Origin of the sequence: Paraburkholderia caribensis, assembly GCF_002902945.1 — a bacterium.
Classification (GTDB): Bacteria; Pseudomonadota; Gammaproteobacteria; order Burkholderiales; family Burkholderiaceae; genus Paraburkholderia; species Paraburkholderia caribensis.
Window position 1 is genome coordinate 114,603 of sequence record NZ_CP026102.1, and the last position, 56,863, is coordinate 171,465.

At 63.4% G+C, this 56,863-nt stretch carries 55 protein-coding genes (1 of these 55 running past the window's edge); 25 read left to right on the plus strand and 30 right to left on the minus strand.

Annotated elements, in window-relative coordinates:
* Nucleotides 1–5 precede the first annotated feature (5 nt).
* The 4 genes from C2L66_RS16945 (at nt 6) to C2L66_RS16960 (ending at nt 1,994) form a co-directional block, all read left to right on the plus strand.
* Nucleotides 6–482 (plus strand): VOC family protein, encoded by a 477-nt coding sequence (locus tag C2L66_RS16945; RefSeq protein ID WP_054933135.1) that lies wholly within the window; start codon nt 6–8, stop codon nt 480–482.
* Nucleotides 483–585: 103 nt separating this feature from the next.
* Nucleotides 586–1,110, plus strand: a complete 525-nt coding sequence (locus C2L66_RS16950; RefSeq protein ID WP_054933105.1) for a GNAT family N-acetyltransferase — start codon at nt 586–588, stop codon at nt 1,108–1,110.
* A 258-nt stretch (nt 1,111–1,368) separates the two neighbouring features.
* The gene (locus C2L66_RS16955; RefSeq protein WP_035999527.1) at nt 1,369–1,641 is read left to right on the plus strand and encodes an AbrB/MazE/SpoVT family DNA-binding domain-containing protein; all 273 of its coding nucleotides are present in this window, start codon (nt 1,369–1,371) and stop codon (nt 1,639–1,641) included.
* A gap of 8 nt (nt 1,642–1,649) precedes the next feature.
* Nucleotides 1,650–1,994, plus strand: a complete 345-nt coding sequence (locus tag C2L66_RS16960; protein ID WP_054933104.1) for a type II toxin-antitoxin system PemK/MazF family toxin — start codon at nt 1,650–1,652, stop codon at nt 1,992–1,994.
* 12 nt (nt 1,995–2,006) lie between these two features.
* On the opposite strand, the gene C2L66_RS16965 is transcribed toward C2L66_RS16960, so the two are convergent.
* The gene (locus tag C2L66_RS16965; RefSeq protein WP_082670408.1) at nt 2,007–2,726 is read right to left on the minus strand and encodes a GNAT family N-acetyltransferase; all 720 of its coding nucleotides are present in this window, start codon (nt 2,724–2,726) and stop codon (nt 2,007–2,009) included.
* A 216-nt stretch (nt 2,727–2,942) separates the two neighbouring features.
* Between C2L66_RS16965 and C2L66_RS16970 the strand changes: the two genes are divergently transcribed.
* The 3 genes from C2L66_RS16970 (at nt 2,943) to C2L66_RS16980 (ending at nt 5,470) form a co-directional block, all read left to right on the plus strand.
* Nucleotides 2,943–4,157, plus strand: a complete 1,215-nt coding sequence (locus C2L66_RS16970; protein ID WP_054933103.1) for a DUF2252 domain-containing protein — start codon at nt 2,943–2,945, stop codon at nt 4,155–4,157.
* A gap of 244 nt (nt 4,158–4,401) precedes the next feature.
* Nucleotides 4,402–4,728, plus strand: a complete 327-nt coding sequence (locus C2L66_RS16975) for a hypothetical protein (RefSeq protein WP_035999537.1) — start codon at nt 4,402–4,404, stop codon at nt 4,726–4,728.
* A 157-nt stretch (nt 4,729–4,885) separates the two neighbouring features.
* Nucleotides 4,886–5,470: a flavin reductase family protein gene (locus C2L66_RS16980; protein ID WP_060604404.1), complete on the plus strand. Its 585-nt coding sequence runs from the start codon at nt 4,886–4,888 to the stop codon at nt 5,468–5,470.
* A gap of 8 nt (nt 5,471–5,478) precedes the next feature.
* On the opposite strand, the gene C2L66_RS16985 is transcribed toward C2L66_RS16980, so the two are convergent.
* The 13 genes from C2L66_RS16985 to C2L66_RS17045 all read right to left on the minus strand — a co-directional run bounded on the left by C2L66_RS16985 (nt 5,479) and on the right by C2L66_RS17045 (nt 18,793).
* Complete coding sequence (locus tag C2L66_RS16985; protein WP_060604401.1) at nt 5,479–6,324, minus strand: AraC family transcriptional regulator; 846 nt, start codon at nt 6,322–6,324, stop codon at nt 5,479–5,481.
* Nucleotides 6,325–6,413: 89 nt separating this feature from the next.
* Nucleotides 6,414–6,773, minus strand: coding sequence for a nuclear transport factor 2 family protein (locus C2L66_RS16990; protein WP_054933100.1), 360 nt, complete (start codon nt 6,771–6,773; stop codon nt 6,414–6,416).
* Nucleotides 6,770–8,239: a DHA2 family efflux MFS transporter permease subunit gene (locus C2L66_RS16995; protein ID WP_060604398.1), complete on the minus strand. Its 1,470-nt coding sequence runs from the start codon at nt 8,237–8,239 to the stop codon at nt 6,770–6,772. Before C2L66_RS16995 ends, C2L66_RS16990 begins: the two co-directional genes overlap by 4 nt.
* Before the next feature lie 130 nt (nt 8,240–8,369).
* Nucleotides 8,370–9,041, minus strand: a complete 672-nt coding sequence (locus tag C2L66_RS17000) for a glutathione S-transferase (RefSeq protein ID WP_060604396.1) — start codon at nt 9,039–9,041, stop codon at nt 8,370–8,372.
* Between the two features lie 123 nt (nt 9,042–9,164).
* The gene (locus C2L66_RS17005) at nt 9,165–10,388 is read right to left on the minus strand and encodes a dienelactone hydrolase family protein (protein ID WP_060604393.1); all 1,224 of its coding nucleotides are present in this window, start codon (nt 10,386–10,388) and stop codon (nt 9,165–9,167) included.
* Between the two features lie 75 nt (nt 10,389–10,463).
* Nucleotides 10,464–12,104, minus strand: a complete 1,641-nt coding sequence (locus C2L66_RS17010) for an AMP-binding protein (RefSeq protein ID WP_054933096.1) — start codon at nt 12,102–12,104, stop codon at nt 10,464–10,466.
* Between the two features lie 67 nt (nt 12,105–12,171).
* On the minus strand, nt 12,172–12,570 hold the full coding sequence (locus C2L66_RS17015; protein WP_054933095.1) for a RidA family protein: 399 nt from the start codon (nt 12,568–12,570) through the stop codon (nt 12,172–12,174).
* On the minus strand, nt 12,567–13,010 hold the full coding sequence (locus C2L66_RS17020; RefSeq protein WP_060604390.1) for an acyl-CoA thioesterase: 444 nt from the start codon (nt 13,008–13,010) through the stop codon (nt 12,567–12,569). The genes C2L66_RS17015 and C2L66_RS17020 overlap by 4 nt, the downstream gene beginning before the upstream one ends.
* The gene (locus C2L66_RS17025) at nt 13,007–14,203 is read right to left on the minus strand and encodes an acyl-CoA dehydrogenase family protein (protein WP_060604386.1); all 1,197 of its coding nucleotides are present in this window, start codon (nt 14,201–14,203) and stop codon (nt 13,007–13,009) included. Before C2L66_RS17025 ends, C2L66_RS17020 begins: the two co-directional genes overlap by 4 nt.
* Before the next feature lie 2 nt (nt 14,204–14,205).
* Nucleotides 14,206–15,057, minus strand: coding sequence for an enoyl-CoA hydratase family protein (locus C2L66_RS17030; protein ID WP_054933092.1), 852 nt, complete (start codon nt 15,055–15,057; stop codon nt 14,206–14,208).
* 30 nt (nt 15,058–15,087) lie between these two features.
* The gene (locus tag C2L66_RS17035; protein ID WP_060604385.1) at nt 15,088–15,645 is read right to left on the minus strand and encodes a MarR family winged helix-turn-helix transcriptional regulator; all 558 of its coding nucleotides are present in this window, start codon (nt 15,643–15,645) and stop codon (nt 15,088–15,090) included.
* On the minus strand, nt 15,642–16,421 hold the full coding sequence (locus C2L66_RS17040; protein ID WP_060606992.1) for an SDR family NAD(P)-dependent oxidoreductase: 780 nt from the start codon (nt 16,419–16,421) through the stop codon (nt 15,642–15,644). Before C2L66_RS17040 ends, C2L66_RS17035 begins: the two co-directional genes overlap by 4 nt.
* Nucleotides 16,421–18,793: a bifunctional salicylyl-CoA 5-hydroxylase/oxidoreductase gene (locus C2L66_RS17045; RefSeq protein WP_060604384.1), complete on the minus strand. Its 2,373-nt coding sequence runs from the start codon at nt 18,791–18,793 to the stop codon at nt 16,421–16,423. The genes C2L66_RS17040 and C2L66_RS17045 overlap by 1 nt, the downstream gene beginning before the upstream one ends.
* A gap of 790 nt (nt 18,794–19,583) precedes the next feature.
* On the opposite strand from C2L66_RS17045, the gene C2L66_RS17050 reads away from it, so the two are divergent.
* Nucleotides 19,584–21,764, plus strand: coding sequence for a TonB-dependent siderophore receptor (locus C2L66_RS17050; RefSeq protein WP_060604383.1), 2,181 nt, complete (start codon nt 19,584–19,586; stop codon nt 21,762–21,764).
* A gap of 403 nt (nt 21,765–22,167) precedes the next feature.
* A complete protein-coding gene (locus C2L66_RS17055; protein ID WP_060604382.1) occupies nt 22,168–22,467 on the plus strand; it encodes a DUF4148 domain-containing protein in 300 nt (99 codons plus the stop codon).
* A gap of 30 nt (nt 22,468–22,497) precedes the next feature.
* Here C2L66_RS17055 and C2L66_RS17060 read toward each other — a convergent pair whose 3' ends face one another.
* The 4 genes from C2L66_RS17060 to C2L66_RS17075 all read right to left on the minus strand — a co-directional run bounded on the left by C2L66_RS17060 (nt 22,498) and on the right by C2L66_RS17075 (nt 27,367).
* Nucleotides 22,498–23,232, minus strand: coding sequence for a hypothetical protein (locus C2L66_RS17060; protein WP_060604381.1), 735 nt, complete (start codon nt 23,230–23,232; stop codon nt 22,498–22,500).
* A 22-nt stretch (nt 23,233–23,254) separates the two neighbouring features.
* Nucleotides 23,255–25,774: a TonB-dependent siderophore receptor gene (locus tag C2L66_RS17065; RefSeq protein ID WP_060604380.1), complete on the minus strand. Its 2,520-nt coding sequence runs from the start codon at nt 25,772–25,774 to the stop codon at nt 23,255–23,257.
* A gap of 92 nt (nt 25,775–25,866) precedes the next feature.
* On the minus strand, nt 25,867–26,850 hold the full coding sequence (locus C2L66_RS17070) for a FecR domain-containing protein (RefSeq protein ID WP_060604379.1): 984 nt from the start codon (nt 26,848–26,850) through the stop codon (nt 25,867–25,869).
* 4 nt (nt 26,851–26,854) lie between these two features.
* Nucleotides 26,855–27,367, minus strand: coding sequence for a sigma-70 family RNA polymerase sigma factor (locus C2L66_RS17075; RefSeq protein WP_060604377.1), 513 nt, complete (start codon nt 27,365–27,367; stop codon nt 26,855–26,857).
* Nucleotides 27,368–27,765: 398 nt separating this feature from the next.
* On the opposite strand from C2L66_RS17075, the gene C2L66_RS17080 reads away from it, so the two are divergent.
* Complete coding sequence (locus tag C2L66_RS17080; protein ID WP_060606991.1) at nt 27,766–31,113, plus strand: DNA-binding protein; 3,348 nt, start codon at nt 27,766–27,768, stop codon at nt 31,111–31,113.
* 175 nt (nt 31,114–31,288) lie between these two features.
* Here the strand turns inward: C2L66_RS17080 and C2L66_RS17085 are convergent, their stop codons facing one another.
* Nucleotides 31,289–31,714, minus strand: coding sequence for a VOC family protein (locus tag C2L66_RS17085; protein ID WP_054933131.1), 426 nt, complete (start codon nt 31,712–31,714; stop codon nt 31,289–31,291).
* A 102-nt stretch (nt 31,715–31,816) separates the two neighbouring features.
* On the opposite strand from C2L66_RS17085, the gene C2L66_RS17090 reads away from it, so the two are divergent.
* Nucleotides 31,817–32,692: a LysR family transcriptional regulator gene (locus tag C2L66_RS17090; RefSeq protein WP_054933082.1), complete on the plus strand. Its 876-nt coding sequence runs from the start codon at nt 31,817–31,819 to the stop codon at nt 32,690–32,692.
* Between the two features lie 181 nt (nt 32,693–32,873).
* Here the strand turns inward: C2L66_RS17090 and C2L66_RS17095 are convergent, their stop codons facing one another.
* From C2L66_RS17095 to C2L66_RS17105, 3 genes are all read right to left on the minus strand, one after another.
* Nucleotides 32,874–34,187 (minus strand): cation:proton antiporter, encoded by a 1,314-nt coding sequence (locus C2L66_RS17095; RefSeq protein ID WP_054933130.1) that lies wholly within the window; start codon nt 34,185–34,187, stop codon nt 32,874–32,876.
* Nucleotides 34,188–34,508: 321 nt separating this feature from the next.
* Nucleotides 34,509–35,000: an SRPBCC family protein gene (locus tag C2L66_RS17100; protein ID WP_060604374.1), complete on the minus strand. Its 492-nt coding sequence runs from the start codon at nt 34,998–35,000 to the stop codon at nt 34,509–34,511.
* On the minus strand, nt 34,972–35,340 hold the full coding sequence (locus C2L66_RS17105) for an ArsR/SmtB family transcription factor (protein WP_060604370.1): 369 nt from the start codon (nt 35,338–35,340) through the stop codon (nt 34,972–34,974). Before C2L66_RS17105 ends, C2L66_RS17100 begins: the two co-directional genes overlap by 29 nt.
* A gap of 372 nt (nt 35,341–35,712) precedes the next feature.
* On the opposite strand from C2L66_RS17105, the gene C2L66_RS17110 reads away from it, so the two are divergent.
* Both C2L66_RS17110 and C2L66_RS17115 read left to right on the plus strand, forming a co-directional pair.
* Nucleotides 35,713–36,168 (plus strand): hypothetical protein, encoded by a 456-nt coding sequence (locus C2L66_RS17110; RefSeq protein ID WP_060604367.1) that lies wholly within the window; start codon nt 35,713–35,715, stop codon nt 36,166–36,168.
* Nucleotides 36,169–36,350: 182 nt separating this feature from the next.
* Nucleotides 36,351–37,109 (plus strand): YoaK family protein, encoded by a 759-nt coding sequence (locus tag C2L66_RS17115; protein ID WP_060606990.1) that lies wholly within the window; start codon nt 36,351–36,353, stop codon nt 37,107–37,109.
* Nucleotides 37,110–37,169: 60 nt separating this feature from the next.
* On the opposite strand, the gene C2L66_RS17120 is transcribed toward C2L66_RS17115, so the two are convergent.
* From C2L66_RS17120 to C2L66_RS17145, 6 genes are all read right to left on the minus strand, one after another.
* The gene (locus tag C2L66_RS17120; RefSeq protein WP_054933075.1) at nt 37,170–37,880 is read right to left on the minus strand and encodes a dienelactone hydrolase family protein; all 711 of its coding nucleotides are present in this window, start codon (nt 37,878–37,880) and stop codon (nt 37,170–37,172) included.
* A 143-nt stretch (nt 37,881–38,023) separates the two neighbouring features.
* Nucleotides 38,024–38,248, minus strand: coding sequence for a hypothetical protein (locus C2L66_RS17125; RefSeq protein ID WP_060604364.1), 225 nt, complete (start codon nt 38,246–38,248; stop codon nt 38,024–38,026).
* A gap of 286 nt (nt 38,249–38,534) precedes the next feature.
* A complete protein-coding gene (locus C2L66_RS17130) occupies nt 38,535–38,972 on the minus strand; it encodes a carboxymuconolactone decarboxylase family protein (RefSeq protein ID WP_060606989.1) in 438 nt (145 codons plus the stop codon).
* Between the two features lie 204 nt (nt 38,973–39,176).
* Complete coding sequence (locus C2L66_RS17135) at nt 39,177–40,022, minus strand: carbohydrate ABC transporter permease (RefSeq protein ID WP_035999640.1); 846 nt, start codon at nt 40,020–40,022, stop codon at nt 39,177–39,179.
* A complete protein-coding gene (locus tag C2L66_RS17140; RefSeq protein WP_035999643.1) occupies nt 40,019–40,909 on the minus strand; it encodes a carbohydrate ABC transporter permease in 891 nt (296 codons plus the stop codon). The genes C2L66_RS17135 and C2L66_RS17140 overlap by 4 nt, the downstream gene beginning before the upstream one ends.
* Nucleotides 40,910–41,111: 202 nt before the next feature.
* Nucleotides 41,112–42,344: an ABC transporter substrate-binding protein gene (locus tag C2L66_RS17145; RefSeq protein WP_054933073.1), complete on the minus strand. Its 1,233-nt coding sequence runs from the start codon at nt 42,342–42,344 to the stop codon at nt 41,112–41,114.
* A 298-nt stretch (nt 42,345–42,642) separates the two neighbouring features.
* Between C2L66_RS17145 and C2L66_RS17150 the strand changes: the two genes are divergently transcribed.
* From C2L66_RS17150 to C2L66_RS17160, 3 genes are read left to right on the plus strand one after another with little or no spacing between them, the layout of a single operon-like run.
* Nucleotides 42,643–43,416 carry an SDR family oxidoreductase gene (locus C2L66_RS17150; protein WP_060604363.1) on the plus strand — a complete coding sequence of 258 codons (774 nt, stop codon included), beginning with the start codon at nt 42,643–42,645 and terminating at the stop codon, nt 43,414–43,416.
* Between the two features lie 49 nt (nt 43,417–43,465).
* The gene (locus C2L66_RS17155; RefSeq protein ID WP_060604362.1) at nt 43,466–44,536 is read left to right on the plus strand and encodes an ABC transporter ATP-binding protein; all 1,071 of its coding nucleotides are present in this window, start codon (nt 43,466–43,468) and stop codon (nt 44,534–44,536) included.
* A 39-nt stretch (nt 44,537–44,575) separates the two neighbouring features.
* Nucleotides 44,576–45,448 carry a MurR/RpiR family transcriptional regulator gene (locus C2L66_RS17160; protein WP_060604361.1) on the plus strand — a complete coding sequence of 291 codons (873 nt, stop codon included), beginning with the start codon at nt 44,576–44,578 and terminating at the stop codon, nt 45,446–45,448.
* Nucleotides 45,449–45,460: 12 nt separating this feature from the next.
* Here C2L66_RS17160 and C2L66_RS17165 read toward each other — a convergent pair whose 3' ends face one another.
* A complete protein-coding gene (locus tag C2L66_RS17165; RefSeq protein WP_060604357.1) occupies nt 45,461–46,288 on the minus strand; it encodes an IclR family transcriptional regulator in 828 nt (275 codons plus the stop codon).
* Nucleotides 46,285–47,133, minus strand: a complete 849-nt coding sequence (locus tag C2L66_RS17170) for an IclR family transcriptional regulator (protein ID WP_060606987.1) — start codon at nt 47,131–47,133, stop codon at nt 46,285–46,287. The genes C2L66_RS17165 and C2L66_RS17170 overlap by 4 nt, the downstream gene beginning before the upstream one ends.
* Before the next feature lie 236 nt (nt 47,134–47,369).
* Between C2L66_RS17170 and C2L66_RS17175 the strand changes: the two genes are divergently transcribed.
* The 9 genes from C2L66_RS17175 to fhuB form a co-directional block, all read left to right on the plus strand.
* A complete protein-coding gene (locus tag C2L66_RS17175) occupies nt 47,370–48,329 on the plus strand; it encodes an MBL fold metallo-hydrolase (RefSeq protein WP_054933068.1) in 960 nt (319 codons plus the stop codon).
* A gap of 42 nt (nt 48,330–48,371) precedes the next feature.
* Nucleotides 48,372–50,093 carry an FAD-dependent oxidoreductase gene (locus C2L66_RS17180; RefSeq protein ID WP_060604347.1) on the plus strand — a complete coding sequence of 574 codons (1,722 nt, stop codon included), beginning with the start codon at nt 48,372–48,374 and terminating at the stop codon, nt 50,091–50,093.
* A 42-nt stretch (nt 50,094–50,135) separates the two neighbouring features.
* A complete protein-coding gene (locus C2L66_RS17185; RefSeq protein WP_060604345.1) occupies nt 50,136–50,384 on the plus strand; it encodes a DUF2783 domain-containing protein in 249 nt (82 codons plus the stop codon).
* 114 nt (nt 50,385–50,498) lie between these two features.
* Nucleotides 50,499–51,830 (plus strand): MFS transporter, encoded by a 1,332-nt coding sequence (locus tag C2L66_RS17190; protein WP_060606984.1) that lies wholly within the window; start codon nt 50,499–50,501, stop codon nt 51,828–51,830.
* Nucleotides 51,831–52,202: 372 nt separating this feature from the next.
* Nucleotides 52,203–52,910: an RNA polymerase factor sigma-70 gene (locus tag C2L66_RS17195; protein ID WP_082670407.1), complete on the plus strand. Its 708-nt coding sequence runs from the start codon at nt 52,203–52,205 to the stop codon at nt 52,908–52,910.
* Nucleotides 52,911–52,965: 55 nt separating this feature from the next.
* Nucleotides 52,966–53,199, plus strand: a complete 234-nt coding sequence (locus C2L66_RS17200) for an MbtH family protein (protein ID WP_054933064.1) — start codon at nt 52,966–52,968, stop codon at nt 53,197–53,199.
* Between the two features lie 140 nt (nt 53,200–53,339).
* Nucleotides 53,340–54,365 carry a TauD/TfdA family dioxygenase gene (locus C2L66_RS17205; RefSeq protein ID WP_060604343.1) on the plus strand — a complete coding sequence of 342 codons (1,026 nt, stop codon included), beginning with the start codon at nt 53,340–53,342 and terminating at the stop codon, nt 54,363–54,365.
* A gap of 4 nt (nt 54,366–54,369) precedes the next feature.
* Entirely contained in the window at nt 54,370–55,212 is an 843-nt protein-coding gene (locus C2L66_RS17210) for an ABC transporter ATP-binding protein (protein ID WP_060604340.1), read from the plus strand.
* On the plus strand, nt 55,209–56,863 hold the 5' portion of the coding sequence (fhuB, locus tag C2L66_RS17215; protein WP_060604337.1) for a Fe(3+)-hydroxamate ABC transporter permease FhuB. 472 nt of this gene lie beyond the right edge of the window; 1,655 of the gene's 2,127 nt are visible here — the first part of the coding sequence; it begins with the start codon at nt 55,209–55,211; the stop codon falls past the right edge of the window. Before C2L66_RS17210 ends, fhuB begins: the two co-directional genes overlap by 4 nt.

Consider the following 56,863-nt stretch of genomic DNA (forward strand, 5'->3'; position numbering starts at 1 on the left):
ATGTGATGGACAAGATTGCGACGTGCCTGTGGTTCGACGGCAATGCGGAGGAAGCCGTCCGGTTTTACACGGGCATTTTCGGAAATTCGAGCATCGGCGACATCACGCATTACGGCGACGCGATGCCTGGCAAGGCCGGAGAGGTGCTGACGATCACTTTCCATCTGGAAGGCCGCGAATTCCTCGCGTTGAATGGCGGCCCGCAGTACACGTTTTCTCCGGCGATTTCGATGTTCGTGAAGTGCGAATCGCAAGAGGAAGTCGACAGGTTGTGGGACAAGCTGCTCGAAGGCGGCGGCTCGCCGGTGCAATGCGGCTGGCTGACGGACCGCTACGGCGTGTCCTGGCAAATCGTGCCGACCCAGATGATGAAGATCCTGACGGACAAGGATCAGACCAAGGTCCAGCGCGCGATGCAGGCCATGATGCAAATGGTGAAGCTCGACGTGAAGGCGCTCGAAGCGGCTTTCAACGGGCCTTGATGTCTGTCGGGCGTGGCGCGCCGTGTGATTGGCTTTTGCTGCGGCGCGCGTATCTGCGATCATCGGCGCTTTCCTCCTTGCCGGCTCCTGCCGGATATGCGCGATGAATCCTTCTGTCCTCGAGTTTGAAACCGATCGTCTGATCTTGCGTCCTCATGTTCGCGAGGACTTCGACGAGAGTTATGCGCTGTGGTCCGATGAGACCGTTACGCGCTTTATCGGCGGGAAGCCGTTCAGCCGGGAAGAAGTGTGGACGCGGCTGTTGCGCTATGCCGGGCACTGGGCGTTGCTCGGCTACGGCTACTGGGTAATCCGCGAGAAAAACAGCGGCCGGTTCGTCGGCGAAATCGGCTTTGCGGACTACCAGCGCGAGATCGAGCCGCCGCTCGGCGCACCCGAGATCGGCTGGGTGTTGATGCCGTCGATGCATGGTCTCGGCTATGCGACGGAGGCCGTGCGCGGCGCGCTGACATGGGCCGATGCGAAATGGCCGCAGCGTGAGACCGTGTGCATCATCGCGCCGGACAACGTGGCGTCGCGGCGGGTGGCGGCGAAATGCGGCTACGTCGAGACGCGGCAGGCGACGTACAAAGGACATGCGACTGGGGTGTTTTGCCGCGCTGTCTAAGAGTTTTTCGGGCCTTTCCTAGGCTTCCTATATCTTCCGGCCGAATTGTTCGAGGCCGCCGCCGATGCGAAATTAGCTACGCGAATGCATCGGTCATCTGAACCACCCAATCGCACGTAGATACAGCGTTGACACATCAACTCGCGCCGCGTAGCATCACAGTATCTACATTGTAGATACGCGCGGCGCTTCTGCTCCCTCGTGGGGGTTACAAAGGAGGCAATCGTGTATCTGGATTTCTCGGGCGAAGGTGGGGCTATGGCTATTCAGACAATCAAACGGTGGGGCAACAGTCTTGCGGTGCGCATTCCCGCAAGCCTGGCGGACGAACTGCACCTGCGCGAAGATCAGGAAGTCGACATGGTGGTGGCGGATGGGGCGCTCGTCGCAACGCCTGCCATCAGGACGTTCAATTGGGACGAGTATCGCGAGCAACTCGCGGCGCGGCCCGGCGACGTGCATCCGACCATCAATCCTGGCGTGGCGGTGGGCTCCGAACTTGCCGATCCGACAGGCCAGGACGACTGGTAAGGAGCAACATGAAGAACGGCGTTCCCGAAATCGGCGATGTGTGGTGGATCAGGCTCGAACCCGTGGTTGGGCACGAGCAGGGCGGTAGTTATCCTCGGCCCGTGGTCGTGTTGTCGCACTACGAGCACAACGGTCCGGCACAGCGCATCGTCGCGGTGCCGTGCACGTCGAAGATACGCGGCTTTGCGACGGAAATTCCCGTCTCCGCATTGCCAAAGCCGTGCGTTGCGCTGATCGACCAGATCACGACGCTCGACTGGGTGGCGCGGCGCGGCGAATTCAGGGAAGAGCGGATCGCGCAGCCTGAACTGGACGCGATTCGCCGCAGTTTGAAAGCATTCCTGATGATGTAACGGTGTCCCGTGTTACGGGCGTTGTGCGGCAATGCACGCCTGCAATGTGCGGCGCTGCGTGCCTTGCGCGTCGAAGTTCGCTTCGTCGAGCCATTGCGCGAAACCGGCGCGCAACGCCGGCCATTCGCTGTCTATGATCGAGAACCACGCCGTATCGCGGTTTCGGCCTTTATAGGTCACGGCCTGACGGAAGATGCCTTCGTACGTGAAGCCGAAGCGGGCCGCCGCGGCGCGCGAAGGCGCATTCAGCGAATCGCATTTCCATTCGAACCGCCGGTAGCCGAGTTCGTCGAATATGCGCTGCATCAACAGGAAGAGGGATTCCGTTGCCATGCGCGTCTTTTGCAGACGCTGCGAAAACACGACGAAGCCGACTTCGATTACGCCGTTTGCCTTGTCGATGCGCATCAGCGAAAGCGTGCCGATGGCTTTGCCTGTCGCGAGATCGATGACGGTGTGATGCAGCGGGTCGGGGGAAGCCGCGCAGGACGTGAGGAAGTCGCGGTACGCTTCGCGCGTGTCGAACGGGCCTACCGGAAGATAGGTCCAGTCGCGGCCGTCGGGCGCGGCGCTGTAGGCCTCGTACAGGTCATCCGCGTGGCGTTCGACGTCGACCCGTTCCAGCCGGCAGTAGTGGCCTGTCATCGGCTGATCGCCGGGCGCCTTGGCGGGCTGCCACTGTGGCATGGGCTCGCCGATAGCCTGGCCGTATTCGTTGACTCGTTGCACCACGTCATTCTCCCGTCGCGTGTACCGCTGAAGTATGCCAAGCGGGCACGATACGGCAAAGGCCGCGCGCCCGTAAGAACCAGGTGAGCGCGATTCGATGGAGCCAGCATCGCGGTGTGTCGCTACCGGCCATAGAAGGCGCGCGGATTGCGAACGTTGGAAGTGAAAGGCTGTCGGTACAGAATGATCCTGATCATTCCCCATTCGTGAGAGGTCCGCATGCTCGACGTTGCCGATGAAATCGCCCGGTTCAATGCGGGCCGTGACCCCGACCGCCTCGCGATGAAATACGCACGCATGCGCACGTCGCCATTCGTGTTTCTGCGCGGAACCTGTCATCTGTTCTACAAGCGTCTGTCCAAAGGCACGGTGCTGGACGGGTCGCCGCGCGCGTGGATCTGCGGCGACATGCATCTGGAGAATTTCGGCAGCTACAAGGGTGACAACCGGCTCATCTATTTCGACATCAATGATTTTGACGAGGCGTGTCTTGCGCCGTGCCTGTACGAAATGATCCGCTTGCTGTCGAGCGTGCTGGTGGCGGCCGACGACCTGAAGCTGAGCCGCGCCGAGGCGCTCGCACTCTGCCATACCGCTACCGACGCTTACGCCGCCGCGCTGCGTTTCGGCAAGGCGCGCTGGATCGAAGAGGAGACGGCCGAGGGCATGGTCGGCGAACTGTTTGCGGCTTTGCACCAGCGCTCGCGCGCCGATCACCTGAACCGGCGCACCGAGCTGAAAGGGAAAAAGCGCACGCTGCGCGTCGACGGCAAAAAGGCGCTGTCTGTCACGGGCGAAGCACGCGCCAGGGTCGTCGCGTTCATGAACGATTTCGCGAAGCGCGAGCCGAATCCGCAGTTCTACGAGATCATCGACGTAGCGCGCCGCATTGCGGGTACGGGCAGTCTGGGCGTCGAACGCTATGTGATTCTCGTCGAAGGCAAGGGCTCGCCCGACGGCAATTACCTGCTCGACATGAAGCTGGCGTTGCCGTCGGCCACCGCGCCGAACGTTCACACGCCACAGCCGAAATGGGGCAGCGAGTCCGAGCGGGTCGTCGAGATTCAGCGGCGCAATCAGGTGGTGTCGCAGGCCTTTTTGCATGCCGTCGAGTTCGAGCGGCGGCCGTTCGTGCTGCGCGGCCTGCAGCCATCGGAGGATCGCGTCGCGCTCGATAACTGGAACGGCAAGCTGCCACGGCTGGAGTCGGTCGTGCGCAACATGGCCGAACTGGTCGCGTGGGCGCACTTCCGCAGCAGCGGCAGGCAGACTTCCGCAATCGCCGACGACCTGATCGCGTTCGGCGAAGACAGCAAATGGCAACTGTCGCTGATCGACCTCGCGACGCAGTGCGAAGCGCAGGTGGTCAGCGACTGGAAGGCATACTGCGAAGCCTTCGATCGCGGCGCGTTCAAGCTGAACGCGAAAGCGTGAACTTCGGGTTCGAACGTTCTGGACCTTACGTTCGAAAAATCCGATTATATTGCGGGCTTTACGGCGACATGCCAGATGTGTAAATCTGGTGGTGCGTCGTGTCAAAAGTGCGTGATTTTTTCCGGGGTCTTTCGCCCTGCAAGTCCCGGACCGCGCCAGTACCCGGCGCCGCGAGCGGGCGCGTCACCCGTAAGGCATAAACAATGCCTCCCTATGAGTCACTTCCACGACTGGAGACGGCACTATGGAAATCGAAGCGACCGCATGGTTCCCGCTGGACGACTATGCGCCTGTGCGAGACGGGTGGTACGAGGTCCAGCTGGTGAGCGGCGACACGGCATTCGCTAAATTCATCGAAGGCGGATGGACCGAAAAGCCGCTTCTCGTGTTCACCGCCTGGCGAGGACTGAGCGAAGATCCCGCCCGCGTGGACGAACCGGAAACCATCGACGCGGAAGCGACGGCAGCCGAGGGCGTGCGCGCCGCATGGAACGCCTTCTTCCCCGGCGCGAATGGCGAAGCGCACAAGCCGCTCGACGTCACGCACGGCAAGCCACCCACTACACATTGAATTTGCATCCAGGTGGATCTGCGGGCGGCGCATTGGCGCCGCCGTTTTTTATCCGGTTTCCTGGCGGTTTGCGCGGCCCTTTGCGGCTGCGGCGCGCAACCTTCGTGTTTTGCCCGGCTTCGCTAGAATGCAGCGATCCATATCGCGAAGGCCTCTCATGCAATCATTCCGGCAACCCGTCCATCTGACGCGCGCGACGCGTCTTCTGAACCATGGCCCCGTCACCCTGATCACGAGCGCGCACGCCGGTCGCTCGAACGTGATGGCGGCTTCGTGGGCGATGCCGCTGGATTTCACGCCGCCCAAAGTGGTCGTGGTGATCGATGCGAAGACATTGACGCGGCAACTGGTCGAAGCGAGCGGCGTGTTCGGCCTGCAACTGCCCACGCGCGGCTTCGCGCGCCATACGCTGGCGGTCGGCTCGAACGCCGGCGTCGAAATCGACAAGTTCGCGGCGCTCCAGCTCGCGACGTTTCCCGCCGAAAAGATCGATGTGCCGATGCTGGAAGGCTGCGTGGCGTGGTTCGAATGCAAGGTGATTCCCGACGACGCCCAGCGGCACGATCTGATCCTCGCCGAAGTGGTCGCGTGCTACGCGGACACCCGCGTCTATTCGGACAACCGCTGGCACTTCGGCGACGACCACGACATGCGCACCTGCCATTACGTCGCGGGCGGCACCTTCTTCGAAACGGGCGACACCTTTGAAGTCGAAGCCGCGCCCGTCAGCGGTACGCGCTGATTCGCGCTTCAGTGCTTCAGCGGCAGCCAGATTTCGACGCCGCCCATGCCCGTCACGGGATTGAACTGCTCGCTGTAGCGCTCGAAGTTCGGCGCATCGGCGGGTGCGTGCCCGGATTCCGGCAGCCATTTGTTCCAGATCGTGTTCCACGTGCGGCGTATCGTCGAAATGTGCTCGCTGTGCGTGAACACCGCATAGCGCTGTGCACCGATGCGCACGCGGCTGAGTTCGTCGGGCAAGCCCGAGAAGTCCGCCACTTCGGCGCCGCACAGGTAGTCGAAGTTGCCGGAATCGTCCGCGTTGTAGCAGACGCCGTACGCGACGCGGCCGACCTGTCCGGGCACCTTGCCAAAGATCGCGTTGAAGCGCTGCCATTGCGCGGGAATGCCCGAACTGCTCTCACAGTGGTAGCGCTCGCTCGATCCCGCGACGAGCAACGGTTTGCCGTCCACGAAACGCGGCGGCTCCAGATGGGCAAGAAGTGATTCATCCATTTTGATCGGCTCCACGAGTGCGAGGTTGTCGAGATGACCTTGCGCGCGCAACGCTTCGGGCGTGAGTCCGAACTGCTCGCGAAACGCGCGCGTGAATGCCTCGTGAGAGCCGTAACCCGCATCGACTGCGACGGCGAGGATATCCGGCGCGCCGCGGGCCAGCTGCCGCGCCGCTTCCGTCAGGCGGCGCGCGCGCACGTAGCGCATCACCGCGTGGCCGGTTGCCGCTTCGAACGCGCGCGACAGATGAAAGCGCGAGACGCAACCGCAGCTGGCGATATCGTCGAGCGACAGTTCCTCGTGGAAGTGGCTTTCGATAAACCACAACGCCTTTCCCGCAGGGTTTCCGATCGGGTTCATACGGACTCTCGTTTCGGCATGAACCCAGCATATCGGCTGGACGGATGGCTCATTTGATCGTGCTTGCGGTGTTGCGGATGCGGCGCCCGTCAATCCGCCGATACATCTTTCGCAGGCGAGCCGAAATAAACCTGTACTTCGACGATCTTCCCGTTCTCGACCCGGAAGAACTCGGTATTGCGAAACGCCCCGCGATTCACCGGCTTGCACGCGTAACGCACGAATGCTTCGTCGCCTTCGCTGAACAGCTTCTCGATCTGAAAGAACTCGACCTGTCCGTTGAACGGCCAGCAGCGCTCGAAGTATTCGCGGCGGTCGATATGGTCGTCGCGCGGACTGGTGAAATGAAAATCGGCGGCGAGGATCGCTTCGATCGCCGCGCGGTCCTTGTGCTGATACGCCGCGAAGGCGCGGCGAACCAGATCGGGAACATCCGTGGCCTTGCTCATGGCGATTGCTCCATTTGCTGCTTCAACGTGTCGTCGTCGCGCTGCCCTTGTGCGGCGGAGGGTAAGCCGGGCCGCAGCAACGCGCCGCCAATCGTCGCGGCCATGGCCGCGAAAATCGCGCCGACGAGAAACGCAACGTGATAGCCACTCGCGAGCGCGGCGGGCGTGTCGGCCTGCTGCGCGCCGCTGCTCGCCGATTGCGCGGCCGCGAGACTTGCCAGCACAGCGAGCCCCAATGCGCCGCCCATCATGAACGACGTGTTGACGATGCCCGACGCGAGCCCGGAATCCGCAGGATCGACGTCGCTCATTGCGGCCAGCAGCATCGGATTGAAGGCGACGCCCGCGCCGATGCCGAGCAACACCATGCCGGGCAGCACATCGACGACGAAGTGTCCGTCGACGGGCGCGCGCGCAAACAGCAGCAAGCCGAGCGCCGCGAGAAACAGGCCAACGGCGAGCGGCCGCCGGATGCCGAAGCGCATCACCATGCGCGCCGACAGGCCGAGCGAGAAGAAGCCCATGATGAGGTTCGCGGGCAGGAACGCGAGGCCGACTTGCAACGGCGTGTAGCCGAGCACGCGCTGAAGATACAGCGCGGAGATGAAGAACCACGCGAACATCGCCGCCGCCCACAGCACGCCGACTACATTGGCCGTCGCGACGTTGCGCAGCGTAAAGAGCTTGAGCGGCATCAACGGATGCACGACGCGTGCCTCGATGATGAGAAACGCGCCGAGCAGCGCCAGCGCGACGACGATCAGGCCGACGGTTTGCGCGGATAGCCAGCCCGCCTCGTTGCCGTTGACGATTGCGTAGACAGCCAGCATCAGTGACGCAGTCACCGTTGTCGCGCCCGCCACGTCGAGCCGTTCCCCGTGCGCGTGCCCGCGGCCCGCGGGCATCAGCGCGATACACGCCCCATACACGGCGATGCCGATGGGCAGATTGACGAGGAAGATCCAGTGCCAGCTCAGCAGATTGGTCAGCAATCCGCCGAGCAGCACACCGATGCTGCCGCCGCCCGCGCACACAAAGCCGTAGACGCCCATCGCCTTGGCCCGCTCGCCCTCTTCGGTGAACAGATTCATGATCAGCGACAGCGAGACGGCAGACACGACCGCGCCGCCCAGACCTTGAATGGCGCGCGCGCAAACCAGCATGACCTGCGAATTCGCGAGTCCGCACGCGAGCGACGCCAGCGTGAACAGCGTAATGCCAGCGAGGAACAGCTTGCGGTGTCCGTACAGATCGCCGAGCCTGCCTCCTAGCAGCAGAAAGCCGCCAAAGGTCAGCATGTACGCATTGACGACCCAAACGAGCGCGGTTTCGGAGAAGCCCAGATCGGCCGCGATTGACGGCAGGGCGACGTTGACGATCGTCGTGTCGAGCACGATCATCAGCACGCCCATGCAGAGCACGATCAGTGCGAGCCAGCGTTTATTGCCTTCGATGTTATGCGTCATGCGTGCGCGTCCTCCATGGCTGTCGATGCGCGTTCAGTCTAGTCAGCGTTCGCGCCAGACCGCAACCAAAAGCCTTGCGCGCACCGCTCTTCTCTAGACGACGAGCGAAGGCGGTCGGAATCGACACGGATCAGCTCAATAAATCGTACTTGCCGCCGCGTTCGAGTGCGCGCTGATACGCGGGCCGGGCATGGATCGTGTCGAGAAAGCGGGCGACAGACGGATATTTCGCATCGCGGTTGCCGCGTGCCGTGGCGGCTTCGAGCGGGAAGCTCATCTGGATATCCGCGGCTGTGAATTCGTTGCCGGCGAACCAGCCGGTTTTGCGCAGCGAATCTTCGATAAAGCCCATATGCAGCGCCATCTGCGGATCGATGAAGGTGGATTGCAATGTCGATGAAATTTTCTTCGCAATCGGCTTCGCGAAGAACGGCATCGGCGCGCTGCCGATGCGCAGCGCCACCAGCTTGAGCAACAGCGGCGGCATTGCCGAGCCTTCCGCATAGTGCATCCAGTATCGGAACTGCTGGCGCTCGGGCGTGCCGGCAGCCGGTTCGAAGCGGCCCTGACCATAACGCTCGAGCAGATACTCGAGGATCGCGGCGGATTCGGCGAGGGTCTGACCATCGTCGGTGACAACGGGCGACTTGCCGAGGGGATGAACGGCGCGCAGTTCAGGCGGCGCGAGCATCGTCTTCGGGTCGCGCTGGTAACGCTTGATCTCGTATGGCACGTCGAGTTCTTCAAGCAGCCACAGCACGCGCTGCGAACGGGAGTTGTTCAGGTGGTGGACGGTCAGCATGAGTGGGCGGCGAGTCGCGCGGAGGGGCCGGGTATCGGCGGAGCAAACATCATACGAGGCCGCACGAGAGGGCGGCCTCTATTCATCACGACATCACGACGCTCTACGTTGCGCGCGCAACCATCACGCCGACCACTTGTCGCCCATCAGCTGATTGGACGGCAGCTTCTCATCGAGCAGTTTGCGCGCGCTCTCGATGCCCGCAACCGGCAAGCCCTTTGGATCGAGCAAGCCGACCTGCACGAGCACGGAAGCCTGATCCCAATAGATGTGCTCGTTATACAGCTTGTCGCCGCGAAAGCAGACGACCGCGAGCATCGGCACCTCGAAATATTTGCCCGTCGGCGCGACGCCCGGCAGCAGCCAGTCGATCTCGCAACTATGCGTGCAGGCAAAGATGAATTCATCGACGATACGATCGGAATCGATGGTCCGCGAAATCGGAATCAGCTTCGTGTCGGGTGGATTCGAGTTGACGAAGTGATTCGTATAGAAGCGCTTGAGATTGTCATAACCGACGCCGCCCGTCATGGTCGGCACGTGATTGACATACGGTTGCGCGATCATGGTCGGCATCACGGCTTCGACGTCCCGCGTCGCGAACTCGAAATAGCAGTGCTGTTCCCACAGCGTGTTCAGATCGTAGATCGGGCCGAGCACCTTGCGCAGCAGCGCGAGCGTGCGCGAGTACGCCATCATCGCGGCGGGCTTGTCGTATTGCGGGCGCGCGGGCGCGGCGAACGCATGATCGCAGCCGGGATACACATACTGCTCGATGTTGGGATGCGCGCGAAGCGCGGCCATGATCTGCTCGCGCACGGGCGGCGGGCAGTACGCGTCGTTCTCGGGGAAGTGAAACACCATCGGGCAACGAATGTTCTTCACTTCGTCCAGATACGCTTCGAGCCCGACGCCGTAATAGCTCACGGCGCAATCGACGTCCGTGCGCGCCGCCGCGAGCAGCGCGAGCTTGCCGCCCAGGCAATAGCCGACCGTGCCGATCTTGCCCTGTTGCTCGGGCAGCGCGCGCAATGCATCGAGCGTTGCAGCGATGTCCTGCACGGCGAGATCGACATCGAACTTCGCGTGGAAGTCGAGCGCGCGCTTCATGTCGTCGCCGTCGTAGCCGAGCACGACATTCGGCTGCATGCGCCAGAACAGATCGGGCACGAGCACGACGTAGCCTTCTTCGGCATAGCGGTCGGCCGTTTGCTTCAGATAGTCGTTGATGCCGAAGATCTCTTGCAGCAATACGAGGCCCGGACCGGACCCCTGCGCGGGGCGCGCCATGTACGCGTTGAAACGGCCGCCATCGCGAGCGGCGACTTCGATAAAGGAACCGGCCATCAAATGCTCCTCGATTGTGGGACGACGGGGACTGCGCGCGTCGCCGCTCGCCGTTATCGAATGAAGCGTGAAGCGCTACATCGCACGCAAAGCGAACCGCTTGAGCTTGCCGGTTTCCGTGCGGGGCAGCGCGTCGGTGAAGGCGACGACGCGCGGATACTTGTACGGCGCAACGGTATTCTTCACGAATTCCTGCAACTCCGCGACCAGTTTCTCATCGCCGCGATAGCCCGCATTGAGCACGACGAACGCCTTCACGATCTGTCCGCGCGTCTCGTCCGGTACGCCGATCACGCCGCATTCGGCGACGGCCCGGTGCTGCATCAGCACGCTTTCCACTTCCGGGCCGGAGATGTTGTAACCCGCCGAGACGATCATGTCGTCGGCGCGCGCCTGATAGAACACGTAGCCGTCGGCGTCGAGATAGACGGAGTCGCCGGGCATGTTCCAGCCGTCACGCACGAACTTCAACTGACGGTCGTCGGCGAGATAGCGGCAACCGGTCGGCCCGCGCACGGCGAGCTTGCCGAGCGTGCCGGTGGGCACGGGCCGCATGTCGTCGTCGACGGCTTGCACGATGTAGCCAGGCACGGCCTTGCCGATTGCGTGCGGCCGTACATCGTGTCCCGCCGACGAGATGAAGATATGAATCAGCTCAGTGCCGCCGATGCCGTCGATCATCTCGATTCCGCTCGCTTGGCGCCACAGTTCGCGCGTCGAGTCGGGCAGCGCTTCGCCTGCGGACACGGTCTTTTTCAGCGACGCCATGTCGAAGCGCGGAATCAACGGCGCCATCTGCCGATAGAAAGTCGGTGCGGTGAACATCACGGTTGCATGAAAGCGCTCGACGTTTTGCAGCAGCGTTTCGGGCGTCTGCTTTTCGATCAGCACCGTCGATGCGCCAGCGCGCAACGGGAAACATAGCAGCCCGCCGAGGCCGAACGTGAACGCAAGCGGCGGCGTGCCGCAGAAGATGTCGTCGGCGGTAGGCTTCAGGATGTAGCGCGGGAACAGATCGCACATCGCCAGCACGTCGCGATGGAAGTGCATGCAGCCCTTCGGTGCGCCCGTCGTGCCGCTCGTGAAGGCGATCAGACAGACGTCGTCGGCGGCTGTGTCGCAGGCCTTGAATTCGGCTGGCTTCGATGCCGCCAGTGTTTCGAGCGAACCCGCTGCGTCGTCGTCGTGAAAGATCAGCGTGTCTTTCAGGCCTTCACAAAAGTACTCGTCGCCTTGCGTCGTGCAGCGCGCGAGTTCTTCCGTCAGACGTGTGTCGCACAGCGCCGCGCCGATTTGCGCCTTGTCGATGATCTGCTTGAGTTCTTTTGCGCGCAGCAACGGCATGGTCGGCACGACGACGAGACCCGCCTTCAACGCCGCGAGAAACGCGACGGCCATCTGCAACGTGTTCGGCCCGCGCAGCAGCACGCGGTTGCCCGGCCGCAAGCCCATCTCGTCGATCAGCACGTGTGCGCTGCGGTTGACCATTGCGAGCAGTTCGCCGTAAGTGGTCGCATGCGGCTTGCCGTCGATGTCGGACCAGATCGCAGGCCGGTCGCGATGCCCGTTTTCGACGGCGCGATCGAGCAGTTCAGTCGCGCAGTTGAAACGCGCCGGATAAGCGACGTCCGGATTGTCGAGCAGGAACACAGGCCATTGATCCTGCGGCGGCAAGTGATCGCGCGCGAAAGTATCGACGTGAGCTGACGGTTCCATCATGAAACTCCCCTGCCATACGTGCGTGATGTGCGGAATGGTTTGAACTGTGCGACTCGAACGCGGCCTAGTCGGTAATCACGGCTGTTGCTTCGATTTCCACTTTGGCGTCGTCCTCGATCAACGCGACGACCTGAACAGCGCTCATCGCGATGTCGTAGTCGCCGATCAGCTCGCGAAACGCCTGGCCGATCTCCTTGAGCGACGCGAGGTACTCGCGCTTGTCGGTGACGTACCACGTCATGCGCACGAGGTGCCCGGGTTGTCCGCCTGCTTCGCGCAGCACGGCGAGCACGTTGCGCAGCGCCTGGATTGCCTGTTCGGCGAAGCGCTCGCTCGTCATGCGCGCTTCTTCGTTCCAGCCGATCTGTCCGGCGATGTACACCTGCGTGCCGCTCGCCGCCACACCATTGGCATAGCCCTTCGGCTTGACCCAGCCTGCAGGCAGAAGCGATCGTTTTTTCATGAGCGTTGCTCCTCGGATTGAACGGCGTGCGGCGCGAATGCCGCGAGCGCGGCGGCGATGTCGTCGGGAATATCGATGGACTGGCCGCTTTCCAGCGATGTCGTCACCAGCACTTGCGCCGAGCGAAAGCGCACTTCATCCGCGCAACGCGCGACGATCGCGACGCCGATCGAACGGCGTCCGATGCGCGTGACGTCCAGCGCAAGCGTGATCGTTTCGCCCATGCGGCTTGGCCTCGAAAACTCGCAATCGAGCTTCACGATAGGCAGGCCGACGCGGCGCGTCTGGATCATGTGCGCGTAGTCGATGGCAAGACGCTCGTTGAACCACTCTTCGACGAGCATGTTCGTCATCACCAGATACTGCGGAAAGTAGACGATGCCGGCCGGATCGCAATGTGCGAAGCGGATGCGCATCGGCATGTCGAACGTTGCGCTCATGATTCGCGTTCCTGCTGCGCAGCCGCGTGCGCCTTGAGCAGATCGCGTCCGACGATCAGTTGCTGCACTTCCGTCGCGCCTTCGTAGATGCGCAGCGAGCGAATCTCGCGGTACAGCCTTTCGACTGTCGTGCCGCTTTGCACGCCCATGCCGCCCCACAGTTGCACGGCGGCGTCGATGACCTGCTGCGCGCCTTCGCTCGCGTGCCACTTCGCCATCGCGGCTTCGCGCGTGATGCTTTCGCCCTGGTCGCGTAGCCACGCGGCGCGATAGACGAGCAACGCGCTACTGTCGATCGTCAACGCCATCTGCGCTAGCCTGGCCTGCGTCAACTGAAAATCGCCGAGCGTCTGGCCGAACATCTTGCGCGACGCGGCGCGTTCCAGGCCTTCCTGCAAGGCGCGCCGCGCAAAGCCCAATGACGCCGCTGCAACCGACGTGCGGAAGATATCGAGCGTGCGCATCGCGATCTTGAAGCCTTCGCCAGGCGCGCCGAGCATCTGGCTGCGCGGCACGCGTGCATTGGCGAAATGCAGACGCGCGAGCGGATGCGGTGCGATCACGTCGATGCGTTCGGCGATCTCCAAACCGGGCGTGTCGGCATCGACGATGAATGCACTGATGCCGCGCGCGCCGGGTGCTTCGCCTGTTCTTGCAAACACGACGTAAAAGTCTGCGATACCGCCGTTCGAGATCCATGTCTTGTCGCCGTCGAGCACATAGCTGTCGCCTTGTGCACGCGCCTGCAGGGCCATTGCCGCAACATCGGAACCCGCTTCTGGTTCTGACAGCGCGAACGCGGCGATGGCTTCGCCTTTTGCGACGCGCGGCAAATAGCGCGATTTCTGTTCATGCGTGCCCGCCAGCGTGATCGCGCCCGAACCGAGCCCTTGCATGGCGAGCGCAAAGTCCGCGAGGCCGTCGTGTTTCGCAAGTGTCTCGCGCAGCAGACACACGGCGCGTGTGTCGATCGTGTCGCCATGCCCGCCGTATTGCGTACCGCCGACGCCATACTTCAACCAGCCCGCTTCGCCCAATGCGCGCACGAGCTGGCGGCAGGTCGTGTCGGCGTCGTCATGCGGCACATGCGCGAGATGCTGCACGGCCCATGTTTCCATTGCTTCGGCCAGCTCACGATGACGCGCCTCGAAGAACGGCCAGGCCAACGCGCTGTGAGGATCGTTGGGCTTCACAGTCAGTCTCCTTCGAACACGGGACGCGACTTCGCCGCAAACGCGCGATACGCGCGCTCGAAATCGCGCGTCGTCATGCAGATGGCCTGCGCCTGCGCTTCCGATTCGATCGCTTCGTCGATGCTCATGCTCCATTCCTGGTGCAGCATCTTCTTGGTGACGCCGTGCGCGAACGTCGGGCCGGCGGCGAGATCGGCGGCGAGCTTCGATGCTTCGTCGAGCAGCGCTTCCGGTGCGCACAGGCGGTTGTAGAAGCCCCACGCGTAAGCTTCCTCGCCGCTTGCGGAGCGCCCCGTGTACAGCAGTTCGGCCGCGCGCCCCTGGCCGATAATGCGCGGCAGGATCGAACACGCGCCCATGTCACAACCGGCAAGGCCCACACGCGTGAACAGAAACGCGAGCTTGCTGCGCGCGGTGGCGAGGCGCATGTCGGAGGCCATCGCGAGAATCGCGCCGGCGCCTGCGCAGACGCCGTCGACAGCCGCTATGATGGGTTGCGGGCAATGCCGCATCGCTTTCACGAGGTCGCCTGTCATGCGCGTGAAGAGCAGCAGTTCGGGCATCGGCAGATCGATCAGCGGCGCGATGATGTCGTGCACGTCGCCGCCCGAGCAGAAGTTGTCGCCTGCGCCGTGCATGACGACGACCTTCACGTCGGTTGCATAAGCAAGTTGCCGGAACAGATCGCGCAACTCCGCGTACGATTCGAACGTCAGCGGGTTCTTGCGCTCGGGGCGATTCAGCGTGATCGTCGCGACGCCCGCGTTGACGGACCAGCCGAAGTGCTTCGCCTCATACGCGGCGAGCGTCGTGCGATTGCCGGCCAGCAGGGCTTCGGCAGCGGAACGGGTCATCGTTGTCTCCTCTTTTGCGGATGTCGCGCGTCAGCTTTTGATCGTGTTCAGCAGATGCTGCTTGAGCTTGCCGAGCTTCTGATGCGTGTGCGATTTCTCATCGAGATCGAGGCCGCCGAACATCTCGACCACCCACTGCTCATGTGCGACGGCCATTTTGTCGAACAGCGCGCGGCCTTCAGGCGTGAGACGCACGCTGATCGAACGGCGGTCGTTCGGATCGGTGTCGCGCGCGACGAGCCCTTCTTTTTCCAGTTGATCCGTGATGCCGGTGATATTGCCGCCCGTCACCATCAGGCGGCGCGACAGTTCCGTCATCTTCAGACCTTCGGGATGACGCTCCAGCTGCGCCATCAGATCGAAGCGCGGCAGCGTCGTGTCGAACTCGTTGCGCAGACGTTTGCGCAATTCCGCTTGCACCAGGTTGGTCGTCGTCAGCATGCGTAGCCACAGACGCAAACCCATGTGGCTGTCCGCGCCCGTGCTCATTTCCATGTCCACGACGTTCTCCGCGGGTTTCGCAATGCCTTTGCGCGCCGGTTTGTTCTCGGCGGCGTCGGACGTTTTCTTCTTTGCAATATTGCTCATGTGACTTCTCCGCCTGAAACGGAAACAGATTGACCTGTGATGGATTCGGAGCCGGGCATGCACAGCCACAGCACGGCATTCGCGACTTCGGCGGGAGCGACGAAGCGGCGCTGCGGGTTGTTGCGCACGAGAATGTCGCGCGCTTCCTGCTCGCTGCGGGAAGTCTTCGCGGTGATCTGGTCGAGCGACGCGCGCAGCAATTCTGTTTCCGTGTAGCCCGGACATACGGCGTTGACGGTGACGCCCTTCGTCGCGACTTCGAGCGCGAGCGAGCGCGTGAGGCCGATCACGCCATGCTTGGCCGCGCAGTAAGCGGCGACGTACGCGTAACCGATCTGTCCCGCCGTGCTCGCGACGTTGACGATGCGCCCGTAGCCGCGTTCGAGCATCGACGGCAATACGGCGCGCGTGCAGAGAAACACGCCCGTCAGGTTGACGTCGAGCATGCGTTGCCACAGCGCCATATCGGTGTGTGCGAAGGGTGACGCTTGCGCCTGGCCGGCGTTGTTGACGAGCACATCGACCGGACCTGCAATCGACGATGCTTCAGAAAATGCCTTGTTTACAGCGCTTTCGTCGCACACGTCGACGCTGACGCAGGCCGCGATCTCGCCATATGCGCCCAAGGTTTCGCGCTGCGCGGCAAGACGTTGCGCGTCGCGTCCCATCAGCGTGACGCGAGCGCCTGCGCGAACGAGCGCTTGCGCCGTCGCTGCGCCGATGCCGCTGCCGCCGCCCGTCACGACGGCGTGCTTTCCTGCAAGGGTGTTGTTCATCAAACCGTTCCCTCCGCGCGTTGCGCGCGTTCGAGCGGCGAAAGCCGCGCACTCTCGGCGGCTTGCGCCCGTTCGCGTTCGTAGTTGCGTTCGAGCTGCGACTTGGCTGCCGTGTATTGCTTCGGCCAGTTGACGTCGAAGTAGCCGATCTTCGCCGCCTCGTTCAGCGTCCACGACGGATTCGCCAGATGCGGCCGCGCGACCGCGCACAAGTCCGCGCGGCCTGCTGCGATGATGCTGTTCACGTGATCCGCCTCGGAGATCGCCCCGACCGCGATCGTCGCGATGCCCGCCTCGTTGCGGATGCGATCGGCGAACGGTGTCTGGAACATGCGTCCGAACACCGGCTTTTCTTCCTTGCTGACCTGACCCGACGAGACGTCGATCATGTCCGCGCCCGCCGCCTTGAACGCGCGTGCGATCTCGACGGCGTCGTCGGGCGTCGTGCCGCCGTCGACCCAGTCGTGCGCGGAAATTCGCACTGAGATCGGCTTGTCCTGCGGCCAGACCTTACGCATCGCAGCGAACACTTCAAGCGGGTAGCGCAGGCGATTCGCGAGCGAGCCGCCGTATTCGTCAGTGCGATGATTGGTGAGCGGCGAGAGGAAACTCGACAGGAAATAGCCGTGCGCGCAGTGCAATTCGAGCCAGTCAAAGCCGGCTTCCGCAGCCATTTCCGTAGCGCGCACGAATTGCGTTTCGATCTCGCGCAGTTCCGCATGGGTCGCTTCGCGCGACCATTGGCTCACGCCGCGCAGGTATTGCTGCGGCGATGCCGACACCAAAGGCCAGTTGTCGTCGGGCAAGGGCTGATCGATGCCTTCCCAACTGACGCGCGTCGAAGCCTTCGCGCCTGCGTGGCCGAGCTGCATGCCGATCTTCGCATCGGATTGCGCGTGCACGAACTGCACGATGCGGCGCCACGCGGCGAGATGCGCGGGCGTGTACATGCCGGGGCATCCCGGCGTGATGCGCGCTTCGGGCGACACGCACGTCATCTCGGTCATCACGAGTGCCGCGCCGCCCATCGCGCGTGCGCCGAGATGCATCAGGTGATAGTCGCCCGCGACGCCGTCGACAGCCGAATACTGCGCCATCGGCGAGACGACGATGCGGTTCTTCAACGTCACGCCGCGTAGTTTGAACGGCGTGAACATGGGCGGGACGGAGCGCTGTTCGGGCGCGCGTTCGATGCCCGCGCGAGCCGCGAGCCAGTTTTCGAATGACGAAAGGTAGCCGGGATCGCGCTCGCGCAGGTTCTCGTGCGAAATGCGCTGCGAGCGCGTCAGCAGCGAATACGCGAACTGCTCCGGCTCGAAAGCGGTGTAACGGTCGACATGCTCGAACCATTCCGTCGAATTGCGCGCGGCGTTCTGGATGCGCAGCACGTCCACGCTGCGCACTTCCGTGTAGTGCGCGAGGGCGGCGGCGAGATCGTGCGGATGTGCGTCGATGCTGTTCGCGAGTTCGATCGCGTCTTCGAGCGCGAGCTTGGTGCCCGAGCCGATCGAGAAATGCGCGGTGTGCGCGGCGTCGCCCATCAGTACGACGGGTACGCGTTTGCCGTCGGCGCCTGTTTTCCAGTGCGCCCATTCGCGATTGACCACACGTGGAAAGCGAATCCATTGCGACGAGCCGCGCAGATGGCTCGCGTTCGACATCAACGGATGGCCGTCGAGGTACTTCGCAAAGAGTCGCTCGCAGAATGCGATGCCGTCTTCCTTGCTCATTTCGTCGAGTCCGGCCGCGCGCCAGACGCGCTCGGGTGTTTCGACGATGAACGTCGACGTCTGGTCGTCGAAGCGGTACGCGTGCGCCTGGAACCAGCCCCATTCGGTCTTTTCGAATGCGAACGTGAAGGCGTCGAAGAGCTTGTTCGTGCCGAGCCACACGAAGCGGCAGTCGCGCATGTCGATGTCGGGTTGATAGGTCGCGGCGTATTTCTGGCGGATGGCGCTGTTCAGGCCGTCGCTGGCGATGATGAGATCGGCGTCGTAATCGTCGTCGTTCGTGACCTGGGTTTCGAAGACCAGCTTCACGCCGAGTTCTTCGCAACGCGCCTGCAGGATGTTCAGCAGCCGCTTGCGGCCGATGCCGCAAAAGCCGTGTCCCGACGAGCGTACTTTCGCGCCGCGAAAGTTGATTTCGATGTCGTCCCAGTGGTTGAACGCGTCGAGGATCATGTCGGCGCTCCTGGCGTCGGCGGCGCGCAGATTGCCTAGCGTCTGGTCGGAGAACACGACGCCCCAGCCGAAGGTGTCGTACGGCCGGTTGCGCTCGACGACGACCACCTCGTGCGCCGGATGCCGGTGCTTCATCAACAACCCGAAATACAGGCCAGCCGGGCCGCCGCCGATACAGACAATGCGCATGCTGGTTCCCCAACGTGTGTGCTCGGCTTTACTTTAGGTTTTGATAGTTTAGGTGTCAAGTAAATTTCGGCGAAAAGGCTGAGCGAGACCTCGGATGTGATCCGGGAATAAAGGTGTCAGTTGCCTTGGCGAGTGTGGAAGGGCGTGCGCGAGTTTTTTGCGTTTCCCGGTCCGGGCGTCACCCGGCGTTCGACAACCACGCCACAAGTCGAACCATGCCGATAACCGCACCGGCGCCCACGATAGTGAATCCGGCAGCGCGGCGGATATATCGTCCGGCGCTGCCGCATCGCCGGTCAGCATGCGTATTCCTGCCGTTGAACCAGACGTTCATCATTTCGCTCCCTGTGTCCCCATCTACGGGTCTGGACATACATCGCCCGACTGTCGCGGGCGCACTGACACGACAAGCCATAACAGTTTGTACTCCGAACAATGCCGCACGGCCGATGGTGACGAAAACACGGTGCCCCCATCGGATGTCAGGTGTCGCAGGGTGTGCTGGAAGTGACAAACGCGCACGTCGCTCCACTATGCCACATATTTTCCGTAAATGCGAATGACTCGCATTTGATAGATTGGGTAAGAAACGTGGCTTACCTGCTCGAGAGCCGCCACCAGCGGGCGTAAGCGCCAACGCTGCGCGCGAAAAACACTGTGGTGCGGCGACGACTATGTGTCCTGGCAGGGCAAATTCAATTGCAATTGCGAATCGTTGTCATTACCATTCACCCGAAATTTCGCCACCGTTTACATCAGGTGTTTCGTAACCCGCCTGCCATAACAACGAATGAAGATTCTGAAGTCTGACCACCACGCGCTGTCTACTCACCGTATTTCCCGTTACCAGCCGGTACTCGGCGCAGCGCTGCTCATCAGCGTCGGGATTGCGCTATCCGCTGCATCGTCGCGCGTTCACGCGGAGGACGCCGTTGCCGCAGACGCGACGCTGCCAACCGTCAGTGTCAAGGCGTCGGCGGATAGCGATGGGGCGCAGCCCGACAAGATCAGTGCTGGCGCGCTCGGCACGCTCAAGCAGGTCGACACGCCTTTTTCGACGCACGTCGTGACGAGCGAAGAGGCGCAGGATCGGTTCGCCAACACGGCCAACGACCTGTTCCAGTACGACCCCGCCGTGTCGATCACGAGCACCAACGCCATCGGCGAAAACTCGATGTTCAACGTGCGCGGCCTGCCGATCGACACGCTCAACAGCATCAAGGTCGATGGTCAGAGCTTTCCGTCGTGGGATGCCGATCTCGCGCTTGAGCCGTTCGAGCAGGTGGAACTGCTCAAAGGGCTGTCCGGCTTCATGTACGGATTTGGCTCGCCGGGCGGTATCGTCAATTACGTCCTGAAACGTCCGACCGACACGCCGTATCGCAGCTTTTCGGTGGGGTATCAGTCGGCGGGTGTGTTCAGCGAGAAGCTCGACGTCGGCGGCCGCTTCGGCACGGATGACCGCTTCGGTTACCGCTTCAACCTCGTCAACGAAGAAGGCAATACGGCCGAGGCGAACGGTCATCTGCGACGCCAGGTGGCGTCGGCGGCTCTGGACTTCCGCATTACGCCGGACCTGACCTGGTCGGTCGACGCGTTCTACACGAAGCGTAAGCAGGAAGGCACGATCTTCGGCCTGATGTTCGGCTCGGACGCAGGCGGCATTCCTGACGCGAGCAAGGTGACGCACGACCTGTCGCAGCCGCAGAACTACTACCAGGTCGAGATGGCTTCGTTCGGAACGGGTCTCGACTACCGTCTCTCGGAGAACTGGCACGCGAGCGTGAAGTACCGCTTCGCGAAGGAAAACCGCACGAACTCGGACAGTCTGCTGTACGTGTACGACACAGCCGGCAACTACTCCAACACGCTGTATGCGGCGATGACGCGATACTTCTATCAGAACGTCGATGCGATGGTGGAAGGCAAGTTCAACACGGGCAGCGTCAAGCACGATGTCGTGTTCGGTGCAGGATACCAATCGCAAGTCACCGAGTACGACAACAGCGAAGGCTGGAACGACGGGTATAGTCTCGGCGTCGGTAACATCTATAGCAGCACGTTCCTGACCAATGCGGACGTGCATATCGGCGAGAACCTCTACAGGCAGTCCCGCACGACACAGGCCGCGCTCTATGCGAGCGACACCGTGCAGTTCACGCCGCGCATTTCGGCGCTGCTCGGCTTGCGCTATACGCAGTTCCATCAGTTCACCTACGACCCGACGGGCGCGACCACGGCGAACTACAGCGCGTCGCCCGTGACGCCGACTGTGGCGTTGATGTACAAGACGGACCCGTATTCGACGCTCTATGTCAGCTATGTCCAGTCGCTCGAGCAAGGCGGTTCGGCTGCGAACACCAACCTCAACTACCCGGCGACATTTGGTCCGCTGCGCAGCAAGCAGTACGAAGTGGGCTTCAAGACGGATCGCAGCAAGTGGGGCGCGAATCTGGCGCTGTTCCGCGTCGATCAGGGCTACAACTACACGAACTCCGCCAACATTTTCGTTCAGGACGGCACCAAGCGTTATACGGGCGTCGACGCGAGCGGCTGGCTTCAGCTTGCCAGCGACTGGCGCGTGATGGGCGGCGTGATGTGGCTCGATACCAAGGCCGTCGATATCGACGATCCGACCATCGAAGGCAAGCGCATCTATGGCGCGCCGCGATGGACGGTGACGGGCCGTGTCGAATACAACCCGTCGTACATGCGTCGCCTTACGCTGGCATTCGGCGGCCGCTATGTCAGCGATATGGCCGTGGACGCCGCCAACACGCAATTCGTGCCGGCATATACCGTGTTCGATCTGAGCGGCAAGTATGAAACGCGTATTGCGGGGAAGGAAGTGACGTTCCGCGCGGGTATCAACAACCTCTTGAATCGCCGTTACTGGACGACTGCGTGGGGCTACTACGTTAGCCCGTCCGCGACGCGCACGGCAGTGGCTAGCGCGACGATGCAGTTCTAGGCAGGCCGCCGCGATAATCAGCGATACGAAAGCGCCGGGCACACTGTTTCGTGTGCCTGCCGCTTCTGACACTATTGCTTCTGATGCGTCCGACGCATCTGACAGCACGCCACCAATCTATCTTGTCCGAACGTCAATCGACCGATTGACGCTTCGTATACAGCCGAACGTCCGTCACTGACCGACACCTTAGTCAGCTTCAACCGGGTGGCCTTCCTTGCAGATAACAAATTGGTAATCGAGCGGCCAGACTATGGTCATTCGCGCTCGCCAATAATCTAATCGTCGCAAACCTGATGCCCAACGGTTGAAATCGCCGCGAGCGAATAAGGAACCGTTAAGTCTTTTGGGCCTAATCTGAACGGGCATCTTTTGAACCCGCTCATCAAGGAAGGAGAGTTCGATGAAAACCTCAATCACCATCGCGATGCTGACCGGCGTGCTGTTAATGCCCGCAATCTCGTATGCGAAAATCGATTCGAATGCAGCTACAACCCGCGCCGAAGTGAAGGCGCAAATTGTGCAAGCCGGGGAAGACGGCACGCTGCATCAATCGAAGGTGCACTATCCCGACTACGACGCGAACGCGTCCACCGCTGCGCCCCAATCAGCAAGCGACTACGGAACGATACCGTTGAATTTTTCGCAGTCGGGATCGCCGGCGAAAGGCATGAGCGATAGCAAGCTGTTCGAACACCACTGATAGAACAGCGAGCAGCCGGGCGGTGCATGTCTAACGTTTGATGGCCCAGTCTATTGCGGCATCGAACAATTGCTGGCCCGACTGCGAGAGGTTCGCGAAGCTGTCGTTGCTCATGAAGAACATCACGCGCCGGGCAGGCGCGAGCGTTTCGTAGTCCATTGTCGCTCCCGTTTCGTAGGCAAAAATTGCAGCCTTCTCGGGCTGACCATAGACGCTCGCGATAATGGATGCGCCGAGGCCCGGCTTGCCCCAACTCATCGCCGCCTGCTTTCCATACACATTGACGACGCCCGCCGGTAAACCCGCAGCAATCGGATGTGGCGCATTCACGAGCCACAAGTAACGCTCTTTTTCTGTCTCGCCGAAATCGACATCATGGCGCTTGCCGCTCATCCCGAGATCGTCGAGCAGATCGTTTTCCCAGGTGACGAGCGGCACGGGTAGCGTGCGCCACCCCGGCAATACATCCTTCGACGACACCGTCGACGAGATGACGATCAGACTCGCGTCGCGCGCGAGTTCGGGGCGGTAATCCTGATCGACGAGTTGAACGGCATAGCCGCGTGCGTCGAGATGCGCGGCGATGCGCTGATCAGTGGCAACGTTGGGGCCGTGCAGTTGCACGACCATCACGATACTTTTCTGCGTGCCCTGGTTATTGGCGCGGGCGACCGACGGTAACAGTGCGGCAGCCGCGAAACCGAGCAGCGAAGAAAGCGCGTGACGTCGCGTGTGATCGATCGTGGCCGTTCGATTGCGTTTCATGGCGAGTTCCTCGTGGCCGGGTTCAGAATTCGAGCGTCGACAGAAGCGACACCTGCCGCGCATCGCCGACCGCCACGAAATAGCGATTCGCGCTGGACGGGTAATACGTCTTGTTGAAGAGGTTCTTCACATTCAACTGGAACGACACATTGTGTCCGCCCCATTTCGTGTTGTAGTTCGCGAACGCATCGGCGACGGTATAGGCGGGCAGAGTGAAGCTGTTGGCGGAATCGCCGGGCCGCTCGCCGACATAGTGCGCGCCCGCGCCGACGCGCAACTGATCGCCGCCGAAGATCGCGCCGAAATCGTAGACGGCAGCGAGCGACGCCGTATGCTGCGCGACATTCCATAGCCGGTTGCCCGCATACAGCGGGTCTTGCGTGGTCTTCGCGTCGATGTACGCGTAGCTCGCAATGACGCTCCAGCGTTGGCCGATCTGCCCGGCGACATCGAGCTCGACGCCGCGCGAGCGTGCCTTGCCTGAGGTTCGCCAGTCGGTTTGTTTGGTCGTGTCGTTGTACTGCGACACCAGCACGTTCGACTTGTCGATGTTGAATAACGCGAGCGTGCCCGTCAGGCCGGCGGGCATCGCCACTTTCGCCCCGACTTCCCACGAGGTCGCTTCTTCGGGCAGCACCGACGAGTCGATCACCACGCCCGTACTGAGCGGTGCGATCGTCGACGTCGGCTTGAGCGACTGCGTGTAGCTGCCGTACAGCGAGACGTAATCGGTCCACTTGTAGACGAGCCCCGCGCGCGGCAGCCATTTGGTGCCGTTCAGATCGGTGTTCACATGGAACGGTCGGCCGCGTCCCGCGACCTGGTTGTACGACAGAAAGCGTGCGCCGCCGACGAGTATCCATTTGTCGGTCAGATGCAGACTGTCCTGAAAGAACACGGACGCGTCGTGCAACGTATCGGTCTGGTCGCTGTCGCTGGCGGATACGGTGGTCGACGGGCTTTCGAGGCCATAGACAGGGTGCAGATAGTTGAACGTGTACTTCGTCGCCTGCCGCAACAGGTCCTTGCGATAGATGCGACGGTATTCGTCGTCGACACCCACCTGCAGGTCGTTGCGCAAACCCGCCACCGTGAAATGTCCATCTATATAGGCGATCGTGTAGCTGTCGGTGCTGAGCGCACCGTGCGTCGCGTCGTTGCTGCGCGAGAGCACGCCCGTCGTGCTGTTGACACCTTGCACGCGCAACTGGCCGGCGTCGTACGTTTCGCGGTTGTAGCTGTAGCCGAAATGCGCCTTCCAGTTTGCATCGATCTGATGATCGACGGTCAGTTGCGCGAGATGCGACTCGCCGTCCATTTCATTGAACGGCTCGTCGAGCCGCTCGCGCGCGGGGATGGCCAGCGGCTCGTTGGTCTTTGGATCGAGAGCGGTTCCGCGATCGAACGGATAGAGGAACTTGCGATACTCGTACGACAGTACCACCTGTGTATCGCGTCCGTACCAGGCCAGCGAAGGCGCGACGAGCGTCTCGCGATGTTCGCCAAAGTTGCGCCAGTATTGTTCGTCGATCTGATCGACGACGAGACGGTATGCAAGGCCCGAATCGCCGATTGGCCCGGTCAGATCGAGCGTGCCGTCCGCGCCGTTGCGGCCGTGGCCGTAGGTCGAACCGAGCGCCGAGACGGCGTGATAAGGCGTGAGCAACGGCTGCTTGCTCACCACGTTGACGACGCCGCCCGGGTCCATGATGCCGTAGAGCAGCGATGACGGTCCCTTGAGCACTTCGACGCTGTCGGCTGCGGCGTTGAGACCTCGGCCCTGCACGAGCGGCATGCCGTTGTGCATGATCGAGCCGTCGCGGTTGCCGCCGAAGCCGCGTTTGAGCAGCGTGTCCTGCGTGCCCGCCAGCGTGTTGCCCTGGACGATGCCGCTGACGTTGGCGAGTGCGTCGTCGAGATTGCGCGGGCGCTGATCGCGCAGCACTTGTTGGGGCACGATATTGATGGCCTGCGGCGTATCGATGACAGGAATGTCGGAGCGCGTGACATTCGCCTCGGGAGGCGGCCGGTAACTGCCGGCGCGAATGCCTGTCGCCGCGACCTTGACGGTGGGCAACACGGCGCTGTCGTCGAGCTCGACATTGCTTGCATCTTCGACCAGCGTGTAGCTGCCGTTGGTCTGCTGGACGGACGACAGCCCCGTGCCGCGCAGCAGACGCGCAAGCCCCTGCTGCGTATCGTAGTCGCCATGCAGGCCCGCGCTATGACGGTTCGCGGTGAGCGCGCTCGGATACGACAGCATGATTCGCGCTTGCTGGCCATACTGGCTGAGCGCGTTTTCGAGCGGCCCGGCGGCGATGTCGAAAGACTTGCGCGGCGCGGCCTGGGCCGTCTGCGTTGCATCGGCGGCGGACGAGGCGGAAGTAGCGGCGGCAGCGGCGGCAACGGCGGCAACGGCGTGAGACGCAATGCCCGCGAAGATCGTTGCCGTCGCGATACCGATGATGTGCCGCCCGTGATACCCGCGGCGACGTGACTCAAATTCGGCGGTATTGGCGCAGGCTCTTGCAGAAAGTCCCATGTTTTACGAAGCTCGACGAGGTAGATGATCTGGTGTTCTCATCTGCCTTGTCCCGCGAGAATCGAAAACAGCTCAATAGCGACGAAAATTGTTTAACTCGCTGGCTTCACCGTCACCCAATAGCGCGTGACGTACGCCACCTCGACAGGCAGCGTGGTCGCAAGCGTCTTCAGCACGCGGTCCGTGTCCGATAGCGGAAAGGTGCCCGACAGACGGAAATCCGCGATCGAAGGATCGCAGCGCAGGTAGCCGTCCCGGTAGCGCCCGAGTTCCGACAGGAAGTCGCCCAGACGCATGTTGCTCGCCACCAGCATGCCTTGTGTCCATGCGGCCGTATCGGCGCTCGCCGCTTCGATCGGCATGATTTGCGTGGCGCTGAAGCGCATGCGCTCGCCTGCATGCACGACCTTCGACGCGCCCGGCGCGCGCGCCGGTTCGACTTTGACCGCGCCTTCGAAGACATCGAGCCGCGTCATCGACGGCTCCTGTCTGAGCGAGAAGCGCGTGCCGAGCGGTATCGAGACACCTTGTGCCGTCTGCGCGACAAACGGACGAGGCGCGGGACCGTCGTCATGTCCCGTGACGACCATGATTTCGCCGCGCAGCAGAACGATGCGGCGCTCCGTGTCCGAGAAGCGGACGTCGACGGCGCTCGCGGTATCGAGCATGAGCCGCGTACCGTCAGCGAGCGTCACATTGCGCTGCTCGCCCGTGCCCGTGCGCAGATCCGCGCTCCAGCCGCGCCACGCAATCTGATCGCGGGCAAGCCAGGCTGTCCCGCCCGCAAAGAAGAGCAGCACGAGCGTCTTGACGCCGGCGCGCCGTGCGGGCGAACGCGGACGCGTCAACGCGGCGCGCGCGGCACTTGCAGCCGGGCTTTCATTGAGCGTCTGAAGACGTTGGCTCACCGACTGGATGTGCCGCCAGGCGCGATCGTGATCGGCGTGTTCGGCACGCCAGCATTCGAACGCGCGTCGTTGCGAGTCGGTGATGTCGCCGGACTGCAGATCGAGCCACCATTCGACCGCGCGGCGCGCGACATCGGGAGCGATGCCAGGAGGCGTGCCGATACTCACGCATTCACTCCAGTGTCATCGCGAAGAAGCATTGCGCGGCCGCTTTCATCAGATAGCGCTTCACCGTCGCGAGGGAAATCCGCAGCGTGGCGGCAATTTCCGTCTGCGTCGCGCCGTCCAGTTGCGCCATCAGGAATGCGCGTTTGACGGCTACGGGCAGCCCGTCGAGCAACGCGTCGATCTCGCACAATGTTTCGAGCAGCACGGCACGTTCTTCAGGCGACGGCGCGAGCGGCTCCGGCACCCGTGCGAGCGCTTCGAGATAGGCACGCTCGATCTGCTCACGTCGCCAGTGATTCGCGAGGACGCGTTGCGCGACCGTCGTGAGGAAGGCGCGCGGTTCAAGCAGTTCAAGCGGCTCGTCGCGCGCGAGCAGGCGCATGAAGGTGTCGTGCGCAAGGTCGGCCGCCCGATGCGCGCATCCCAGCTTGCGCCGCAACCACGTATGAAGCCAGCCATGATGGGCGACGTAGAGGTCTTCGACCTCGAGACGCAACGAGAGATTGTCTGCCGGCATGCGCGGTCTTCCGGACGAGCCCGGTAAGCAAAAATGAAGTTACTAAATGAGAATTATTCGTATTGTCGCACAGGGGAAAGCGATCTTGCACGCGATCAAATTTCCCGCGCGCGCTTCGCCTGCCGGCGGGGATGGCGCGCGGGCATACGCCCCGCGGCTGCGTCGAACGCCCGTTGCGCGCCGCCGTACGGGTTCTGACGACCGCCGCAGCAAGGCCATCGCCCGTCCCGCCGATGCCTGCTGTCAAAATCACGGCTCGGCGGGCCGGGCGTCTGCATCGTCCGTCAAATGCTTGCTGGATGAGCATTGGCACGTTTCTTCCGTCGCGGAGGCCGCCGATCGTAGTAACGTATCGAAAATTTTGTCTTTCGCCTGGCAAGTTGATTCTCGAGGCGCATATGTCCACCGACACCGACACCACCATGACTGATGAGCAGGTCGCAGCCATTGCAGACCGCATGACCGAAGAAGGCCGTCTGGTTTCCCCCGTCACGATCTGGGCGGAGGTTCGCAGCGGTTCGATCGTCGCCGTCGCCGCCGCGCTGCAACGCTGGCGCGAGACGCGCGAGCCGCAGCCGCCGGCACCGGAAACGCAGGCGCAAAAGGCGTTGCCGGGCGAACTGGCGGAAACCGTGATGGAAGCCGCGCGCCGCATCTGGACCGCTTCGCAGGACGACGCCGGACGGCTGCTCAGCGAAGGCCTGGGCGCGGCGAGCCAGCAGCTCGATGTCGTGCGCAGGGAGCGTGACGAGGCGCTTGCCGCGTATCAGCAGACGGGCGAAGAAGCCGCGACGGGGCGCGAGCGGCTGGACAGGCTGCGCCACGACCTCCAGGCGTTGCAGGAGTCTGCCGCGCAGGTTCGCGCAGACTTCGAAACAGTGAGCGCGCGCGCACAAGCCGCCGAGGCGAACGTCCAGAACCTGACCGAGCGCGCATCGGCGGATGAAGCGAAGCTCACGGCGATCCAGAACGCACTGGAGGATCAGCACCGGGCAAACGAATGGCTCGCCGCGACGGTTTCGGGCAAGAACGAAGAGATCGCGCGGCTTGGGCGCGAGCGCGACGACGCGCGCCGGCAGATCGCGACCCTGGACGAGGCTTGCCAGGCGAAGTCGGAAGAGGCTGAGCGCGCGTCTCAGGAAGCGGCTGCGGCAGTGGAGCGCGCCGACGCAGCGGCGGCGCAGGCGAACGAGAGCACGGCGCGGCTCGCATCGGTCGAGGCGGAGTTGAGCGAGACCCGCAACGCGCTTGCGGCGGAACGCGACGCCGCGCTCGAACATGCCGCCGACCTTGCCGAGCAGCGTGCCCAACTGGAGCGCGTCGCACGCGAACTGGACGAATCCCGAGCGCAGATCGGCGCGCTGACCGACGCGCACGCGCTGGCGGCAGCCGAACTGGCGCGCGCGACGCAGGACGCCTCTGCCGCGACCGAACGTGCCGACGCGGCGGAGCAGCGCGCAGCGCAACTGGACCAGAGCCTGACAGTCGAACGCGAGGCCACGGCGGCGCAGCGCGAAGAGTTGCAGCGCGTCTCCCGCGAACTGGAAGAAACACGCACGCGCGCCGATATGCTGAGCGACGCGCAGACGGCTGCGAACGCCGAACTGGCGCGGGTTTCGCAAGAAGGCTTCGCCGCGAAAGAACGTGCCGACGCAGCGGAGCAGCGCGCGTCGCAACTCGAGCAGAGCCTGACGGTCGAGCGCGAGACGACGGCGGCGCAGAGCGACGAGCTTCAGCGTGCCAGGGCCGAACTGGAAGAAGCCCGCACGCAGATCAACGCGCTGAACGAGGCGCACACGGCCGCGAGCGCCGAACTGGCGCGGGTCACCGAAGAGGCATCGTCCGCAAGGCAACGCGCGGAGTCGGCAGGACAGCGAGCGGCGGAACTGGAGCAGAGCCTGGCGGCGGAGCGCGAGGCCACGGCGGCGCAAAGCGACGAACGGCAGCGTGTCGCGCGCGAACTGGACGAAGCGCGCTCACGGATCGACGCGTTGTCACAAGACTCGACCGCCGCGAAGCAAAGGGCCGAAACCGCCGAGCAGCGCGCAACCGAACTGGAGCAGAACCTCGCGAGCGAGCGGGAAGCATCGGCGGCGCGCAGCAACGAATTGCAGCGCGTCACGCAGGAACTCGAAGCAGCGCAAACCCAGATCGCTACGCTGACCGAGTCGCAAACGGCGGCGAACGCTGAACTGGCGAGCGCCAGGCAGGAAGCCGAGGCCACGAAGCAGCGGGCCGAAGCCGCCGAACAGCGCGCCGTCCAGCTAGACGAAAGTCTCGCCGTCGCGCGCGAAGCAGCCGTGGCGCGTAACAGCGAAGCATCCGCTCAGTTCGACGAATTGCAACGCGTCATGCGCGAACTCGAAGAGGCCCGCAGTCAGATCAGCGCGCTGACCGAGTCGCAAACGGCCGCGGCCGCTGAACTGGCGCAGATGACGCAAGACGCATCCGCCGAGAGGCGCCGTGCAGATGCAGCCGCGCAGCTGTCAGCCCAGCTCGGACGAGACCTCGCTGCGGAGCGCGAGGCAGCGGCGGCTCGAAGCGCCGAAGCGTCGGCTCAAGCGGGAGAGCTGCAACGCGTCACCCGCGAGCTCGACGAAGCGCGCAAGCAGATCGACGCGTTGACCGAGTCGCAAACGGAAGCAGCCGCCAAGCTGGCGCAGGTGACGCAAGACGCATCCGAGGCGGCGAACCGCGCGGAAGCGGCCGAACAAAGGCTCGCAGCGGAACGCGACGAGGCGCGCAAACACGCGGCCGCGTTGATGGATGCGCAGTCCGTTGCAAACGCCGAGCTGTCGCGGCTCACGCAAGAAGCATCCGCTGCAAAAGAAGCGGCGGACGCAGCCGGGCATCGTGCCGCGCAACTGGAACAAAGTCTCGCAGCGGAACGGGAAGCCGCCGCCGCGCGCAACAGCGAAGCGTCGTCGCAACTCGACGAAGCCCGCAAGCAGATCAGCACGCTGACCGACGCGCAAGCGTCGGCCAACGCGGAACTGGCGCGGCTCGCACAGGACGCATCGGCGGCGAAGGAACGGGCGGATGCAGCCGAGCGGCAGGCAGCGGAATCGGCGCAGCGTCTTTTGTCCGAGCGCGAGGCGGCCGCAGCGAAAAACGACAACGCGTCGTCGCAGCGCGACGAGCTGCAGCGCGTCACGCGCGAACTGGACGAAGCCCGCGCGCAGATCAGCGCGATGAGCGAATCGCAGACAGCGGCTAGCGCCGAACTGGCGCGCGCGACGCAAGACGCGTTCGACGCGAAGGAGCGCGCGGATGCAGCGGAACAGCGCGCAGCCGAACTGGCGCAAAGCCAGGCCGAGCGCCTGCGCGAGCCGGCGTCGATGAAAGGCGCGCAAGGTGCACAAGGCGGCGACGTGTCGGGCGGACCGGATGTTGCGGAAGAACTCGCGTCCTTGCAACGCCAGATCGCGGCGCAGGCCAAGGCTCACGCGAAGGCCTACAACGAGCTTCGCGCGAACGCCGAGCAATGGGTGACCTACGCGAAGGACATCAAGCAGCGGCTCGACCAGGCGAACGAAAAAATCCTCTTCATCGACGCGCGCAGCACCGGCGAAGTTGCGTTGTTGCGCAGGCTCTCGTTCGAGCTGGAGCGTCTCAAGCCCGACCACGAACTGGTGTTCAGGGAAGCGCAGAAGAAGCTGATCGGCGCGACGATGACCCAGCAACTCGCGCAGAAAGGCTATCAGTACGATCCCGCCACGGCGGTGATGTCGAAGCTGGAGGGCTGACGCGCACGACGCGCGTTCAGCCCTCGATCAGCCGTTCGAGCACAGGCTCGGCAACGTGCGTGAGGGGCGCGACGCGCGGGACGGTGTGAAGCCAGTGCAGTTCAGCATGGTGCTGCGCGAGAACTTGCCGTGAAGCGGCGCGCCTCAGGCGTCGCATTTCGCTTCACGGCGTGCGTCACTTCGCAAACAACTGACCGATATCCTTGAACGCCTTGAACTCCAGAGCGTTGCCGCACGGATCGAACAGGAACATGGTCGCCTGCTCGCCGACTTGCCCCTGAAAGCGGATATACGGCTCGATCACGAACTTCGTGCCGAACGACTTCAACCGTTCCGCAAGCGCTTCCCATTGATCCCATCCGAGCACGACGCCGAAGTGCGGCACGGGCACATCGTGACCATCGACGGGATTGCTGTGCACGCTCTCTTGCGACGCCGTCCTGGGATGCTCGTGAATCACCAGTTGATGGCCGAAGAAATTGAAGTCGACCCATTGCGCGCTGGAGCGGCCCTCTTCGAGACCGAACACGCGTCCGTAAAAGTCGCGCGCGGCGGGAAGGTCGTAGACGGGAATGGCCAGATGAAAAGGGGAAAGGCTCACGGTTTTCTCCATGTGGGGCGCTCGCAGACCGCACATGGTACGCGGCGGAATTGAAAAATATAATCAATATATAATTTCGTCAAACACAAACAGAATTTATCAATGCTCCGTGAGCTGAAAACACTGATTGCCGTTGCCCAGGAAGGCACCTTCGCCGCTGCCGGCCATCGGATCGGTCTGACCCAGGCCGCCGTCAGCGCGCAGATGCAACGGCTGGAAGCGGAAATGGGCGTTGCATTGTTCGACCGCGAAGGGCGAACGGCGCGTTTGAACGCGACCGGTCAGCAGATACTCGTGCAGGCGCAGGAAGTGGTCCGGCTTTACAACAACCTCAGTTCGACGGCAGCAGGCCCGGCGGCCACCGTGCGCGTGACGGTCGGTGCGATTGCGTCGGTGCAGCGCTCGTTGCTGCCCGATGCATTGGCGCGGTTTCACGCGCAATGCCCGGGATGCACGACGCGTGTGATTCCCGGCGTGTCGATGGAACTCGTCAATCTGGTCGATGCCGGTGAGATCGATATCGCCGCGATCATTCGCCCGCCGTTTTCGTTCCAGAGCGATCTGCGCTGGACGACGCTCGCGCAAGAGCCGTTCCGACTCATCGTGCCGCGCGGCGTGAAGGGAGCGAACTGGGCGGAACTGCTGGCGGACCAGCCGTTCATTCGCTACGACCGCGCGTCGTTCGGCGGGCGGCAAGTGGACCGTTTCCTGCGCCGCATGCACTTCACCGTGCGCGAAGTGTGCGAGCTCGACGAACTGGAAGCCATTGTCAGGCTGGTGGAAAACGGCGTCGGCGTGGCGATCGTGCCGCAGACGGCGACATATCGGCGCTGGCCCGCGCAAGTGCGCGCTGTCGATCTCGGGCATCACACGTTTCATCGCGATGTCGGCCTCGTGCATCGCGCCCCGCACCATTTGAGCGAGCCGGTGAAGGCGTTGCTGCAACTGATCGAAGCGCAGGCGCGCAAGAAGCCCTGAATGGACGATCGTTGAAACACGCTTTCTGGATCACGACGCAGGCGGCAGATTCGCCTGCAGATAGATCGACATCGGCGTTTGCAACGGAAGACCTGAAGTGTGGCCCGGTTGTAGTGACCCAGTACTGCTTCCACCGCGCGCACTGCTTCGGCAAATGGACTGTGATCGAGCACTTCCTCCGCTACGGATGATCAAGGACCGACTGCTTGCCCTGCCGCGCCGGCCGAACCACGCCGAGCCATCGTCCGAGACGCCCAAGCGTCAGCCCGTTGCACAACAGATTGAGCACCACGAAGCCCGTCGCCATGGTCGCGGCGAAGTGGCGCGTTTCGGGCGACAGCGCGGATTCGCGCGCCACGCACAACGCCAGCGTGAGCGTCACGGGGCCACGCACGCCGCCCCAGGCGATCAGAAGTTGATGCGCGCGGGGCAATGGCTTGCAGATGCCGATACGGCTCAGCAGCGGCACGCATATCGTCAGGATGCCGAACCGGCTCGCGACGGCGGCGGCCAGCGCAAGACACAATATTGCGACATCATGGAGGCGCAGCTTGTCCAGCAGATCGGGCGCGCGGGCGGAAGCGAGCAGAAAAACGGCGGCGGAGGCGAGGCCGGCCTGGTGTTCCCACAGGTGGCGAAAACGTATGAGGCTCGCCTTGGGGCGGCATGCTCTCATCAGCCAGTTGGCCGCGAGGCCCGCGCACACGACGGCGGCGACGCCGGAGACATGAAGCCAGAGTTCGGCAGCGGGATAGAGCAGGGTCGGCAATGCGAGCGACAGCGCATACTCGGAAAACGGCGGACTGCGCAGGATCTGCGAAATCCACGCGAACAACGATCCGGCGCACGCGCCGAGCGCGCATCCGCCGAGCAGCGAAGCGAGGAAGCCGAGCAGCGGATGACCGACGGCATGTGCCGTCGACGGTGCGAGAACGAGCACGCCTGTCACCGTGGTGGTGATCGCGATGGCGGCTGCATCGTTCAACAGGCTTTCGCCCTCGACGAGTTTGATCAGCCGCGCTGGCGCGCGGTTGATGCGAAACAGCGCGATCACGGTCGAAGGATCGGTCGTGCTGACGATCGCGCCGAGCAACAGACAAACGATCAGATTTTCTCCGCTGGTCAGCCAGGCGGCAAGTCCGACGGCAGCCGCCGTGGCCGCGACGGCGCCGATCGCGAGCGTGAGGACGGGCGCCAGGTCGCGCAGTAGTTGCCGCGTGTCGACCTTGAGCGCTGCCTCGAACAGAATGGGCGGAAGAAAAAGCCAGAGATACGCTTCGGGCGGGAATGACGGCGTCAGGAACGGCTCGACAGTCGACGCCGTGAAGTCTGGAAAGAAGTGCTGCAACGCCAGATAGCACAGGCCGAGAAACAGCCCTGCGCCCGTCAGTCCAAACGAATCGGAAAACTGCAGCCGGTGCGCCAGTCCATGACAAAGCGCCGTGATGAGCAGGAGGCCACCCGCGCGTATGGTGAGTTCGATTGCGATTTGCAAAGGCATGCTCCATCGGTGCGCGGCCTCGCAGGCGTAGCGCCTTCGCTATGGGGCTCGACCCGCCCAATGTCGCGGCCTGGCGGGATATGTGGGCCGCTCAGGTTTTCGGTGACAGAGGGATCCAGCTTCGTCCCGCCGTCCGCCGTGCCGTGCAGGTATGGAAAGTCAGTGTAGTGTCGCGGCTTGCGCTAGCGCAGTGATGTATATCAAAAGACGCGTCGGCACCTTTGCGCATCGTCAGTTTCTTGTCCGCCGCCATCCGGCGCGAGCCGCATCGCGCCGACCTCTTTCAGCGCGCGAAGGCCGTCCGCGCGCCGCCGCTCACGTGCGGACGAGCGTGAGCGCGAATTCGTCGAGTTGCGTGATGCACGTGTTCCAGCCGTCGAAGAAGCCGAGTTGCTCGTGCCGGTCGCGCGTCGCCACGTCGGGATGCATGACGCGCGCGATGTAGCGGCTGCCTTCGGCTTCTTGGGACATCGCGATGTCGGCGGTGAAGCCGAGCCACGGCGTGTTGGGACGCCAGCCCGCCGTGAGCATCGACGTGAACACGAGGCGCGCGTGCGGGACGACTTCGAGAAAGCAGCCCGGGTTCTCGCTCGTGCCGCCATCGGGACCTTGCATGAAGGTGTGGAAGGCGCCGCCCGGGCGGAGATCGAAAGCGCGCACTTCGGTGGTCCAGGGTTTCGGGCACCACCATTCTTTCAGCAAGTCCGGCTCGGTCCACGCGCGCCATAACGCAGCCACGGGCGCGCGCAGGACGCGCGTGATGACGAGATCGCTCGGGTCAGCGCTTTCGACGGGTTGTGTTGACATCGGCTTGCTCCTCTTGATGAAGCTGTTCGACGAATTCGACCATCCGGTCGGATCGCGCTTCCCACACGGCGCGCTGCGCGGCCAGCCATGTTTCGACTTCCGTCAGCTTCGCGGGCATCAGTTCGCAGGTGCGCTTGCGCCCGACCTTGTGCGTGCGGATCAGGCCGCTGTGCTCCAGCACGGCGACGTGTTTCATGAACGACGGCAGCGCCATGTCGAACGGCTGCGCCAGCGCCGAGACGGTCTGCGCACCGCGCCCGAGCATGCTGACGATCGCGCAACGGGTCGGATCGGCCAGCGCCTGGAATACTTCGCTGATTGCGGCATGATAGTTAGCCATAAGGCTAAGTATAGTGCAGAAATGGCGACGCTGCGAAGGGGCACGAGGCGACGGCGCGCGCCTAGGCCATCAGCAGGGTTGAGCGTCAATCGCGAGGATTCGCGCAACGGAGGCATTCGCGCTTCGGCGGTAGCGCAATCGATGGAAAGATTCAAGCGCACGTCGTCACGGCACAACGCCGAGACAGCGAAAAAGTGTGTCCCGCTGAGCGCAACGATTGCTCTGAAACCCGCTCCCGCCTTATGTGATGGGCCAGACGGCGTTTGCCAGGCGGAAATTGTTACACCTCTTACTGGAAGGAATGACCGGTGTTACGAACGCCTTTCACACCTTGGTTATACTCGCCCCGTCTCAAAAACTATTGATCAAACTATGTCGAAGCGAATCATTCAGATGGTGGCCATTGCAGCCCTGACGGCTGCGGCGTCGTTGCCGGCGATGGCCGGCGATATGAACAATGCGCTTGGCGGCGCGCTCGGCGGCGTCGCCGGTGCGGCATTGGGCGGCGCGGTGGGCGGCAGCACGGGCGCCGTGATCGGCGGCGCGGTGGGTGGCGGCGCGGGTGGCGCAGTCACGTCGAACCGCCGTGAGCGCACGGGCGCGATCATCGGCGGCGCGCTCGGCGGCGGTGCGGGCACCGCGGCGGGCAACGCGATGGGCGGGCGCGGCGGCGGTCTGGTCGGCGCGGCGCTGGGCGGCGGCGCGGGGTCGGCGCTCGGCGGCAACATCTCGCGTTCCAACTCGTACGCAGACGACTATTCGCGCGGCTCGTACGGTTCGCACAGTTCGTACAAGCGCAAGCACAAGCATCGTCACTACGACGACTGATTGGCGAGCTTACGGCCTGACGAGTTCACTGGACGGTGAACTCGCGGGCCGGACGGGCACGACGGCGCGGGGGCGAAGCGCCATGCGACAAATCATCGCAGGGCATTGTTGCCGATCAAAAACGAGATAAGCGCCGTTTGAAGGTAGGATTGTCGAAACTCCCTTCTTTTGCAGGCGTCATCGTGCCCGTTGATTATCTGCGCGGCTTTACCTCGGCCGCTCGCACTGACGCCGCCAACCGGCGGCTCGGCCTCGCGCTCGCGGGGATTGCCGGCGCGGCCAACGCGGGCGGCTTTCTGGCGATTGGCCAATACACGTCGCACATGTCCGGCATGGTGTCGTCGCTGGCCGACAGTCTTGCGCTCGGCAACCTTGCGTTCGTGCTGTCGGCGGCGAGTTCGATTTTCGCGTTTCTTGCCGGCGCGGCGAGTTCGGCCATTCTGATCAACTGGGGCCGGCGCAAAGGAACGCAGAGCGTCTACGCGATGCCGCTCGTGCTCGAAGGGCTTCTGTTGCTGTGCTTCGGCGTGCTGGGCGCGAACCTGGAGCAGCATCGTCTGCTGTTCGTGCCGGCCACCGTCACGCTGCTTTGCTACGTGATGGGCCTGCAGAACGCCATGATCACCAAGATATCGAAAGCAGAAATCCGCACGACGCACGTCACGGGGCTCGTGACGGATATCGGCATCGAAATAGGCAAGGGCTTGTACTGGAACCGGGGCGTGCCGTCGACGGAAGCGGCTTACGTCGGTGCCGACATGCGGCGGCTCGGTCTGCTCGCCTCGCTGCTCGGCATGTTTCTCGCGGGCGGGCTTGCTGGCGCGATCGCTTTCAAACAGGTCGGGTTCATCGCGACGCTGCCGCTTGCGGCGTTGTTGCTGGTGCTGGCGGCCGTGCCCGTCGCCGATGATCTGTTGAGGTATCCGCGGCGGGCGCGCTGAACTGCGCTCGCCGGACGGACCCGAACACGCTTCTCACACGCGCATCTCGCGCCGCGACTTTTACTTCTCCCAGAGCTTGCGGCCAAGGAAGGTCAGCGTCCGATCCCACGCCATTTCCGACCACACCGGGTCGAACTGCGTGCTGGCGATGCGGCTGAAGCCGACGGCCGTTTCGTTGGCGAACCCATGATGGGCGAGGTAGCGATGAAACTCGACATCCACGTTCGCGTCGCGCAACTTCGACTCCAGCGTATCGACTGTCGCGATCGGGAAGAACGCGTCCTGCGTCGCGTAATGTCCGAGCACGGGCACCTTGATTTTCGACGCGTCGATATAGTCGAGCGGAGGGAAGCCGTAGAACACGACACCCGCCGACAACTCCGGGCTTTGACCCAGCGTCAGCAGGGTCAGCGCGCCGCCCATGCAATAGCCCATCACCGCGACACGGCCCGAGCGCTGCTTGAGATATTGCGCCGCGCCGCGAACGTCCTGCGATGCGGCATCGCCGAAATCGAGGCTGTCCATCAGGTGGTGCGCTTCTTCCTCTTCGACCGTCGATTTGCCGCGATACAGATCGGGCACGAGCGCGAAGTAGCCGGCCGCCGCAAGGCGATCCGCGACGCCGCGAATCTGGTCGTTCAAGCCCCACCATTCCTGAATGACGACCACGGCGGGCGCGCCATCCGTTTTCTCGGGCGTGGCCAGATAACCTTGCAGTTGCTTACCGTCTGGGCGGCTGAAAGTGATCGTGGAGCCTGTGGTCTTTTTCATGAGCGTGTTCCTGATGAGTGGACCCACTAGCATAGCGCCAATGCGGGCCGAATGCAGGCCCGCGGACTGGCCGGAAATGAAAACATCCTGCAAGCTTCGAGTGCTTGCAGGATGTCGCACATTACTCGCCGGTTCCGGATGCTTTAGTCACCGGGAAGCCAGTAGCAATCCGAAGGATTCCAGCTGGGATCGCAAATCCAGTAGCCGAATGCGAGCTTCTGATCGGCGATCGAAGCGGTCTTCGGGCCGTCCGATTTCATGGCGAACGGCTGCGCTTCCAGCGCGACGGGCGCCGCCGACGCGGTTTGCGTGAAACACGACAACATCGATGAAGCGAGCAACGCAAGTAATGCAGATTTCACTTTCATGTCAAATGCTCCGTTGTGATCTGATGAACACGATGCACCGCTGTTTGAGGTGTCACCGTACGGACGACTTTATTGACAGGAGTGAGCGTCGCTAATCGGATTGCTTTCCCGCGCGCGTCAGGATTCTCCGATTTTTGTGCGGATGCGGCTTTGGGTCAAAGATTGTCCGCCCCGATGTTGACGCGGTGCGATTACCGCGGATGCCTTGCGAAGCCTGCACATGAAAAAACGGGCGCCGATGCCCGCTTTCTGCAACGCCGCGCGAACCGCCCGAATGCCGCGTTCGTTACGCCGGCATCTTGCGGAATGAAATCGCAAAGCGGTTCCACGCATTGATCGCCGAAACCAGCAGCGTCAGGTCGACCAGTTCGGCCTCGCTGAAATGCGGCTTCACGGCTTCCCACACTGCGTCGGGCACATGGTCCTCGGAGATCAGCGTCAGGGCTTCCGTCCACTCGAGCGCAGCGCGTTCGCGTGCCGTGAAGAACGGCGTTTCGCGCCACACGACGACCGTCGCCAGACGCCGATCCGTTTCGCCGCCCTTGCGCGCGTCTGCGGTGTGCATGTCGACGCAAAACGCGCAACCGTTGATCTGCGATGCGCGCAGACGCACCAGTTCCGTCAGCGATTTTTCGAGGTCGCTCTTGCCGATGCGTTCTTCGAGCGCGAGCATTGCCTTGATTGCTTGCGGATTGGCTTTGTAGAAGTCTAGACGTTGTTCCATGATCGTTTCCTCACTGAGAGTGCGCATTGGCCTGCGCGACACAGGGAGATTAGGCGCGAAACTGGCTGTGCGAAATGTCCAATTCAGAGAAATTTGAGGTAACCACTTCGGCGCGATCGCGGAACCACTGAAGGCAGACGGAAAGAATGCAGACCAAGGACCGCCGCCGCGCGACGGCCCTTGTGTGACAGAAAAAAGCAGATGTTATTTGACCGCGCCGAGCGCGAGGCCCTTCACGAGGTAACGCTGCAGCCAGGCGAACACGATCGAGACGGGCAACGTCGCGCACAGCGTGGCGGCCATCACCAGATGCCATTCGACGACGTACTTGCCCGCCACCATATCCGTGACCTGCACGGTGAGCGTCTTGTTTTCCGGCGAGCGGATCAGCGTATAGACGACGGCGAATTCGTTCCACGCGTTGATGAACGTGAAAATCGCCGTCACGACGATGGCGGGCACGGCGAGCGGCAGGAACACCTTGAACACGGCGCGCGTGCGGCTGCATCCTTCGAGCCACGCGGATTCTTCGAGATCGCGCGGCACGGTCTGGAAGTACGACGACAGCATCCATACGGCAAACGCAATGTTGAATGCCGCATATGAGACGATCACGCCGATTTTCGAATCGACGAGATTGCCGTCGCCATACGGAATCATCGCGGCGAGACGGAACAGGCCGACCACGAGCAGAATCGGCGAGAGCATCTGCGTGACGAGCAGAAACTGGCGGTACAGTCCGCGTCCGCGAAACGGAAAGCGCGCCAGCGCATACGCGGCGGGCAGGCTGACAGCGAGCGCGAGCGCTGTCGAAAGCAGGCTGATGACGGTGCTGTTGCGCAACGCGACGCCGAAGTTTGCGGCGGTCCACATGTCGACGAAGTTCTGCCATTGCCAGTGCATCGGCAGCCAGCGCGCCGGATAGACGAACACTTCGTTGGCGGGCTTGAGCGCGGTGAAGAACATCACGGCGAACGGAAACAGCACGACCACGATCAGCGGCGACAGCGCGAGCCAGCACCACACGGTGCGTTTCATCTTCGCGTTCATGCGGGCTCTCCTTCTTTCGACGGCTGAATGCGCAGATACAGCACCGAGAACACGAACAGCATGATGAGCATGACCAGCGACACAGCCGCTGCCTGTCCGGGACGCCCGAGCCTGAAGCCGAGTTCGTACAGATAGGTGACGAGAATATGCGTGCCGTTGTCGGGGCCGCCTTGCGTCATCACCCAGATGATCGGAAACGAGTTGAACACGTAGATCACGTTGAGCAGGATCGCCATGTTCACGAACGGGCGCAGCAGCGGCAACGTCAACTGGCGGAACTGTTGCCATGCGCTCGCGCCGTCGATGCGCGCGGCTTCGTAGATGTCGCCCGGCACGGATGACAGGCCGCCGAGCAGAATCGTCACCGTGAATGGAATCGACACGAGAATACCGACTGCGATCTCGACGGGAAACGCAAGCTCGGGCGTCGCCAGCCAATGAATCGGACCGCCGATCAACCCGAGCCGCTGCAGCGTCACGTTGACCATCCCGTAGTCGTCGTTGAAGGCCCAACGCCAGACGACAGCCGTCATCGTCAGCGACACGGACCACGGCAGCATGATGATCGTGCGTGCGATGCCGCGCCCGTGAAAGTCCTGATTCAGCACGAGCGCAACGGGCACCGAGATGATCACCGTGCCGCCCACCACGAACGCAGTCCAGACTATGGTCCGGCGCAGCGAATCGAGAAACACGGGGTCGGCGAATACCGTGAAGAAGTTCTTCAATCCGGTGAAATCGCGAATCGCGCCAAAGCGCGAAACATCGTGCACCGACTGATACACGATGTTGAAGATCGGGTAACTGATGATGAACAGCGCGAGGATCAGACTCGGCGCGATCAGCCACCAGGGCGCGGCGGCGCGTGGGGCAATGGAACGGCTCATGCGTGCTCGATCGACGGATGCTTGGGCGTTGGAACTCATGAAGCCCTCGGGACGGAATGGGCCGGATGCAACCCGGCGCTTCGCATGAAAGTTGACATCTGGATTCGCGCGAAAGGAAGCGCGCTCATCGAATGGGAAGCCGCATCGGCGTCGAGCCGATGCGGCTTCCCGTACTTCCCTGACGAATCATCGAAACGCGTGGTTACTGGCCGAGCGCCTGATTCGCCTGGCTCGCGGCCTGCTTCAGCGCATCGTCAGGCTTGGATTTGCCGAGGTACACGGCCTGCATCGCGTTGGTCACGGCCTTCGCGGTGTCTTCCCAGCCCGTCACGGTCGGCGCGAAGCGCGCCTGCGGCAGCAGCGCGATGAACGCCTTGGTGTCCGCATCGTTGAACGCTGGGTCGGCGGCTTCCGCCTTGGTGGTCGGCAAAAAGCCTTCCGTGCTCGTGAACTCGACGCGCGGCTCTTTCGTGAACAGATAGTCGAGGAACTTCCAGGCGTCCTTCTTCACCTTCGAGTTCTTGAACATCACGATCGAGTCGGTGACGGCATACGTCGCGCCGTTCGTGCCGACGGGCAGCGGATCGATGCCGTATTTCAGGTTCGGCGCTTCCTTCTTGATCTGCTTCGCGAGGAACGGCGCGGAAATCATCATCGCGACGCGGCCTTGCTTGAAAAGGTTCTGCACGTCTTCACGGCTATAGCCGGTGACGCCCGGCTGCGTCAGACCCTGGTCGATCATCGACTTGTACAGCGTCGCTGCCTTGATGCCCGCGGGCGAATCGAAACCGGCCTTGCCCTGCTTGTTCAGCACGTCGCCGCCGTTGGTCCACAGCGCATAGTAGTAGTACACGTCGGTTTCGATTTCCTTGCCTTGCAGGCCGAAACCGGCAATGCCCTTCGCCTTCAGCTTCTTCGACGCATCGATCACGTCATTCCACGTCTTCGGGCCATTCGGATAGCCGACGCTCGCAAGCAGATCCTTGTTGTAGTACAGCGCGCGGGCCGAAGCGGCGATCGGCAGGCCGTAGGTCTTGCCGTTGATCTGGCCGGGCGCAAGGAACGGGCCAATGAAGCGGTTCTTGAAGTTCGCGTCCATGTACGGGTCGAGCGGCTCCGCGACGTCGTCCTTCACGAAGTCGAGCAGCCAGCGCGTGCCGACGATCGCGAGGTCGGCGTTGGCGTTGCCCGAGATATCCGTTTGCAGCTTCTGTTGCAGCGTGTCCCAGTTCACGTCCTCGATCTTGATCGTGGTGCCGGGATTGGCCTTTTCGAACTGGCGTGCCATTTTCTCGAAGTACGGTGCCGTCGCGTCGCTGTAATGCGCGACCGTCACACGCACCGTATCGGCGTGCGCCGATAGGGCAAGACCTGCAAACGCGAGCGCTGCGGCGACTTTGCCGAGCGTAAGGGAAGCACGTGCATGCAACGACATTTCGTCTCTCCTGGGGTGGTCCGCCGCCGTACCCGGCTGCTTGGGTTGAATTGTTTGAAAAAATCCTACACACGAAAAAAAATGTTGTCACGTAGGGCTGACGATATTTTTTGTCGCGCGCTTTTTTGCATAACATGCTGTAAAGGATGGGCTTTTTGTGCGGTGCGGGGAATTGGCCATCTATTGCGTCCGCATGGTTGGCCAGCGGTGAAAATGTGCAATATGTAGGAAATTTACACAACGGACGCGGCTTGTTGCCCGGTGCAAAAGCCGCCTGCCTACGCGAAGAGGACAGGACATGAAGCGTGTCGTGCTGGTGACGGGAGCATGCGGCGGGATCGGCAGTGTGTTGTGCCGGCGTTTCGTGCAGGACGGCGCGACCGTGCTCGCGCTCGATGTCGATGCAGCCGCGCTGGATCAGCTGGCTGCGGAACTGGGCGCCGACCGCGTGACACCCATCGCCGTCGATCTGTGCGACGCCGACGCCGTGCGCGAAAGCGTCGCGCAGGCGGTCGAAAAATGCGGCCCCGTCGACGTGCTCGTCGCGAACGCCGGCGCGGCGCAAGGGCTGACGCTCGCGAAAACGGATGCCGCGAGCTGGCGGCGCGACGTCGATCTGAATCTGAACGGCACGTATCACACGGTCGAAGCGGTGCGGGCGTCGATGATCGGGCGGCAGCAAGGGTCGATTGTGCTGATCGGCTCCGTGAACGGCCTGGCGGCGCTCGGTCATCCAGCGTACAGCGCGGCGAAAGCGGGGCTAATCAGCTACACGAAGTCGCTGGCGATCGAGCTTGGCCGCTACGGGATTCGCGCGAACATCGTGTGTCCCGGCACAGTGAAGACGCAGGCGTGGCAGGCGCGCGTCGACAAGAACCCGCAAGTTTTCGAGGACCTGAAGAAATGGTATCCGCTACGCGACTTCGCGACGCCCGACGATATCGCCGACGCCGTGCAGTTTCTCGCGTCGCCGATGGCGCGCGTGATCACGGGCGTGGTGTTGCCCGTCGATGGCGGCCTGATGGCGGGCAACCGGCTGATGGCCGAAGAACTGACGCTCGAATCGATCTGAACGCCCGGAGCAGGCACGCGACACAACCGCAACCGACGATGAGGACAGCATGGCAGCAGTGCAACTGAGCGGCATCTACAAGCGTTACGGCGACACGCAAGTCGTGCACGGCATCGACCTGCATATCGACGACGGCGAATTCGTCGTGCTGGTCGGCCCGTCCGGTTGCGGCAAGAGCACGCTGATGCGGATGGTCGCGGGCCTCGAGGAAATCAGCGGCGGCGAGTTGACGATCGGCGGCACGCGTGCGAATGGTTTGCCGCCGCAGCAGCGCAATATCTCGATGGTGTTCCAGAGCTACGCGCTGTATCCGCATCTGTCCGTGTACGACAACATCGCGTTCGGTCCGCGTATCCGCAAGGAAGCGTCGACGAGTTTCAAGCCGCGCATCGAAGCCGCCGCGAAGATGCTGAACCTCAGCGGCTATCTGGACCGCCTGCCGCGCGCGCTGTCGGGCGGGCAGCGTCAGCGTGTCGCGATGGGCCGCGCGGTGGTGCGCGAGCCGTCGCTGTTCCTGTTCGACGAGCCGCTGTCCAATCTCGACGCCAAGCTGCGCGTGCAGATGCGCACCGAGATCAAGGCGCTGCATCAGCGGCTGAAGAACACGGTGATCTACGTCACGCACGACCAGATCGAAGCGATGACGATGGCCGACCGCATCGTCGTGATGAACGCGGGGCGCATCGAGCAGATCGGGCGTCCGCTGGAGCTCTACGACCGGCCGGCGAATCTGTTCGTGGCGAGCTTCCTTGGCTCGCCGTCGATGAATTTCGCCGCCGGCGAAGTGGTGAGCGCGTCGAACGGCCTCGCATTGCAGCTCGCGGACGGTGTGCAGATTCCGCTGCACGGCACCAGTCAGGCGGCGAAACCGGGCGCGAAGCTTACGCTCGGCGTGCGGCCCGAGCATATCGAAGCGTCGAATGAAGGCATTCCGATGGATGTCGAGGTGGTCGAGCCGACGGGCGCGGAAACGCATCTGTACGGCAAGATCGGCGGCGCGGCGTGGTGCGTGACGATGCGCCAGCGCGCGTCGATCGAGCCGGGCCAGCGCGTGACGGTGCGCTTTCCCGAGCAGCACACGCATCTGTTCGACACGGAGAGCGGCAACAGACTGGGCTGACATGCCGCTGATTCATCTTCCATCGAAAGGAACGCACGGGTGTCCGCACCGAACCTGATTCCTCACATCCGCAGCGCGCTCGAATCGCTGCGGCCCGCCGAGCGCAAGGTCGCCGACATGGTGCTGTCCGATGTCGACTTCGCGATGCGCGCGAGCATCACCGAGCTCGCGCAACGCGCGGACGTGTCGGAGCCTTCCGTGACGCGCTTTTGCCGCGCAGTGGGCGCGCACGGTTTGCGTGACTTCAAGATGCAACTCGCGCAGAGCGTGGCGGGCGGGATGCCGTATGCGTCGACGGCCGTGGCGCGCGGCGACGATACACAGACGCTGATCGACAAGGTCGGCGAAGCGGCCGTCGAGGGCATCACGCAGGCGCGCAGCGCAATCGATCCCGTTGCGGTGAATGCGGCGCTCGCGGCGCTCGCAAGCGCGCGCCGCGTGTATTTCTTCGGGGTCGGCTCAGGCTCGGGGCTCGTCGCGCAGGACGCGGCGCTGCGTTTCCTGCGGCTCGACATCGCCGCGAGCGCGTTCACGGATGCGCATTTGCAGCGTCTTTACGCCGGCCTGCTCGAACCCGGCGATGTCGCGTTCGCGATTTCGCATTCGGGCCGCAGCGTCGAAGTGAACGAGAGCATGCAGATCGCGAAGGAGCGCGGCGCGACGACGATCGCGCTGACGAATGTCGGCTCGCGGCTTGCGTGGCTCGTCGATATTCCGTTGTTGTTGCGCGTACCGAGTCCCGTCGATCCCAACACGCCGGGCGTATCGCGGCTCGTGCATCTGTGCGTGATGGATGCGCTCGCGATCGGCGTCGCATTGCGGCTGGAGCCGCATACGCTGGAGAAGATGCGGCACGCGAAGGCGCGGCTGTCGCAGGAGACGGGTGCGGCGGCGGAGGATGGCGCGCAGTAGTCGGCCGCGCGCTCAGCCCGTCACATACCCAAACCGCCGCGACAGCCGCTGCGTCGCTACCCGCAGCGTTTGCGCCGCGCCGCCTTGCGTGTCGCTGTCGAAACTTCCCGCTGTGCCCATCAACGCGAGCACCAGCACGATGCTGCCGGTGTGATCGAACACGGGCGCAGCAAGCGTGTTGATGCCGGGGATCGGCTTGTTGAGCGCGGTGTCGATGCCGTGCTCGCGAATCCGCGCGAGACGTTCCGCATACGGCGGCGCGAGCGTCGCATCGTGCGTATCCGCCGCCGACGCACCCGCCAGCCTCAGATGATCCTGCGCGAGCAGACCATGCCGCACATCGTCGGCGACATGCGCGGCGAACACGCGGCCAATCGCCGTATTCACCAGCGACATCACCGTGCCCACGCGCAGGCTCACATGCAGCGGCCGCGCCGATTCCTCGAGCCGCACGACAGTCGGCCCAAGCGGACCGAGCACGGCCATCGCGACGCTCATGCCCGTCGTCACCGCGAGATCGACGATCTCCGGTTCGGCTTCGCGCGTCGGCGACAGGCGTTGCAAGCCGATCAGCCCGAGTTCGAGCGCAAGCGGTCCTGCTTCGAAACAGCCCGACGGATCGCGGCTCAGCAAGCCGATCTTCTGCAAGCTCACCAGATGAGGAAACGCCTTGGCGGGCGCCATGTCCGCAGCCGCAGCGAGATCGCGCAGCGACAACGGCTTGCCTGCCGCGACCAAAGCCGTTAGCAGTTCGCCCGTGCTGTCGAGCGATTGAATGCCGCGCTGCTGCTTCGTGTCGGTGTTCGCGGCCGATGATGTGTTATCGAGTGCGTCTTTCATGTTCGATCCGCCGCGCTATCCGCGCCGATTTCGCGCGCTGCATGCCGAAGCGCGCGCGCGACGGGACCGTCCCAGTTTACGTCGATCGCGCCGCTCGGCCCGATCACCGTCAACGCGAGACATAAGTGCCCGTCGCCATCGAGCACGGGCGCAGCGAGACTGCTGATGCCGGGGCTCGGCGCATCGATGCCGCGTTCGATGCCGCGCTCGCGGATCGCCGCGAGCGTCGCGTCGAACGCCTTGCGTTCGGAAGGCGCAACGATATCGCCCGCGCCACCCGACTGGTTCGCCCACATCGTTTGCAAGGTCGCGGGCGGGAGGTGTGCGCAGAACACGCGCCCCGTCGACGTCGCGGGCAACGACATCACCGTGCCCACATGCAGGTTCACGTGCAGCGGAAACCCCGCATGTTCGTATCGGACGATGGTGGGGCCCTGCGGTCCCGCCGTACAGATCGCGACGCTGAAGCCGATCTCTTCGGCGAGCGCCGCGACGCGCGGCACGGCGGCGCGAAACGCCGGCTGGTTCGCCAGTTGCATCAGGCCGAGCCGCAACGAGAGCGGCCCCGGTTCGTAGCGCCCCGAGAGTTCGTCGCGCTTGATGAGACCCAGCCGCGTGAGGCTCACCAGATACGCATGCGCCTGGCCTGGTGCGATATCGGCGCTCGTCGCGAGATCGGACAGCGCGAGCGGTGTGCGTGCTTTCGCAAGCGCGTGCAGCAGCCGTCCGCCGACCTCGACGCTCTGGATGCCGCGCTGCTGCTTGCCCGAGCCCGTCGTCTCGTCGTCTTTTGCTGTCTTCACCATGCCGCTCGCGTCGCCTGCCTGCATCGAAAAAAGGTCCATGTTAAACGAACGCCACGCCATGCCCGTTCGATCCAGAACCGCCCAGGGTATACGAGAAATTAGCGTATAGCGATACGTTTCGCTATTGACAAATAATCGTCAGAGTCTAAGATGAAATCACCCCGGGCTAACAATCGCCGGACATCATTCCAATCAGACTGGACGAGACACCTCCCTACCGCTGCGCCGGCGTGCGCCGCGTCTCGCCCGTCGCCCCTCAATCAACGGAGACGAGCATGGCCAAGGCATTCGCATCGCAAGCCGACCTCGAAGAAAAGAAGATCACGTGGACGCAGTTGTCCGAGAACGCCTATGCGTACACCGCTGAAGGCGACCCGAACTCGGGCGTCGTGATCGGCGACGACGGCGTGCTGATCGTCGACACCACCGCGACGCCCGCCATGGCGCAAGACCTGATCGCGAAGATTCGCAGCGTGACCGACAAGCCGATCAAATACGTCGTGCTGTCGCACTACCACGCGGTGCGCGTGCTCGGCGCATCGGCGTATTTCGCGGAGGGCGCGCAGCAGATCATTGCGAGCCGCGGCACGTATGAAATGATCGTCGAGCGCGGCGAGGCCGACATGAAGTCGGAGATCGAGCGCTTTCCGCGTCTCTTTGCAGGCGTCGAAACGGTGCCGGGCCTCACGTGGCCGACGCTGGTGTTCGAGAAGGAGATCACGCTGTTCCTCGGCAAGCTCGAAGTGCGCATCGCGCATCTCGGCGCGGGTCACACGAAGGGCGACACGGTCGTATGGCTGCCGTCGCAGAAGGTGCTGTTCTCCGGCGACCTCGTCGAATACGACGCGGCCTGCTATTGCGGCGACGCGCAACTCGAACAGTGGCCCGCCACGCTCGAAGCGCTGCGCGCGCTGAACGCCGACATGCTCGTGCCGGGCCGCGGCCCCGCGCTGACCACGCCGGAAGATGTCAACAAGGGCCTCGACTACACGAAGGACTTCGTCACGACGCTGCTGCAAAGCGGCCGCGAAGCCGTCGCCGACAAGCTCGATCTGAAGGCCGCGATGGCGCACACGCGCAAGGCGATGGACCCGAAGTTCGGTCATGTTTTCATCTACGAGCATTGCCTGCCGTTCGATGTATCGCGCGCTTATGACGAAGCGAGCGGCATCACGCATCCGCGCATCTGGACCGCGCAGCGCGACAAGGACATGTGGGACGCGCTGCAGGCGTGATGACGCGGCAATAGCACAGCGCAGATGGATGGAGACAGCAGAATGAGCAGCATCAACTACCAGACCTTGTCGTTCGAATACCGGCGCTGCGCCGAGCAGGATGCAGCCGCAGCGGCGACAGACGCCGCGCGGCATCCTGTGATCGTGGTCGGCGCGGGGCCCGTCGGTCTCGCGACGGCGATCGATCTCGCGCAGCAGGGCGTCTCGGTTGTACTCGTCGACGACGATTGTTCGCTCGCTACTGGTTCGCGCGCAATCTGCTTTTCGAAGCGTTCGCTGGATATCTTCGACCGCCTCGGCTGCGGCGACCGCATGGTCGACAAGGGCATCAGCTGGAACGTCGGCAAGGTGTTCCTGCAGAACGAGATGGTGTACACGTTCAATCTGCTGCCGGAGGCGGGGCATCATCGGCCCGCGTTCATCAATCTGCAGCAGTACTACGTCGAAGGCTTTCTGCTCGAACGCGCGCAGTCGCTGCCGGATATCGACATCCGCTGGAAGAGCAAGGTGGTCGGCTTGCAGCAGCACGGCGAGCCGGGTTCCGCCGATGCATTCGTCACGCTCACCGTCGAGACGCCCGAAGGCGAGTACGCGTTGAGCGGCCGCTATGTGGTCGCCGCTGACGGCTCGCGCAGCCCGATCCGCAACATGATGGGCCTCGACAGCAAAGGCCGCGTTTTCAAGGACCGTTTCCTGATCGCCGACGTGAAGATGGAAGCGGAGTTTCCGAGCGAGCGCTGGTTCTGGTTCGATCCGCCGTTTCACCCAAATCAATCGGTGCTGCTGCACCGGCAGCCGGACAACGTGTGGCGTATCGACTTCCAGCTCGGCTGGGACGCGGACCCGGCGCTCGAGAAAACGCCCGAACGCGTGCTGCCGCGCGTTCGCGCGCTGCTCGGGCCGGACGTCAAGTTCGAACTGGAATGGGTCAGCGTCTATACGTTTTCGTGTCTGCGCATGGAGCGCTTCCGGCACGGTAACGTGCTGTTCGTCGGCGACGCCGCGCATCTGGTCTCGCCGTTCGGCGCGCGGGGCGCGAACAGCGGCTTTCAGGATGCCGAGAACGTCGCGTGGAAACTGGCGATGGTGCTGGCCGGCCGCGCGCCCGATGCGTTGCTCGACACGTATGCAAGCGAACGCGAATACGCCGCCGACGAAAACATTCGCAACTCGACGCGCTCGACGGACTTCATCACGCCCAAGTCGCCCGTCAGCCGGACGTTCCGCGATGCCGTATTGAAGCTTGCGCGCAAGCATCCGTTTGCGCGTCAGCTCGCGAACAGCGGGCGGCTTTCGGTGCCTGCGGTACTGCACGACTCGACGCTCAATTCGGTCGATCACGACGGCTTCGACGGCAAGATGGTGCCGGGCGCTTCGTGCGTGGATGCGCCTGTGTTATCGAATGGCGCGCCCGCGTGGCTGCTCGCGCAACTCGGCAATGCGTTCACGTGCATCGTCTTTTGCGGCAAGGATGGCATCGACGCGGCGACGCAACACGCGTTGAAGGCGCTGCAGACGGGTTCGATTCCGTTCAGGCTGGTTGTCGTCGCGTCGCACGGCATTCGCCATGCCGTGCATGGCCTCGACGATGCCGTCGTGCTCGAAGATGCGGAAGGTCTCGCGTGGTCTCGCTACGACGCCACGCCCGGCACGTTCTATCTGATCCGTCCGGACCAGCACGTGTGCGCGCGCTGGCGCACGTTCGACGCCACGCGCGTCGACGCGGCGCTCAAGCGCGCGTTGTGCGTGGAAGGCGTTGCCTGAACGCAGTAGCGCAGATCACTACGATAAAAGTTGGAGACAAACGTGGCACTCATCACGCAACTCAATCTGACGCAGCCCGACGACTTCTACGAAGCGCTGATCGACATGCACCGCGATTTCGACGAAGCGCAAAGCCAGGCCGCGAATGCGCAACTGATTCTGCTGCTCGCCAATCATATTGGCGATTACGCGACGCTGATGGAAGCGATCCAATACGCGCGCGAAGGCGTCGATTTGCCGAATTCATCCGCTGTGCAGCACACGGCCGACGCACCGCGCGTCGCCGCCTGATCTTTCGATCCGGCTCGCCCATTCAACGAAGCGCGAGCCGTCTTTCCTGACAACACGGCGCAACAGACGCCGGACCCAATGGGTCCGTTGGACCCGCATTGCCTGGAGATCTCGATGAGTCAGTCAATCACGCATGCCTATGAGCCCGGCGAGCCCGCCGCCGCGTTTCAGGACGACACCGCGCTGTACCGCAAGGTGACGTTGCGGATCGTGCCGTTTCTGTTTCTCTGCTACGTTATTTCGTTTCTCGACCGCATCAACATCGGTTTCGCGCAGTTGCAGATGAAGCACGATCTCGGCTTCAGCGATGCGATGTACGGACTCGGCGCGGCCATCTTCTATATCGGCTATGTGCTGTGCGAAGTGCCTAGTAACCTGCTGCTCGCGCGTTTCGGCGCGCGCCGCACGTTCACGCGGATCATGCTGCTGTGGGGCGCTGCGTCGGTGTGCATGATGTTCGTGTCGCAGGCTTCGCATTTCTATCTGCTGCGCTTCATGCTCGGCGTGTTCGAAGCGGGCTTCTTTCCCGGCATCGTGCTGTATCTGACGTACTGGTATCCGGCGCGGCGGCGTGCCGTGATCCTGTCGATCTTCTTCGCAGGCGTCGCGGTGGCGGGCGTGCTAGGCGGTCTCGTTTCCGGCTGGATCATGCGCGACATGGCGGGCGTGATGGGCCTGTACGGCTGGCAATGGATGTTCGCCATCGAAGGCGCGCCCGCTGTCGTGCTGGGATTGCTCGCTGCGTTCTGGCTGGTCGACGGCCCGCAGCACGCAGCGTGGCTCACGCAACAGGAAAAGGCTCATCTGATCGGGCAACGCGACGCCGAGCATCGGCCCGCGAACTCGCATTCGTCGCGCGCATTCATCGACGCGTTGCGCAACCCGCGCGTCTATCTGTTCGCGTTCATCTACTTTTCGTTGACGTGCGCGTCGTTGACGCTCAACTTCTGGATGCCGCTGATGATCCGCGACTTCGGCGTGCACGACGTGCTGTGGATCAGCCTGTACACGGTGATACCGAATGCGATCGGCGCGGTTGGCCTGATCCTGATCGCGCGGCATTCGGACCGTCACGGCGAGCGGCGCAAGCATTTCGCGGCGTGCACGATCGGCGGCGGCATCGCGCTTTCGCTGTTGACGCTGCACTTGAGCAGCTTTGCCGCAATGCTCGGCATTCTTTCGATAGCAGCCGTGCTGATTTTTGCCGCGCTGCCGATCTTCTGGACGGTGCCGTCGGGTTATCTGTCGGGCAAGACTGCGGCGGCGGGCATCGCGTTGATCAGCAGCATTGGGATTACGAGCGGCATCGTGAGCCCGTGGGTGATCGGTCTGATCAAGACGCATACGGGCAGCATGGATAACGCGTTGTATCTGCTGACGGCTTTGTTGTTCATGAGCGGTATCGCGCTGTTGCGCGGGGTGCCGAAGCAGCGGGTTGTGGGGTAAGACTGCCGGTCCTGTTCGCCTATATGCATGGACCTTGCTGCGAACGCGCTCGCGACGTTATCTGTCGACGAGCGCTACTTCAAGCAACTAACCGTCCGTCGGTCTGACGTCTCCAGATCAGCAGTGCGCGAGGAAATCTGCTCATTCAGGTGGGTTTCCATGGACGGGCAGGAAGGCAATCCACCCGCCCAACCCCAATCCCCACAAGGCTATGCGCCCTGCATCGCCCGATCCCATTCCTTCGCAAAAACCATCCATCAAGCATAAACGTCACCAAAAAATAATAAGAATAGCCAGATTTATGATTGAGAATGATTCGCGTTTACGTTAGATTCGCTTCCATCTGATCGATAGCGACATGGAGACGATTCGATGGCTGAATCAATGGCGAGGTTTGCGGCACGGATCGACCGTCATCCGGCGGCGTTCGCACCAGGAGCACTGGACGACATCGATTGCGAGCCGTCCGAAGCGCGCGTCACCGCGACGGAACAACGCCGCTGCGAAGGACTGCTGCTCGACGTGCTGATCGAAAACCGCCGCTCGCTGATCCAGCTTGCGCGGTCGTTTGTCGGGTGTTCGAGCCGTGCCGAGGACGTGGTCCACGACGTATTCATCAAGCTCACGGGCTTTTCGAATCAGGACGACGTGCGGCAGCCGCTCGCCTACGTGGCGCGCATGGTGCGCAACGCATCGATCGACGCGTGCCGCCGCCAGTCGCTCGAAAACACGTGGCACGCATGCGAGGAAGACGGGCTCGATGTGCCATCGCCGGAACCGTCGCCCGAGTCCGCGCTCGTCACACGCGACTCGCTGCGCCACGCGTTCGACGCCCTCGCGCAATTGCCCGAGCGCACGCGCAGCGCCTTCGAGCGGGTGCGTCTGCGCGAAGAGACCTTGCAGGAAACCGCGCGCGCCTTGAATGTCTCGCAGACGCTCGTGCATTTCATGGTTCGCGACGCCGCGAAGCATTGCGCGGACTGCATGCACGCCGGCGCTCAAAACGTCGCGTACGCAAAGACGGCGGGGCGCAGTAAAAAAAGTTGTGCGTCGAACGTCAAGCAGATGACGGCCTCGTGAAGTCACGAAGGCAAACGTTCAACTGCATCTCACCTGATACGCAAGCAGACACGACATGACCCAGAACACGCATCAAGACGCACAGGACGACGTTCAATACACGGTCGTCATCAACGACGAAGAACAGTATTCGATCTGGCCGGCGTTCCGCGACGTGCCCGCTGGCTGGCGCGAAGTCGGCGTACGCGGGCCGAAGGCCGCGTGCCTCGAGCATATCGAAAACGTATGGACCGACATGCGTCCCGCGAGCCTGCGCCGTCACATGGACGCCGCGCCGGTTACGCGCTGAGCCATACGCTGCCGCCCTGCAACGGCAGCGCGCAGCAAAGATTCTCGCGCGCCACGAGCGCGCCGCGCGAGACCGTTCTTCGAGCCGCGTCGATGCGTAGTCGACGCATGATCGGCGCGGCCCGCCACTGAGGACACGTCATGACAGCGTCTCTCCCGACACTCGACGATCTGCGCATCGAGCCCGGCCTGCCGACCATCGTGTCGCCGCGCGGCGACAGGTCGTTCACGCTCGAAGCCGCCGCGCCGCTGTTGCGCGACATCGCGAGCAACTGCATCGAGCGCGCCGGCGGCTTGCTGTTCACGGGCTTCGCCGTGCCGTCGATCGACACGTTCCAGCAATTCGCCGCCTCGTTCGGCGCGCCGCTGATCGGCTATGAATTCGCGTCGACGCCGCGCAGCCAGGTCGAAGGCGCCGTGTACACGTCGACGGAATATCCGCCGCACCGCTCGATTCCGCTGCACAACGAGCAGTCGTACACGCGCGAATGGCCGATGCGCATCTGGTTCCATTGCGCGCTCGCCGCGCGTTCCGGCGGCGCGACGCCGATTGCCGACAGCCGCGCGATCTATCGTGCGCTCGACCCCGCGTTGATCGAGCGCTTCGCGCGACGCGAGCTGCTGTACGTGCGCAACTTCGGCCAGGGGCTCGATCTGCCGTGGCAACAGGCATTCGGCACCGAAGACCCGCGCGCCGTCGATGCGATGTGCGCGGCCCGCGGCATCGATTGCGAATGGCGCGAAGACGACGACGGCGAACCGTTGCTGCGTACGCGCGAGCTTTGCCAGGCGGTGGCCGTGCATCCGCGCACGGGCGAGCGCGTGTGGTTCAACCAGGCGCATCTGTTCCATCTGTCCGCGCTCGATGAAGACATGCAGGAAGCACTCGTCGATGCAGTGGGTCTCGACAACGTGCCGCGCAACGTCTACTACGGCGACGGCGCGCCGCTCGAAGCCGAGGCGCTCGCGGAGATTCGCGGCGTGCTGGATCAACAGCGCATCGTGTTCCCGTGGACGGGCGGTGACGTGGTGATGCTCGACAACATGTTGACGGCACATGCGCGCGATCCGTTCGAAGGCCCGCGCAAGGTCGTCGTCGCGATGGCGGACAGCTACAGCGTCCCGGCAAACGCACAAAGGTCCAACAGATTCGCCATCGCTACATGATCCAATGAAAAGCAGTTCCAACCTGGCGCTGTCGGCGCGTTCGCTGACGGTGGGATATCGCGATCATGTCGTCATCGACTCGCTCGATATCGACATTCGCGCCAATCGCGTGACCGCGCTGTGCGGGCCGAACGGTTGCGGCAAGAGCACGCTGCTGCGCTCGCTCGCCGGTTTGCAGCCCACGCTGGCGGGCGAGGTGGCGGTCGCGGGCAAGCCGCTCGCAGCGTATCGGCGGCGTGATCTCGCGCGCACGCTGACGATGCTCTCGCAGTTCAACCAGATTCCCGCCGGCCTCTCCGTGCGCGATCTCGTTGCGTACGGACGCTACGCGCACGGCGGCTGGATGCGCGGTTTGTCGAAGGAAGATCGCGCGGCGATCGACGACGCACTCTCCGCAGCCGGTATCGCCGACGATGCCGCACGCGATGTCGCCGCGCTCTCGGGCGGCGAGCGCCAGCGCGCGTGGATTGCCATGGCGCTGGCGCAACGCGCACCCATCGTGTTGCTCGACGAGCCGACCACGTATCTCGACATTCATCATCAGCTCGACATTCTCACCGAACTGCGCCGTTTGAATCGGGAGCGCGGCCTGACAATCGTCTGGGTGCTGCACGATCTGAATCAGGCTGCTGCCTACAGCGATGAAATCGTGTTGATGCGCGCTGGCCGCATCGTCGCGCAAGGCACGCCGGACGCGATCATCGATCCGCAGCATCTCGAAGCGACCTTCGGCGTGCCGATGCTGCGCATCGCGCATCCGCAGACAGGTGCGCCGATGTGCGTGCCCGCGCATGCCGCACGCGACGAACTGCCCGCCGCATCCGACGACAAAGGCCTCGCCGCATGACCACGCTTGCCGCAAGAAAACGCATGCAACGCGCGCAAACACGTGCGCTGCCGCGCTGGCGCGAGGCGCAGCATAGCCGCGTCGGCGTGTTGACGTTCGCGCTGCTCGCGTCGATCGTCGTCATTGCCGCGTTGCGCCTCGCCCCGGATCTGTCGATGATCCTGCACGCCGCAACGTCGAATGCAGCGCATGACACCGACGAACACGCGCTCGCGCATGTGCTGCTCTTCAACCTGCATTTGCCGCGCGTGCTGGCGGCACTGGTCGCGGGCGGATGCCTCGGCGTGTCGGGCGCGCTGTTCCAGTCGCTGACGCGTAATCCGCTCGCTTCGCCGGATCTGCTCGGCATCACGGGCGGCGCGCAGCTCGGCCTGCTCGCCGCGATGCTGATACCGGCGCTGGCGGGCGCGGCGTCCGTGCCGCTGCTGTTCGGCTGCGGCCTGCTCGCGGCCGCGTGCGTCGCGGCGGCAGCGGGCGGCTGGCGCGCGACACCGTTGCGCATGGTGCTCGCGGGCACCGTCTGCATGCTGCTGTTCTCGGCCATCTCGACCCTCACGCTCGCGTTCTTCGAGCAAAGCATCGCGGGCGTCGCGCTGTGGGCGAGCGGCAGTCTTTATCAACCGGGCGCAGAAGGACTGGTGACGGCAGTGCTGTGGCTGCTGTTGCCGCTCGCGGCGTTGCCCTTCGTCGTGCGTCCGCTCGATCCCATCGCGCTCGGCGACGACGCCGCGCTTGCCGTCGGCGTACGCGTGGATGCAGCACGCTTTTATGCGCTGCTCGTCGCGATCGGCTTCGCGAGCGTGGCGGTGAGCGTCGCTGGGCCGATGTCGTATGTCGGGCTGATTGCGCCGAATCTGTTGCGCCATTTGCGCGGCTCGCGCTCGACGCGGCTTGCCGCGCTCGCGCCGTTGTCCGCGCTGGTCGGCGCGCTGCTCGTGCTCGCAACCGATAGCGCCGTGCTCGCGCTCGATCTGGACGGCACGCTGTCGACGGGCGTCGCGATCGCTGTCGTAGGCACGCCGCTGATGCTCGCGATGATCCGCCACGGCGGCGCATGGACCTCGGCGCTCACGCAAGCGGCCGACGCTCCCGCTCAATCGGCACCCAGCCGTTTCGCTACATGGATCACAGGACTTTCTCCACTTGGTGCCGGTTTGATCGTCATCGCCGTTGCGGCCATTTCGATCTATGCCGCAGGCACGTTCGGCGAGACCACGCTCGACCCGTCGCGCTGGCTGGCCGCATTGAACGGCAGCGATAGCGTCGCGCGCATGCTGCTCGATCTGCGTCTGCCGCGCGTGGTATGCGCGTTGCTTGCGGGCGCGATGCTCGCGGCCAGCGGCGTGCTGATGCAAAGCGTCGTGCGCAATCCGCTGGCCGGGCCGGAAGTGCTGGGCGTCACGCAAGGCGCTTCGCTGGCGACGCTCATCGCGCTGCTGTTCTGGCCGCTCGCCGCGCACGCGACGATTGCCGGGTCGTCGCTGGCTGGCGGCGGCGTCACGCTCGTCGCGATTCTCGCGTTGAACCGGCGCATGCGTTATGCGCCGCTCGCGGTCGCGTTGACGGGACTGGTTGTCGGCACGCTGTGGACGACGCTCGCACAATGGGTGATTGTGCAGGAGAGCGTGCAGCCCGCGCGCTTCGTCGTGTG

Coding starts and splice junctions, on each gene's coding strand:
- C2L66_RS16945 (WP_054933135.1), top strand. CDS start 6: ATGGACAAGATTGCGACGTGCCTGTGGTTCGACGGCAATGCGGAGGAA.
- C2L66_RS16950 (WP_054933105.1), top strand. CDS start 586: ATGAATCCTTCTGTCCTCGAGTTTGAAACCGATCGTCTGATCTTGCGT.
- C2L66_RS16955 (WP_035999527.1), top strand. CDS start 1,369: ATGGCTATTCAGACAATCAAACGGTGGGGCAACAGTCTTGCGGTGCGC.
- C2L66_RS16960 (WP_054933104.1), top strand. CDS start 1,650: ATGAAGAACGGCGTTCCCGAAATCGGCGATGTGTGGTGGATCAGGCTC.
- C2L66_RS16970 (WP_054933103.1), top strand. CDS start 2,943: ATGCTCGACGTTGCCGATGAAATCGCCCGGTTCAATGCGGGCCGTGAC.
- C2L66_RS16975 (WP_035999537.1), top strand. CDS start 4,402: ATGGAAATCGAAGCGACCGCATGGTTCCCGCTGGACGACTATGCGCCT.
- C2L66_RS16980 (WP_060604404.1), top strand. CDS start 4,886: ATGCAATCATTCCGGCAACCCGTCCATCTGACGCGCGCGACGCGTCTT.
- C2L66_RS16985 (WP_060604401.1), bottom strand. CDS start 6,324: ATGAACCCGATCGGAAACCCTGCGGGAAAGGCGTTGTGGTTTATCGAA.
- C2L66_RS16990 (WP_054933100.1), bottom strand. CDS start 6,773: ATGAGCAAGGCCACGGATGTTCCCGATCTGGTTCGCCGCGCCTTCGCG.
- C2L66_RS16995 (WP_060604398.1), bottom strand. CDS start 8,239: ATGACGCATAACATCGAAGGCAATAAACGCTGGCTCGCACTGATCGTG.
- C2L66_RS17000 (WP_060604396.1), bottom strand. CDS start 9,041: ATGCTGACCGTCCACCACCTGAACAACTCCCGTTCGCAGCGCGTGCTG.
- C2L66_RS17005 (WP_060604393.1), bottom strand. CDS start 10,388: ATGGCCGGTTCCTTTATCGAAGTCGCCGCTCGCGATGGCGGCCGTTTC.
- C2L66_RS17010 (WP_054933096.1), bottom strand. CDS start 12,104: ATGGAACCGTCAGCTCACGTCGATACTTTCGCGCGCGATCACTTGCCG.
- C2L66_RS17015 (WP_054933095.1), bottom strand. CDS start 12,570: ATGAAAAAACGATCGCTTCTGCCTGCAGGCTGGGTCAAGCCGAAGGGC.
- C2L66_RS17020 (WP_060604390.1), bottom strand. CDS start 13,010: ATGAGCGCAACGTTCGACATGCCGATGCGCATCCGCTTCGCACATTGC.
- C2L66_RS17030 (WP_054933092.1), bottom strand. CDS start 15,057: ATGACCCGTTCCGCTGCCGAAGCCCTGCTGGCCGGCAATCGCACGACG.
- C2L66_RS17035 (WP_060604385.1), bottom strand. CDS start 15,645: ATGAGCAATATTGCAAAGAAGAAAACGTCCGACGCCGCCGAGAACAAA.
- C2L66_RS17040 (WP_060606992.1), bottom strand. CDS start 16,421: ATGAACAACACCCTTGCAGGAAAGCACGCCGTCGTGACGGGCGGCGGC.
- C2L66_RS17045 (WP_060604384.1), bottom strand. CDS start 18,793: ATGCGCATTGTCTGTATCGGCGGCGGCCCGGCTGGCCTGTATTTCGGG.
- C2L66_RS17050 (WP_060604383.1), top strand. CDS start 19,584: ATGAAGATTCTGAAGTCTGACCACCACGCGCTGTCTACTCACCGTATT.
- C2L66_RS17055 (WP_060604382.1), top strand. CDS start 22,168: ATGAAAACCTCAATCACCATCGCGATGCTGACCGGCGTGCTGTTAATG.
- C2L66_RS17060 (WP_060604381.1), bottom strand. CDS start 23,232: ATGAAACGCAATCGAACGGCCACGATCGATCACACGCGACGTCACGCG.
- C2L66_RS17065 (WP_060604380.1), bottom strand. CDS start 25,774: ATGGGACTTTCTGCAAGAGCCTGCGCCAATACCGCCGAATTTGAGTCA.
- C2L66_RS17075 (WP_060604377.1), bottom strand. CDS start 27,367: ATGCCGGCAGACAATCTCTCGTTGCGTCTCGAGGTCGAAGACCTCTAC.
- C2L66_RS17080 (WP_060606991.1), top strand. CDS start 27,766: ATGTCCACCGACACCGACACCACCATGACTGATGAGCAGGTCGCAGCC.
- C2L66_RS17090 (WP_054933082.1), top strand. CDS start 31,817: ATGCTCCGTGAGCTGAAAACACTGATTGCCGTTGCCCAGGAAGGCACC.
- C2L66_RS17100 (WP_060604374.1), bottom strand. CDS start 35,000: ATGTCAACACAACCCGTCGAAAGCGCTGACCCGAGCGATCTCGTCATC.
- C2L66_RS17105 (WP_060604370.1), bottom strand. CDS start 35,340: ATGGCTAACTATCATGCCGCAATCAGCGAAGTATTCCAGGCGCTGGCC.
- C2L66_RS17110 (WP_060604367.1), top strand. CDS start 35,713: ATGTCGAAGCGAATCATTCAGATGGTGGCCATTGCAGCCCTGACGGCT.
- C2L66_RS17120 (WP_054933075.1), bottom strand. CDS start 37,880: ATGAAAAAGACCACAGGCTCCACGATCACTTTCAGCCGCCCAGACGGT.
- C2L66_RS17125 (WP_060604364.1), bottom strand. CDS start 38,248: ATGAAAGTGAAATCTGCATTACTTGCGTTGCTCGCTTCATCGATGTTG.
- C2L66_RS17130 (WP_060606989.1), bottom strand. CDS start 38,972: ATGGAACAACGTCTAGACTTCTACAAAGCCAATCCGCAAGCAATCAAG.
- C2L66_RS17135 (WP_035999640.1), bottom strand. CDS start 40,022: ATGAACGCGAAGATGAAACGCACCGTGTGGTGCTGGCTCGCGCTGTCG.
- C2L66_RS17140 (WP_035999643.1), bottom strand. CDS start 40,909: ATGAGCCGTTCCATTGCCCCACGCGCCGCCGCGCCCTGGTGGCTGATC.
- C2L66_RS17145 (WP_054933073.1), bottom strand. CDS start 42,344: ATGTCGTTGCATGCACGTGCTTCCCTTACGCTCGGCAAAGTCGCCGCA.
- C2L66_RS17150 (WP_060604363.1), top strand. CDS start 42,643: ATGAAGCGTGTCGTGCTGGTGACGGGAGCATGCGGCGGGATCGGCAGT.
- C2L66_RS17155 (WP_060604362.1), top strand. CDS start 43,466: ATGGCAGCAGTGCAACTGAGCGGCATCTACAAGCGTTACGGCGACACG.
- C2L66_RS17165 (WP_060604357.1), bottom strand. CDS start 46,288: ATGAAAGACGCACTCGATAACACATCATCGGCCGCGAACACCGACACG.
- C2L66_RS17170 (WP_060606987.1), bottom strand. CDS start 47,133: ATGGACCTTTTTTCGATGCAGGCAGGCGACGCGAGCGGCATGGTGAAG.
- C2L66_RS17175 (WP_054933068.1), top strand. CDS start 47,370: ATGGCCAAGGCATTCGCATCGCAAGCCGACCTCGAAGAAAAGAAGATC.
- C2L66_RS17180 (WP_060604347.1), top strand. CDS start 48,372: ATGAGCAGCATCAACTACCAGACCTTGTCGTTCGAATACCGGCGCTGC.
- C2L66_RS17190 (WP_060606984.1), top strand. CDS start 50,499: ATGAGTCAGTCAATCACGCATGCCTATGAGCCCGGCGAGCCCGCCGCC.
- C2L66_RS17195 (WP_082670407.1), top strand. CDS start 52,203: ATGGCTGAATCAATGGCGAGGTTTGCGGCACGGATCGACCGTCATCCG.
- C2L66_RS17200 (WP_054933064.1), top strand. CDS start 52,966: ATGACCCAGAACACGCATCAAGACGCACAGGACGACGTTCAATACACG.
- C2L66_RS17205 (WP_060604343.1), top strand. CDS start 53,340: ATGACAGCGTCTCTCCCGACACTCGACGATCTGCGCATCGAGCCCGGC.
- C2L66_RS17210 (WP_060604340.1), top strand. CDS start 54,370: ATGAAAAGCAGTTCCAACCTGGCGCTGTCGGCGCGTTCGCTGACGGTG.